The 55,785-nt window shown below is 65.5% G+C and carries 52 protein-coding genes and 1 pseudogene (1 of these 53 only partly in view); 24 read left to right on the forward strand and 29 right to left on the reverse strand.

All coding sequences use genetic code 11. The features are described 5' to 3' along the window. Positions 1-407 (forward strand): DDE-type integrase/transposase/recombinase (locus tag CFE50_RS14900; protein ID WP_286734637.1); only part of this gene is annotated, 407 nt, incomplete at its 5' end. Positions 408-541: 134 nt separating this feature from the next. Here CFE50_RS14900 and CFE50_RS14905 read toward each other — a convergent pair. Beyond that, the gene (locus tag CFE50_RS14905) at positions 542-2,935 is read right to left on the reverse strand and encodes a DEAD/DEAH box helicase (protein ID WP_286734638.1); all 2,394 of its coding nucleotides are present in this window, start codon (positions 2,933-2,935) and stop codon (positions 542-544) included. A 180-nt stretch (positions 2,936-3,115) separates the two neighbouring features. Between CFE50_RS14905 and CFE50_RS14910 the strand changes: the two genes are divergently transcribed. From CFE50_RS14910 to CFE50_RS14920, 3 genes are all read left to right on the forward strand, one after another. After that, positions 3,116-4,477, forward strand: a complete 1,362-nt coding sequence (locus CFE50_RS14910; RefSeq protein WP_286734641.1) for a cation:proton antiporter — start codon at positions 3,116-3,118, stop codon at positions 4,475-4,477. A gap of 222 nt (positions 4,478-4,699) precedes the next feature. Beyond that, positions 4,700-5,326 carry a PAQR family membrane homeostasis protein TrhA gene (gene trhA / locus CFE50_RS14915; protein WP_144959702.1) on the forward strand — a complete coding sequence of 209 codons (627 nt, stop codon included), beginning with the start codon at positions 4,700-4,702 and terminating at the stop codon, positions 5,324-5,326. Positions 5,327-5,468: 142 nt separating this feature from the next. Then, positions 5,469-5,867 carry a septal ring lytic transglycosylase RlpA family protein gene (locus tag CFE50_RS14920; protein ID WP_241808788.1) on the forward strand — a complete coding sequence of 133 codons (399 nt, stop codon included), beginning with the start codon at positions 5,469-5,471 and terminating at the stop codon, positions 5,865-5,867. A 6-nt stretch (positions 5,868-5,873) separates the two neighbouring features. On the opposite strand, the gene CFE50_RS14925 is transcribed toward CFE50_RS14920, so the two are convergent. Next, positions 5,874-6,890 carry a GGDEF domain-containing protein gene (locus CFE50_RS14925; protein ID WP_286734644.1) on the reverse strand — a complete coding sequence of 339 codons (1,017 nt, stop codon included), beginning with the start codon at positions 6,888-6,890 and terminating at the stop codon, positions 5,874-5,876. 223 nt (positions 6,891-7,113) lie between these two features. Then, on the reverse strand, positions 7,114-8,130 hold the full coding sequence (locus CFE50_RS14930; RefSeq protein ID WP_241808786.1) for a GGDEF domain-containing protein: 1,017 nt from the start codon (positions 8,128-8,130) through the stop codon (positions 7,114-7,116). 242 nt (positions 8,131-8,372) lie between these two features. Here CFE50_RS14930 and CFE50_RS14935 point away from each other — a divergent pair, with 242 nt between their 5' ends. After that, positions 8,373-9,005 carry a DJ-1/PfpI family protein gene (locus CFE50_RS14935; RefSeq protein WP_286734645.1) on the forward strand — a complete coding sequence of 211 codons (633 nt, stop codon included), beginning with the start codon at positions 8,373-8,375 and terminating at the stop codon, positions 9,003-9,005. Further along, complete coding sequence (locus CFE50_RS14940) at positions 8,999-9,622, forward strand: glutathione S-transferase family protein (protein ID WP_241808784.1); 624 nt, start codon at positions 8,999-9,001, stop codon at positions 9,620-9,622. The genes CFE50_RS14935 and CFE50_RS14940 overlap by 7 nt, the downstream gene beginning before the upstream one ends. A 39-nt stretch (positions 9,623-9,661) precedes the next feature. On the opposite strand, the gene CFE50_RS14945 is transcribed toward CFE50_RS14940, so the two are convergent. From CFE50_RS14945 to CFE50_RS14980, 8 genes are all read right to left on the reverse strand, one after another. Continuing rightward, entirely contained in the window at positions 9,662-10,009 is a 348-nt protein-coding gene (locus tag CFE50_RS14945; protein ID WP_241808783.1) for a cupin domain-containing protein, read from the reverse strand. Between the two features lie 102 nt (positions 10,010-10,111). After that, positions 10,112-11,140 carry an ABC transporter substrate-binding protein gene (locus CFE50_RS14950; protein ID WP_115946498.1) on the reverse strand — a complete coding sequence of 343 codons (1,029 nt, stop codon included), beginning with the start codon at positions 11,138-11,140 and terminating at the stop codon, positions 10,112-10,114. After that, positions 11,131-12,267: an NAD(P)/FAD-dependent oxidoreductase gene (locus CFE50_RS14955; protein ID WP_286734648.1), complete on the reverse strand. Its 1,137-nt coding sequence runs from the start codon at positions 12,265-12,267 to the stop codon at positions 11,131-11,133. Before CFE50_RS14955 ends, CFE50_RS14950 begins: the two co-directional genes overlap by 10 nt. Further along, positions 12,264-13,625 (reverse strand): FAD/NAD(P)-dependent oxidoreductase, encoded by a 1,362-nt coding sequence (locus CFE50_RS14960; protein ID WP_286734650.1) that lies wholly within the window; start codon positions 13,623-13,625, stop codon positions 12,264-12,266. The genes CFE50_RS14955 and CFE50_RS14960 overlap by 4 nt, the downstream gene beginning before the upstream one ends. Continuing rightward, positions 13,622-13,912 carry a (2Fe-2S)-binding protein gene (locus tag CFE50_RS14965; RefSeq protein ID WP_007160508.1) on the reverse strand — a complete coding sequence of 97 codons (291 nt, stop codon included), beginning with the start codon at positions 13,910-13,912 and terminating at the stop codon, positions 13,622-13,624. Before CFE50_RS14965 ends, CFE50_RS14960 begins: the two co-directional genes overlap by 4 nt. 17 nt (positions 13,913-13,929) lie before the next feature. After that, positions 13,930-14,724 (reverse strand): ABC transporter permease, encoded by a 795-nt coding sequence (locus tag CFE50_RS14970; protein ID WP_027598975.1) that lies wholly within the window; start codon positions 14,722-14,724, stop codon positions 13,930-13,932. A gap of 4 nt (positions 14,725-14,728) precedes the next feature. After that, a complete protein-coding gene (locus tag CFE50_RS14975) occupies positions 14,729-15,595 on the reverse strand; it encodes an ABC transporter permease (protein WP_027598974.1) in 867 nt (288 codons plus the stop codon). Then, the gene (locus CFE50_RS14980) at positions 15,592-16,611 is read right to left on the reverse strand and encodes an ABC transporter ATP-binding protein (protein ID WP_286734652.1); all 1,020 of its coding nucleotides are present in this window, start codon (positions 16,609-16,611) and stop codon (positions 15,592-15,594) included. The genes CFE50_RS14975 and CFE50_RS14980 overlap by 4 nt, the downstream gene beginning before the upstream one ends. Before the next feature lie 238 nt (positions 16,612-16,849). Between CFE50_RS14980 and CFE50_RS14985 the strand changes: the two genes are divergently transcribed. Beyond that, positions 16,850-17,680 (forward strand): IclR family transcriptional regulator, encoded by an 831-nt coding sequence (locus CFE50_RS14985; RefSeq protein WP_042138046.1) that lies wholly within the window; start codon positions 16,850-16,852, stop codon positions 17,678-17,680. A gap of 5 nt (positions 17,681-17,685) precedes the next feature. Here the strand turns inward: CFE50_RS14985 and CFE50_RS14990 are convergent, their stop codons facing one another. Next, a complete protein-coding gene (locus CFE50_RS14990; protein ID WP_007160503.1) occupies positions 17,686-18,153 on the reverse strand; it encodes an RNA methyltransferase in 468 nt (155 codons plus the stop codon). A gap of 97 nt (positions 18,154-18,250) precedes the next feature. On the opposite strand from CFE50_RS14990, the gene CFE50_RS14995 reads away from it, so the two are divergent. Further along, entirely contained in the window at positions 18,251-18,994 is a 744-nt protein-coding gene (locus CFE50_RS14995; RefSeq protein ID WP_286734655.1) for a class I SAM-dependent DNA methyltransferase, read from the forward strand. A 133-nt stretch (positions 18,995-19,127) separates the two neighbouring features. Here the strand turns inward: CFE50_RS14995 and CFE50_RS15000 are convergent, their stop codons facing one another. The 4 genes from CFE50_RS15000 to CFE50_RS15015 form a co-directional block, all read right to left on the reverse strand. Beyond that, a complete protein-coding gene (locus tag CFE50_RS15000) occupies positions 19,128-19,658 on the reverse strand; it encodes an REP-associated tyrosine transposase (RefSeq protein ID WP_286734657.1) in 531 nt (176 codons plus the stop codon). A gap of 412 nt (positions 19,659-20,070) precedes the next feature. Continuing rightward, a complete protein-coding gene (locus tag CFE50_RS15005) occupies positions 20,071-20,535 on the reverse strand; it encodes a GNAT family N-acetyltransferase (RefSeq protein WP_286734660.1) in 465 nt (154 codons plus the stop codon). Between the two features lie 52 nt (positions 20,536-20,587). Next, on the reverse strand, positions 20,588-21,721 hold the full coding sequence (locus CFE50_RS15010; RefSeq protein ID WP_286734662.1) for a GGDEF domain-containing protein: 1,134 nt from the start codon (positions 21,719-21,721) through the stop codon (positions 20,588-20,590). A gap of 318 nt (positions 21,722-22,039) precedes the next feature. Continuing rightward, positions 22,040-22,480: a BRO-N domain-containing protein gene (locus tag CFE50_RS15015; protein WP_241808772.1), complete on the reverse strand. Its 441-nt coding sequence runs from the start codon at positions 22,478-22,480 to the stop codon at positions 22,040-22,042. Positions 22,481-22,649: 169 nt separating this feature from the next. On the opposite strand from CFE50_RS15015, the gene CFE50_RS15020 reads away from it, so the two are divergent. Beyond that, positions 22,650-23,075 (forward strand): transcriptional regulator, encoded by a 426-nt coding sequence (locus CFE50_RS15020; protein WP_241808771.1) that lies wholly within the window; start codon positions 22,650-22,652, stop codon positions 23,073-23,075. A gap of 281 nt (positions 23,076-23,356) precedes the next feature. Here the strand turns inward: CFE50_RS15020 and CFE50_RS15025 are convergent, their stop codons facing one another. From CFE50_RS15025 to CFE50_RS15045, 5 genes are all read right to left on the reverse strand, one after another. Next, positions 23,357-24,400, reverse strand: coding sequence for a hypothetical protein (locus CFE50_RS15025; protein WP_286734665.1), 1,044 nt, complete (start codon positions 24,398-24,400; stop codon positions 23,357-23,359). A gap of 148 nt (positions 24,401-24,548) precedes the next feature. After that, positions 24,549-25,808 (reverse strand): hypothetical protein, encoded by a 1,260-nt coding sequence (locus CFE50_RS15030; RefSeq protein ID WP_286734666.1) that lies wholly within the window; start codon positions 25,806-25,808, stop codon positions 24,549-24,551. Positions 25,809-25,864: 56 nt separating this feature from the next. Continuing rightward, entirely contained in the window at positions 25,865-27,115 is a 1,251-nt protein-coding gene (locus CFE50_RS15035; RefSeq protein ID WP_286734668.1) for a ribonucleotide-diphosphate reductase subunit beta, read from the reverse strand. Between the two features lie 444 nt (positions 27,116-27,559). After that, entirely contained in the window at positions 27,560-30,475 is a 2,916-nt protein-coding gene (locus CFE50_RS15040; RefSeq protein WP_286734670.1) for a ribonucleoside-diphosphate reductase subunit alpha, read from the reverse strand. 606 nt (positions 30,476-31,081) lie between these two features. Next, complete coding sequence (locus CFE50_RS15045; RefSeq protein ID WP_286734673.1) at positions 31,082-31,822, reverse strand: 4'-phosphopantetheinyl transferase family protein; 741 nt, start codon at positions 31,820-31,822, stop codon at positions 31,082-31,084. A gap of 377 nt (positions 31,823-32,199) precedes the next feature. Between CFE50_RS15045 and CFE50_RS15050 the strand changes: the two genes are divergently transcribed. Beyond that, positions 32,200-33,549: a dicarboxylate/amino acid:cation symporter gene (locus tag CFE50_RS15050; protein ID WP_278896729.1), complete on the forward strand. Its 1,350-nt coding sequence runs from the start codon at positions 32,200-32,202 to the stop codon at positions 33,547-33,549. Between the two features lie 414 nt (positions 33,550-33,963). Here the strand turns inward: CFE50_RS15050 and CFE50_RS15055 are convergent, their stop codons facing one another. The 3 genes from CFE50_RS15055 to fabA form a co-directional block, all read right to left on the reverse strand. Next, positions 33,964-35,178 (reverse strand): sugar MFS transporter, encoded by a 1,215-nt coding sequence (locus CFE50_RS15055; protein ID WP_007160486.1) that lies wholly within the window; start codon positions 35,176-35,178, stop codon positions 33,964-33,966. Between the two features lie 253 nt (positions 35,179-35,431). Further along, positions 35,432-36,649, reverse strand: coding sequence for a beta-ketoacyl-ACP synthase I (gene fabB, locus CFE50_RS15060; protein ID WP_027598063.1), 1,218 nt, complete (start codon positions 36,647-36,649; stop codon positions 35,432-35,434). A gap of 11 nt (positions 36,650-36,660) precedes the next feature. Beyond that, positions 36,661-37,176, reverse strand: a complete 516-nt coding sequence (gene fabA, locus CFE50_RS15065; RefSeq protein WP_007160484.1) for a 3-hydroxyacyl-[acyl-carrier-protein] dehydratase FabA — start codon at positions 37,174-37,176, stop codon at positions 36,661-36,663. Between the two features lie 376 nt (positions 37,177-37,552). Between fabA and CFE50_RS15070 the strand changes: the two genes are divergently transcribed. The 6 genes from CFE50_RS15070 to CFE50_RS15095 are packed head-to-tail and all read left to right on the forward strand — an operon-like array spanning position 37,553 to position 41,551. Then, positions 37,553-38,575 (forward strand): NAD(P)H-dependent glycerol-3-phosphate dehydrogenase, encoded by a 1,023-nt coding sequence (locus tag CFE50_RS15070; RefSeq protein ID WP_042132876.1) that lies wholly within the window; start codon positions 37,553-37,555, stop codon positions 38,573-38,575. A 31-nt stretch (positions 38,576-38,606) separates the two neighbouring features. Further along, entirely contained in the window at positions 38,607-38,906 is a 300-nt protein-coding gene (locus CFE50_RS15075) for a DUF4389 domain-containing protein (RefSeq protein ID WP_044340959.1), read from the forward strand. Beyond that, positions 38,903-39,358, forward strand: coding sequence for a phosphohistidine phosphatase SixA (gene sixA / locus CFE50_RS15080; RefSeq protein WP_017641976.1), 456 nt, complete (start codon positions 38,903-38,905; stop codon positions 39,356-39,358). The genes CFE50_RS15075 and sixA overlap by 4 nt, the downstream gene beginning before the upstream one ends. Positions 39,359-39,378: 20 nt before the next feature. Then, positions 39,379-39,822: a hotdog fold thioesterase gene (locus tag CFE50_RS15085; RefSeq protein ID WP_017641977.1), complete on the forward strand. Its 444-nt coding sequence runs from the start codon at positions 39,379-39,381 to the stop codon at positions 39,820-39,822. 31 nt (positions 39,823-39,853) lie between these two features. Further along, positions 39,854-40,735, forward strand: a complete 882-nt coding sequence (locus CFE50_RS15090) for an alpha/beta fold hydrolase (protein ID WP_144957733.1) — start codon at positions 39,854-39,856, stop codon at positions 40,733-40,735. A 6-nt stretch (positions 40,736-40,741) separates the two neighbouring features. Continuing rightward, a complete protein-coding gene (locus CFE50_RS15095) occupies positions 40,742-41,551 on the forward strand; it encodes a DUF4892 domain-containing protein (RefSeq protein ID WP_077172383.1) in 810 nt (269 codons plus the stop codon). Here CFE50_RS15095 and CFE50_RS15100 read toward each other — a convergent pair. After that, complete coding sequence (locus CFE50_RS15100; protein WP_241495371.1) at positions 41,548-42,738, reverse strand: CynX/NimT family MFS transporter; 1,191 nt, start codon at positions 42,736-42,738, stop codon at positions 41,548-41,550. The genes CFE50_RS15095 and CFE50_RS15100 overlap by 4 nt on opposite strands. A gap of 343 nt (positions 42,739-43,081) precedes the next feature. On the opposite strand from CFE50_RS15100, the gene selD reads away from it, so the two are divergent. The 5 genes and pseudogenes from selD (at position 43,082) to CFE50_RS22860 (ending at position 47,684) form a co-directional block, all read left to right on the forward strand. Then, positions 43,082-44,116 carry a selenide, water dikinase SelD gene (gene selD / locus CFE50_RS15105; protein WP_286734682.1) on the forward strand — a complete coding sequence of 345 codons (1,035 nt, stop codon included), beginning with the start codon at positions 43,082-43,084 and terminating at the stop codon, positions 44,114-44,116. Continuing rightward, positions 44,116-45,216, forward strand: coding sequence for a tRNA 2-selenouridine(34) synthase MnmH (mnmH, locus tag CFE50_RS15110; RefSeq protein WP_286734685.1), 1,101 nt, complete (start codon positions 44,116-44,118; stop codon positions 45,214-45,216). The genes selD and mnmH overlap by 1 nt, the downstream gene beginning before the upstream one ends. A 77-nt stretch (positions 45,217-45,293) precedes the next feature. Further along, positions 45,294-45,584 (forward strand): hypothetical protein, encoded by a 291-nt coding sequence (locus tag CFE50_RS15115; protein WP_007160474.1) that lies wholly within the window; start codon positions 45,294-45,296, stop codon positions 45,582-45,584. 1,026 nt (positions 45,585-46,610) lie between these two features. Further along, positions 46,611-46,799 (forward strand): annotated as a pseudogene (locus CFE50_RS22855) (HAMP domain-containing protein); the annotation flags it as partial. A 42-nt stretch (positions 46,800-46,841) separates the two neighbouring features. After that, positions 46,842-47,684: a methyl-accepting chemotaxis protein gene (locus CFE50_RS22860; protein ID WP_502694706.1), complete on the forward strand. Its 843-nt coding sequence runs from the start codon at positions 46,842-46,844 to the stop codon at positions 47,682-47,684. A 9-nt stretch (positions 47,685-47,693) separates the two neighbouring features. Here the strand turns inward: CFE50_RS22860 and CFE50_RS15125 are convergent, their stop codons facing one another. Genes CFE50_RS15125 through CFE50_RS15140 form a run of 4 tightly spaced genes read right to left on the reverse strand, consistent with a single transcriptional unit; the run spans position 47,694 to position 51,169 of the window. Beyond that, positions 47,694-48,428 carry a YciK family oxidoreductase gene (locus CFE50_RS15125; protein ID WP_286734690.1) on the reverse strand — a complete coding sequence of 245 codons (735 nt, stop codon included), beginning with the start codon at positions 48,426-48,428 and terminating at the stop codon, positions 47,694-47,696. A gap of 8 nt (positions 48,429-48,436) precedes the next feature. Further along, positions 48,437-49,108 (reverse strand): N-acetylmuramic acid 6-phosphate phosphatase MupP, encoded by a 672-nt coding sequence (mupP, locus tag CFE50_RS15130; RefSeq protein ID WP_241808701.1) that lies wholly within the window; start codon positions 49,106-49,108, stop codon positions 48,437-48,439. Positions 49,109-49,112: 4 nt separating this feature from the next. Further along, positions 49,113-49,811 carry a bifunctional 2-polyprenyl-6-hydroxyphenol methylase/3-demethylubiquinol 3-O-methyltransferase UbiG gene (gene ubiG / locus CFE50_RS15135; RefSeq protein ID WP_007160470.1) on the reverse strand — a complete coding sequence of 233 codons (699 nt, stop codon included), beginning with the start codon at positions 49,809-49,811 and terminating at the stop codon, positions 49,113-49,115. 32 nt (positions 49,812-49,843) lie between these two features. After that, positions 49,844-51,169 (reverse strand): TRZ/ATZ family hydrolase, encoded by a 1,326-nt coding sequence (locus CFE50_RS15140; RefSeq protein WP_286734693.1) that lies wholly within the window; start codon positions 51,167-51,169, stop codon positions 49,844-49,846. Positions 51,170-51,287: 118 nt separating this feature from the next. Here CFE50_RS15140 and mtnA point away from each other — a divergent pair, with 118 nt between their 5' ends. The 3 genes from mtnA to serC all read left to right on the forward strand — a co-directional run. After that, positions 51,288-52,361 carry an S-methyl-5-thioribose-1-phosphate isomerase gene (gene mtnA, locus CFE50_RS15145; protein WP_007160468.1) on the forward strand — a complete coding sequence of 358 codons (1,074 nt, stop codon included), beginning with the start codon at positions 51,288-51,290 and terminating at the stop codon, positions 52,359-52,361. A 232-nt stretch (positions 52,362-52,593) separates the two neighbouring features. Then, the gene (gene gyrA, locus CFE50_RS15150) at positions 52,594-55,425 is read left to right on the forward strand and encodes a DNA gyrase subunit A (RefSeq protein WP_044340946.1); all 2,832 of its coding nucleotides are present in this window, start codon (positions 52,594-52,596) and stop codon (positions 55,423-55,425) included. After that, on the forward strand, positions 55,425-55,785 hold the start of the coding sequence (gene serC, locus CFE50_RS15155; RefSeq protein WP_007160466.1) for a 3-phosphoserine/phosphohydroxythreonine transaminase. It continues 725 nt past the right edge of the window; 361 of the gene's 1,086 nt are visible here — the first part of the coding sequence; its start codon is at positions 55,425-55,427; its stop codon lies off the right edge, out of view. Before gyrA ends, serC begins: the two co-directional genes overlap by 1 nt.

The raw sequence follows: 55,785 nt of genomic DNA on the forward strand, positions 1-55,785 counted from the left end.
TCGTGGGCTGGGCGTTTTCCGCCACGCCTGATGCTGATTTGGTCATCCAGGCCTTGGACAGGGCTTACGAGCAGCGCGGTCGGCCTCGAGAGGTGCTCGTTCACAGCGACCAGGGGAGCCAATATGGCAGTCGACGCTTTCGCCAGCGGCTTTGGCGCTACCGCTTCAACCAGAGCATGAGTAGACGAGGTAACTGCCTGGACAACTCACCCATGGAGCGGCTGTTCCGCAGCCTCAAGACGGAATGGATACCAACCCAGGGTTACCTGAGTGCTACGCAGGCACAACAGGACATCGGTCGGTTCCTGATGCAACGCTACAACTGGCAACGGCCGCATCAGTTCAATGGCGGGCTACCGCCCGCCATTGCCGAGGAACGACTTAAACCAGTGTCCGGGATTAGTTGACCACTACAAGAGGGGGCTATCCGACCAGGCGCTCATCTCCCCGGCAAGATCGGGATCATTCCGTAGGCGCGGCCACATCGGCGGACCGTCGTGGCCACAATCCGTAGCGTGACCCTTGGTGACTCCCGATCCGCCTAACGCCCGAAGCGCCCACCGCGCCGTTCGCCGCGACCCTGACGCCGGCCCCCCTTGCCCTGACCCTTTTCCTGGCCACGTGGTCGCCGCCGCCGCGACAACTCCCGGGTGATGGCGTCGTTGAGCAGGTCGCGATGGTCCTGGCCGCGTTCCAGCGCCGGAAACAGCTCGGGCAGGCTGCGCGACAGGTGCAGATAGGTCTCCACCACGTGCAGGGCGCTTTCCAGTCCGGCGAGATCGGTGCCCATGGGGATGCGCGGCAGGTCCACCGGTTCGCCGCGGGCGACGATCCGTAGCCAGCGCTGGGCCTGACCGCTGGCTGGGCCTTCCAGGCCGCCACGGATCGGCGTGCAGGCGAAGATCCAGCGCAGCTGGAAGTCGATACCGGGTAGGTCGATCAGCTTGATCCACTCCGCCAGTTCGTCGGGCAGCACCGAGACGAAGGCGTCGCCGTAGTTGATGTTGCGATTGAAGGTCAGCCAGGTCCGCAGCAGGCTGGGTTCCTCCATGAACTCGGACAGCGCGCGCAGGTGTTCCAGGCTCGGCCGCACCTGGAATTGGTGCAGGTCCACCGGGTCGTCCGGGCTATGGAACAGCCGCTTGATGTTGCGCAGCACATGGGGTTCGAGCGCGGTGATCTCGCCTTCGGCATGGTGACCGAAACGCCCGGCGCGCCCGCCGATCTGCTTGACCTCCTGCACCCGCAACGGCCGGTTCTCCACCCCGTCGAATTTCTCGTCGGTGTAGAAGCACAGGGTATGGGCCGGCAGGTTGAGGCCCATGCCCACCGCATCGGTGGCGACCATGATCTCGGTCTCGCCTTCGCGGAAGCGTCGCGCCTGTTCCCGCCGCACCTCCGGCGAGAGGGCGCCATAGACCACCGACACCCGGCGTCCGGCCATCTCCAGCAGGCCCTTGAGTTCCAGCACCACCCGGCGGCTGAAGGCCACCAGCAGCGAACCCGGTTCCAGGCGTTCCAGGGTGGTGGCGTGGCGCGCCACCGTGACCGGTGACAGGCGCTTGGTGGGCTTGACCTCCAGGCGGTCCTCGCACAACGCGCAGAGGGTGCGCAGCGAGGGTTCGATCAGCGCCGGACCGGTCATCAGCAGGCGCTTGGTGTGGGCGCTGACCAGGGCATCGACCCAGGCCCAGCCGCGCTGCGGATCGGCCAGCATCTGCACCTCGTCGACCACCACCACCTCCCACTGCTGGCGGCGGAAGCGGGCGAATTCCTCCACGGTGCAGCAGAAATGGGTGGCGCCCGGGCGGATGATCTCTTCCTCGCCGGTGACCAGCGAGCAGGGCACGCCGAGGGACTCCAGGCGCTCCTGATTTTCCAGGGCCATCAAGCGCAGCGGCGAGAGGTAGATGGCATGGGTCACCGCCGCCATGGCCTCGATGGACCTGTGGGTCTTGCCGCTGTTGGTGGGGCCGAGCAGGGCGGTCCAGGTGCGGGTCAGGCGGCGGGCTGGATAATTCTGGTGGTACTGGCCGAAGCGCGGATTGTTTTCCAGCAGAACGGCGAAGGCCATCTTCTCGCGCTGCTGGGTCACGGCGTGGCGCAGCGCGCGGCGCAGCTTGTCGGCTTCCAGGCGCATCAGCTCCTGCAGACGCGGCGTGCCCAGCTGGTGCAGATCGAAGTCCAGGGCATCGGCTTCGCCCACCAGCACGGCGAAACGTTCGCGCAGGTCCGCCTCGGCTTCGGCCCTGAGCGCGGCGACATCGGCGTCACTCAGCAGCCGGCCCTGGTTGGCCGCCAGTCGCCGGGGGATCTCCAGGCGAATGTCCTCGTGGGTCAGGACCACGTTGAATCTCAGCTCGTGGCGCGTCTCGTTGAGCACCTCCACCGCCCGCGGCAGGAAGTCGTCCAGGCGGATCAGCGCCTGGGGCACCCGCTCCAGCACCCGCTGCCGATCCTCGTCGGCCATCTCGGCGAAGGGCGCCGCCAGGAGGCCGAGGCGCTCGCGCACGGCATCGGCCAGGCGCTCGCTGACCGCGGCGGCAAAGGCCTCGGCCGATGCGCTGTCGCCCAGATTCAGCGCCCAGTGGGGTTCGAGCAATTCGCTCGCCGCGCCGCCGGTGAAGAGCTTTTCGCTGCCGAAGACGTCCACCGGATAACCAAAGGTCTTGCCGGCACCGAGCAGCGCCTGGCCCAGCAGGCTGTCGGGATCGGGCGCGCTGCCGGCGGCTACCGCGGCGGCTTCGTCGAGACCCAGCCAGAAGGCCTTGGCGATCCGCCCCAGGTGCGGCAGGGGATAGCCCGAATAGGGCTTGAACCAGAGTTCCTGGTGCTGCTGCCTGGCGACGAAGTCGGGATGGATGCGGCCGGCCCAGTCGAGGAAGCGCTGCAGGCGTTCGAGGCGGCGTTGCTTGCGGAGGCGGTGATCGCTCATGCGGATGGAGGCTTTCCTTGGGGACTATAGGGCATGGGACCCCGGCCGTGGCCACGGGGTCACCGGCAGGCGCGCCATTCGGCAGACAGGGGGCACCGCGGCAGGGTTGGCGCAGTCTCCATCAGAAGGGTGGCGCCGGCTACCCGTTCTTCCTCCGCTCTTCTGGATCACGCTACCCACATGACATTTCTCGTCTGGGTCGGGGTATTGGGTTCGCTGTTGATGATCCTTGCCCTGACCTCCGCCTATCTGCGCTGGCTGCCGGTCACCACCTCGGTGGTCTGCCTGGCCTTCGGCATGCTCATCAGCCCCATCGGCCTGGGGCTCGCCGAGGTCAATTTCCAGCAATCGGCGACCTGGATCGGCCACCTCACCGAGGTGGCGGTGCTCTTTTCGCTGTTTGTCAGCGGCCTCAAGCTGCGGCTGTCCTTTCACCGCTCTTCCTGGCACGGCGCCTACCTGCTGGCCGGACCGGTGATGATCCTCAGCATCGCCGGGGTCTGCCTGGTCGCTCACTACCTGCTCGGTCTGCCCTGGGGCGTGGCCCTGCTGATCGGCGCCATCCTCGCGCCCACCGATCCGGTGCTGGCCGGGCTGGTGCAGGTCAACCACGCCCAGGATTTCGACCGGGTGCGTTTCGGTCTCTCCGGCGAGGCGGGCCTCAACGACGGTACCGCCTTTCCCTTCGTGCTGCTCGGCCTGCTGCTCCTGCAGCACGGCGAACTCCAGTGGGGCTGGACCCTGGAGTGGTTTTTCAAGAACGTGGTCTGGGGCGTGCCGGCGGGCCTGCTGCTGGGCTATGCCATGGGCAAGGGGGTCGGGCGGCTGATGATCTTCCTGCGCACCCGGCATGGCGACAGCACCATTTCGCCCAACGATTTCCTCGCCCTGGCGCTGATCGCCCTGTCCTATGTGCTGGCCGACGAGATCGGCGCCTTCGGCTTTCTCGCGGTGTTCGCTGCCGGCCTGGGTCTGCGCCAGGCCGAGGTGCTGACCTCGGGTCATGCGGAAACGCCCTCCGAGCAACTGGCGCAGCCGGTGATCGGGCATCTCACCGGAGCCCCGGAGCGCGCCACCGTGGCCAGCGCCGAGGACATCGAGGAACCGCGCATGGCGGCCGGGGTGATGATGGGCGACATGCTCGCCTTCGGCAGTCTGGTGGAGCGCTCCTTCGAGGTGCTGCTGGTGACCCTGCTCGGCGTGGTGCTCATTACCCACTGGGATAGCCGCGCGCTGTTGCTGGGCGCCTTGCTGTTCGTGGTGATCCGCCCGCTGGGCGTGGCCAGCATGCTGCCCTTCACCCGCATCGATCGCCACCAGGGTGCGCTGATCGGCTGGTTCGGCATCCGCGGCATCGGTAGCCTGTATTATCTGTGCTACGCGCTCACGCATCACGTCACGGCCGACTGGGCCGGGACCATCGTCGACCTGACCCTGTCGGTGGTGGCCTTGAGCATCGCGGTCCACGGGATTTCCATCCAGCCGCTGCTCGACCGCTACGAGCGCCTCACTGCCCGTCGCGAGGGCTCGGCGAGACCCTGAGACCCTGTTCAAAGGCTGCTACGCGTCGGCCAAACTGCGTTGAAAATGCCCTGGAAGGCCAGCCCCGCCTGGGCGGCCCCGTCGCAATGCTCATTTACCACTCGTAAACTCGTTCGCGAGCCCGGTCCGCTTTCTCAGGCTTTTTCGCCTTGTTTGGCTCTAGCTCTCGAGCCTTTGAACAGGCTCTAAGCCTGCCCTTGCGCCTTGAATGATGGAGGACGCATGTATCACGGCGAACGTCTCAATGCCTGGACCCATCTGGTCGGTGCCCTGCTGGCCCTGGCCGGCGCCATCACCCTGGTGGTGCTGGCCAGCCTCCAGGGCGATCCCTGGCGCATCGTCAGCGTGGCCATCTACGGGGTCGCGTTGGTGATCCTCTACAGTGTCTCGACCCTCTACCACAGCGTGAAGGGGCGGGCGAAACGCCTGCTGCAAAAGCTCGATCACCTGTCGATCTACCTGCTCATCGCCGGCAGCTACACGCCGTTCTGCCTGGTGACCCTGCGCGGTCCCTGGGGCTGGACGCTGTTCGGCATCGTCTGGGGCCTGGCGCTGATCGGCATGGCGCAGGAGCTCAAACCGCGTTCGGAGGCGCGCATCCTGTCGCTGGTGATCTACGCCACCATGGGCTGGATCGTGCTGGTGGCGGTGGGGCCGCTGCTGGACCGCCTGGGCGGCGAGGGCTTTGCCTGGCTGGTGGCCGGCGGGGTGCTCTATACCGTCGGCATCCTGTTCTTCGTCTTCGACGATCGCTTTCGCCACTGGCATGGCATCTGGCACGGCTTCGTCATGGCCGGCAGCGCCCTGCATTTCGTCGCCATCCTCAGGTACGTGCTGCCGGCGTCCTAGGGCGGTCTTGAGGGGCTCGTCACAGATAGGCTGGCCGCTGGCCATCCCTGGCGAACCTCCCGGGGGCGCCCGGGTTCAGAGCTAGCTGAACCGACTCCCGAGCGTTGCTTTCCCGAAACCAAGAAAAAGAGGAAGGTGAAACGTGTTCATCCGTCCCAGATCCCTCGTGTTGCTCCTGGTACTTGCCTGCACCGCCTGCCAGGAAAAGGACGCCAAGACCGTCGCGGCACCGGTCAAGAAGGAAGCCAGCTTCGAACAGCGCGGCAAGGCCTCCTTCTACGCGCGCAAGTTCCACGGCAGGGAAACCGCCAGTGGCGAAACCTTCAACAACAACGAACTGGTCGCCGCGCACAAGACCCTGCCGCTCGGCACCCGGGTCAAGGTGACCAACCTGGAAAACGATCGCGCCGTGGTGGTGCGCATCAACGATCGCGGGCCCTATATCCGCGGCCGCATCATCGATCTCTCCCGCGCCGCTGCCCGGCGGGTGGACATGGTCGACGACGGCACCACCGCGGTAAAGGTGGAAAAGCTGGAGTAGCGGTCCTCAGCGGATCCAGACCACCTGGTCCTTGCCCTGGCGCTTGGCCTGGTAGAGGGCTTCGTCCGAGCGGCGCATCAGCTCGGCGATGGGTTCGCCTGGTCGCATCCGCGCCACTCCCGCGCTGAAGGTCACGGCCTGTTGCTGGTGGCGTGTCAGCCGGCTACGCAGCTCTTCCAGCAGCTTGACCAAGCGCTGTGGCTCCACGCCGCGGGCGAGGATGCCGAACTCTTCCCCGCCGAGGCGCCCAACACTGAGCGCCGGATCGAGGTGATCTATTTCGGTGGCCAGCATGATCAGAACGTCATCACCGACCTGGTGCCCCCAGAGGTCGTTGATCGCCTTGAAATCGTCGATGTCGAGCATCGCGAAATGACAGGGTAAGTCGCGGCTCACGTTCAGTACCTCTTCGAGCTGCGACAGGAGCTTGCGTCGGTTGGCGATTCCCGTGAGGGCGTCGGTTTCCGCCATCAGGCGGTAACGTTCCTTGAGGCTATAGGTTCTGCGCATCCAGTGGCTGTTGACGTAGTTGTAGGCGATACCTATGCCCAGCGTCGCGCCGACCAGGATGGCGACCAGCTGCCCCGGCATGGTATCCGGCGCCAGTCGGTCGAGGCCGATGAACAGGATCAGCCAGGACCCGGCCAAGGTGATGAGATAGTCGCTGATGCGATAGGTCATGCCACAGGTGCTCAGGGTGATGAGCAGGGCGACCGGCAGATTCCAGTAGTGGCCGAGCGGGCCGCAATCGTCGATCTGGACGCGAAAGGCGAAGGCGATCACCCAGATGTTGCCCGTGAAAGCCAGGCTCATCATGCGCGTCGTACGCGCCCTGATCAGCAAGGCGCTGGCGGACACCATCAGTGCGAGCACCGCGAGGTAACGCCACTGGTAGGGATCAGTGATGAAGGGATTGACCAGCAGGCTGAGCGGCCAGATTGTCAGCAATAACGGCTGGAGCACCAGCAAGGGAATTCGAAAGACCCTTTTGACGTGGAGTTCGTAGCGGATTTCGTCGTTCATGGACGTCTCTGAGCCGCCTAACGCGATTGTTTGAGGTTGTGTCAGAAAAAAGCGTTTCGGCCAGCAATCGCGATACTTTAGTGGCTATTAGCCATGGCTATCAGTCATTGCTCCTTATGGCCAAAAGGTCGTATTAGAGCCTCTTCGCGGCTAGATGACTCGGTATCTTGCTGGCAGCGCCCCTTGGCGCAACAGAGGACACCCCCGCGCTGAGGACAGGGCACTAATGACTCCAGACCACCTGATTCTTGCCCCGGCGCTTGGCCCTGTAGAGACATTCATCCGTGCGGCGCAGCACCTCGTTGAGTGACACCTCCGGGGTGAGACGTATCACGCCGGCGCTGAAGGTGATGCCCAAGGGAGCGGCGCCAGCCAGGCGCGCGCGCAAGTCAGCCAGCAAGCTGTCCACGTCGACATCGTCCAATCCTTGGATCAGCAGGCCAAATTCCTCGCCGCCCAGCCGGCCGCCTTGCAGCGCGGGGTGGAGTTGGCTGATGTCGCGGGCGGTAGCCACCAGGACTTCATCACCGATCTGATGGCCGTGGCGGTCGTTGATCCCCTTGAAGTTATCGATGTCGAGCATGACGAAATGGGTCGGTGCCCCAGGCGTGTCAGCCAGAGCCTCCTCCAGTTGCTGCAGGATCTTGCGGCGGTTGGCGATCCCGGTCAGCTCGTCGGTTTCGGCGAGGATGCGGTAGCGCTCCTTGAGCTGGAAGGTTCGCCGCATCCACTTACTGTTGACGTGGTTGTAGGCGATACCGATGGCCAGTGCCGCGCCGATCAGTAGCCAGACCAGTGCTATGGGCATGGCGGCGGGTGCCAACTGCGTCTGACCGACGAAGAGGATGAGCGCCGCGCCGGTCAGGGTGATCAGGTAATGGGACAGTCGATAGGTCATGCCGCAGGTGCCCAGAATGACGACAAGGACGATAGGCAGGTTCCAGTAATGGCCCAGAGCGCCGCCATCATGGATCTCGAGGCGAAAGGCGAGGGCGAGCGCCCAGATGTTGCCGGTAAAGGTCAGACTCATCATGCGCGAACTGCGGGCGACGCTGAGCAAGGCGCTGATCGCCAGCAACAGCAGCATCATGGCGTAGTAGCGCACTTGGTAAGGGCTGCTGAGCAGGGGATTGATCAGCAGGCTAAGGGGCCACGCCGCCAGCATCAAGGGCTGCAGCACGAGCAGGGGGGTGCGCAGGATGCGCCTGACATGCTGCTCGTAACGAATGTCGTCGTACATAACGTCTCTAGCGGGGAACGGGTCTATGAGCGGATGCTGGTTCGATGAAGGCTCGGCCGACGGCGCGTCACTTTAATGGCTAAGGGCCATCGCTCATAGCGATCAGTCGTGCTATTGCGCGTTTTAGAGCCTTTGGCGACGCCTATTCCGCTGTATGGATGGCTTCGTTGGGCACTGTATCTGTTCGGTACGCGCCAGTAGGGCGAAGAATCCCGCTTCAGCCCGCCCACTTGGTAGCCCCCATGCACCTCGCCATCCTCACCTTCGACGGCTTCAACGAACTGGATTCCCTGATCGCCCTGGGCCTGCTCAATCGCATCAGGCGACCGGACTGGCGGGTCTCGCTGATGGCGCCGACCCCCTTCGTGACGTCCATGAACGGCGTCCGCCTGGAGCGCCAGGCCGGCTTCGACGAACTGGCGGATTGCACCGCCGTGCTGGTGGGCAGTGGCAGCCGTACCCGGGAACTGGCGCGAGACGCGGCCCTGCTGGAACAGCTGACAGTGCTCGATCCCGGGCGCCAGCTGATCGGCGCCCAGTGCTCCGGCACCCTGCTGCTGGCACGTCTCGGCCTGCTCGACGGCGTACCCGGCTGCACCGATCTCACCACCAAGCCCTGGGTGCAGGAAGCCGGCATCGAGGTGCTGAATCAGCCCTTCTTCGCTCGCGGCAACCTGGCCACCGCCGGCGGCTGCCTGGCCTCCAGCTACCTGGCGGCCTGGGCCATCGCCCGGCTGCTGGGCCGCGACGCGGCGGCCGAGGTGCTGCATTACGTGGCACCGGTGGGCGAGAAGGAGGACTATGTACAGCGCGCGCTCGGCACTATCGAGCCTTATCTCAGCCATCCATCCCCGGAGGTCGCCTCGGCATGCTGAAGATTCTTGGTCGCGTCTCTTCGATCAACGTGCGCAAGGCGCTCTGGTGCCTCGACGAACTGGGCCTGGGCTACGAGCGCGAGGACTGGGGCGCCGGCTTTCGCTCGGCGCAGTCCGCCGAGTATTTGCAGTGGAATCCCAATGGCCAGATCCCGGTCCTGCTGGACGGCGACTTCGTGCTCTGGGAGTCCAACAGCATCCTGCGCTACCTGGCCAACGCCCATGGCGGCGAGGCGCTGTATCCCACCGCACCGCGCGCCCGGGCGCGGGTCGATCAGTGGCTCGACTGGCAGGCCTGCGAACTCAATCCGGCCTGGAGCTACGCCTATCTGGCGCTGGTGAAGCAGCAGCCACCGGAACCCGATCCGCAACGCCTGGCGCAAGGCATCGCCGCCTGGAACGGCCGCATCGCCATTCTGGAAGCCCACCTGGCGCAGCACGGCCCCTATGTGGCCGGCGAGTCCTTCAGCCTGGCCGACATCGCCCTGGGCCTGTCGCTGCACCGCTGGCGCAGCACCCCGATGGAGCGCATCGCCGCGCCGGCCATCGCCGCCTATCTCGACCGCCTGGCCACCCGCCCGGCCTGGGCCTGCTATGCGAGCGATGCCACGCCCTGAGCAGCCCGCCGGCAAGAGCCGGCAGGCGTTGCCTTCAGATCAGGCGAACACGAAATACTTGCGCACCGTCTCGACCACTTCCCAAGTGCCCTTCATGCCGGGTTCGACGACGAAGATGTCGCCGGCCTTCAGGTGAATGGGCGCCTGACCATCGGGGGTGATGATGCAGTAGCCCTCCTGGAAGTGGCAGTACTCCCACTTCACGTAGTCGACGCGCCACTTGCCGGGGGTGCAGATCCAGGTGCCCATGATCTTGCTGCCGTCATCGGAGGTGTAGGCATTGAGATTGACGGTATGGGGCTCGCCTTCGATGCGCTCCCATTTGCAGGCATCGACCACGGGCAGGGGTTGGGTGTCGCGCAGAACGGTGATGGGCGGGTTGGCCATGGCGGCTCTCCTGGTGATGGAAGCCGCCAAGGGTGAAGGGTCGCCCCGAAGCCGAGTTGTCCAGGGTCGACCTCTACCGGTGCGTTTGCGCTGTTCGAGCGACTAGCGCTCCACCTGCCGATTCCAGCGGGCGTTCCACTGCGGCCGCACCTTGTTCACTTCGTCCCAGTCGATGGTCACGGCGGTCTTCAGGTAGTTCTGCATGGCCTCCACCTGGCCGCGGGTCTTGTCGGTGGTGGGGGTGTTGGGGTTGGACGGGATCTGGTCGCCCAGTTCCAGCGCCGGCGCCTGGGCCTCGGGGGTCAGCAGGTATTCCGCCAGTTGCTGGGCCAGCTCGGGCTGGTCGTTGTTGGCGGTCACGCATTCGGCGACGTTGAGCACCACGGCGCCTTCCTTGGGCGGCGCGTATTCCACCGGGATGCCCTTGAGCTTGAGCGCGGTGACCTGGGTGGGCGTCAGCGGGAACAGCGCCGCCTCGTCGGTCTGCACCATCTCCGAGAGCTTGGCCGAGCTGGGGATGTACTCCAGCACATTGGGGCCGACGGTAGTGGGCCAGGCCTTGAAGCCCGGATCGACGTCCTGCTCGGTGCCGCCCTTGAGGCGGTTGAACATCAGGAAGCCGTGCAGGCCGAAGGTGGACGAGGACAGCGACTGGAACACCACCTTGCCCTTGTATTTGGGATCGGCGAGGTCCGCCCAGGAGGTTGGCGCCGCCCAGCCCTTGTCCTTGAACAACCGGCTGTTGTAGGCCAGACCCGTCACGCCCAGGCTGACGGCGGCCGCCTGGTCCTTGATCTTGGCCTTGTCGGGGATCTGCGCCAGGGCCGCGCTGGGCTTGAGCGGGCTGCACAGATTCATGCCGATGGCGCGGTACATGATGCCGTCGTCGAGAAACATCACATGGATCGGCGGCTTCTGCGGACTGGCCTGGACCTTGGCGAGAATGTCCGCCGAGGTGCCGGGCACGATCACCACCTTGACGTTGTGCGCCTTCTCGAAGGCGGGCAGCACGCTGTCGGCATAGAGGCGCTCCATGGTGCCGCCATTCATGCCGAGGTAGAGCGTCGGTTCGGCCACGGCGGCCAGGGGCAGGCCGGCGAGGGCCACGAGCAGGGCAGGGGTCAGGCGCATGATTGGGAACTCCTGGGCTGGTGAGGGAAACGGGCGATGGAAAAGGCCTGCAGGCTGTGCCGGGGGGCGCCCTGCAGGATGCACTCGGCCAGGGCTTCGCCAGCCGCCGGCCCGATCTGGAAGCCCGCGCCGGCAAAGCCGAAGCCGTGCAGCAGGCCGGGGGTGGTGAGACTGGGGCCGAGCACCGGCTGGTGATCCGGCAGATAGCCCTCGACGCCGCTCCAGGTGCGGATGGCCTGGGCGCCGCTGAGGGCCGGATAGAGTTCGGCGGCGTTTCTCAGGATGTCGAGGATGGCCAGCTGGCCGGGGCGCGCGCGATCGGCGTCGAGGGCGAAGCCGCGCCCGCCGCCCAGCACGCAATTGCCGCGCGCCACCTGGCGGGCATAGATGCCGCCGCCTTCCACGCCGGTGCTGGCGGTCATGAACAAGGGCAGCGGCTCGGTCACCAGCATGGCCGGATGGGCCGCGGTGAGGGGCACCGGCTCGCCGAAGCGGGCGGCCAGCTCCGCCGCCCAGGCACCCGCGCAATTGAGCAGCCAGGGCGCGCTCAGGATCAGGCCGCTGTCGGTGCGGAGCTGGAAGCGCTGGCCATCATGCTCGACCGCGGTCACGGCAGTCCGTTCGAGGATGCGGGCGCCGGCGCGGCCAGCCGCCTGGGCGAAGGCCGGGGAGACCAGGCGCGGATTGGCGTGGCCGTCCTCCGGGCAGAAGGAGGCGCCCACGGCGATGTCGCCGACCCAGGGAAAGCGCCGGCGCAATTCGCCCCGGTCGAGCAGTTGCAGATCGAGGTCGAAGCCCTGACTGGCCTGGGCATAGGCCTGCAGGGAGGCGAAGTCGGTGTCGCTGCGGGCCAGCTTCAAGTGGCCGGATCTGAGGTATTCGCCATCGGTACCCAGCAGGTCCCGCAGACCGCCCCAGAGCTGATGGGCGCGACTGGACAGCGGCAACTGCACCAGCGGGCGGCCCTGGCGGCGTACCCCGCCGTAGTTGACGCCACTGGCCTGGGCGCCGCAGAAGTTGCGTTCCAGCAGGGCGACACGCTGGCCGCCCTGGGCCAGGAACAGCGCCGCGCTGCTGCCGACGATGCCGCCGCCGATGATCAGGACATCCACGTCCAGCCGGTTCATGGCGCCAGCTCCACGCCAAAGGGCAACGGCTTGATCGGCGCCTGGGCGCGCAACCGGCCGATCTGGTCCAGCGGGCGGCCACTGGCGCAGGCGATCAACTCGGCCGCCGCGGCGCCGCAGATGCGCCCCTGACAGCGACCCATGCCGACCCGGCAGGTGGCCTTGACCCTGTTGATCTCCCAATGGCCCTGGGCCACGGCGGCGCGGATCTCGCCGGCGCTGACCTGTTCGCAGCGACAGACCATGAGTGCGTCCGGCGCCTTGGCCGCCCAGTCCGCGGGAAAGGGAAAGGCCTGCTCCAGGCCCTGGCGAAACACCTCGAAGCGCGCCAGGCGTGCTTGCAGGGTCTGGATGCGCGTCCCGTCCACCGCTACGCCGCGATCGTCCAGCAGACTCAGGGCCGCCAGTTCGCCCGCCAGTTCGGCGGCATCGGCGCCCTGGATACCGGCGCCGTCGCCGGCCAGGTAGACCCCGGTCTGACTGCTGCGCCCACCCGGATCCCGCACCGGCAACCAGGCACGATTGAGAGCGCTCCAGGCGAAGTCGCAGCCCAGCAAATCGGCCAGTTGGGTCTCGCTGCGCAGCGTTTGGCCGAAGCCCAGGGCGTCGCACTCCAGCCGCTGCGCCTCGCCATCGGCGGCGCGCCAGCGCACGGCAGCCACCCGGCGTTCGCCTTCGACGGCCAGGAGCTCGGCGCCCTGGTGCACGGGTACGCCGTGCAGCGCCAGCCAGCTGCGGTAATAAAGGCCCTTGGCGAAGGTGGCCGGTTGACCGAGCAGGGCCGGGCTGGCCGCGGCCTGGTCGCGGAAGGGCGCGTTGTCCAGCACCGCCAGCGGCTTGGCCCCGGCCTTGGCGTATTGATAGGCGACCAGATAGAGCAAGGGGCCGGTACCGGCCAGCACCGGGCGGCTGCCGATGGCGCAACCCTGGAACTTGAGCGCCACCTGGGCGGCGCCCAGGCTGTAGACGCCGGGCAGCGTCCAGCCCGGCACCGGCAGGATGCGGTCGGTGGCACCGGTGGCGACGATCACCTGGTCGAAGGCCAGGCGATCGACATAGCGGCCCTGGCTCAGGGTATCCAGGGCGCGCGCCTCGGCATTCCACACCAGGGTGTCGGGTCGATAGTCCAGCCTTGCCTGCACGGCTTCCAGCGCGCCGTGCAGCGCCTGGGCCTTGCCGGCTTCGAAGCCGTACAGCGCCTTGCTCGGCCGCCGGAAATTGCCCGGTTGCTGGCGATAGATCTGGCCGCCGCCGCGGGCGCTTTCGTCCAGCAGCACCGGCTCGAGGCCATGGGCGACCAGGGTCTGGGCCGCGCGAATGCCCGCCGGTCCGGCGCCCACCACCACGACGGCGCTCACAGCGGCCGCCCCGGATCGCGGCTGACCTGCTGGCCCGCTTCGAGAAAGGTGGCGCAGGCGCGCACCCGGCGGCCATCGGCCAGGCGCACCCAGCAATCCTGGCAGGCGCCCATCAGGCAGAAACCGGCGCGGGGTTCGCCGCCGAAGTCGCTGCCGCGCAGGTGATCGCTCTGGGTCAGGATGGCGGTGAGCAGGGTATCGCCCTGCAGGCCCTCGGCCGGCTGGCCGTCGAGGGTGAAGGCCAGGGTCGGACGGTCGCGTTCGGCCACCCGCTTGAGCAGTGCCATGGAGGGATCTCGGCTGTTCATTGTTTGCCCACCAGCACGCGATCCAGGCCATAGATGCGGTCGAGCAGGATCATGGTGGCCGCGGTGAGGGCGATCACCAGGGCCGACACCGCCGCCATCATCGGGTCGATGGATTCGGTGGCGTAGACGTACATCCGCACCGGCAGGGTCTGGGTCGCCGGGGAGGTGACGAAGATCGACAGGGTCACCTCGTCGAAACTGTTGATGAAGGCCAGCAGCCAGCCGCCGGCGACGCCTGGCAGGATCATCGGCAGGGTGATGCGGCAGAACAGCGTGGTGCGACTGGCGCCCAGGCTCTCGGCGGCCTGCTCGGCGCTGCGATCGATGCCGATGGCGGCGGCGATCACCAGGCGCAGCACATAGGGGGTGATCACCACCACGTGGGCCAGCACCAGCCAGCTGAAGCTGCCATTCACCCCCAACAGGGCGAACAGCCGCAGCATGGCCACGCCCAGCACCAGGTGCGGGATGATGATCGGCGAGAGGAACAGGCCGTTGAGAAAGCCCTGGCCGGGAAAGCGGTAGCGGGTGATGGCCAGCCCCGCCGGCACCGCGATCAGCGTCGCCAGGGTGGCCGACAGCGCCGCCAGCTGCAGGCTGTTGTAGAAGGCGGTGAGGAAGTCCGCCCGCTCGAACACGGCGGCGAACCAGCGCAGCGAGAAGCCGGCGGTGGGCAGGCTGAGGGTGTTCTCCGGGGTGAAGGCCACCAGGCAGACCACCACCAGCGGCGCCAGCATGAAGACCATCACCAGGGTATGGAAGGCGAGCCCGAGCGGGCCGTTGCGGGTCATGAGGTCAGACTCCCAGGGCACGTTTGTAGCGGCGTTCCACCAGGCGATTCCAGCCCAGCATCACCAGCAGGTTGAGCAGCAGCAGGGCCACCGCCAGGGTGGCGCCCATCGGCCAGTTGAGTTCGGCCAGGTACTGGTCGTAGATCAGGGTGGCGACCATCTTCAGCCGGCGTCCGCCGAGCAGGCCGGGGATGGCGAAAGAACTGGCGGCCAGGCCGAAGACGATCAGCGTTCCGGAGAGCACCCCCGGCATCACCTGGGGCAGCACGATGCGGCGCAGTACCGTCAGGTGACTGGCGCCCAGGGACAGCGCGGCCTGTTCGGCGGCGGGATCGAGTTTCTGCAGCGAGGTCCACACCGGGATGATCATGAAGGGCAGCATCACGTGGACCAGGCCGACGACTACCGCGAAGGGGGTGTAGAGCAGCTTCAGCGGGCGCCCGCCCAGGGCCACGATGGCCTGGTTGACCAGGCCATCGGCGCCCAGCAGCAGACTCCAGCCAAAGGCGCGTACCACCACCGAGATCAGCAGCGGCGTCAGCACCAGGATCAGGAAGATCGAGCGCCAGGGCGCGCCCATGCGACTGAGGACGATGGCCTCCGGTACCCCGATCAGCACGCAGAGCAGGGTGACCAGGGCGCTGATCCAGAAGGTGCGCAGGAAGATCTCGTAGAAATAGGGATCGCCCAGCAGGCTCAGGTAGTGGGCCAGGGTGTAGCTGCCTTCCTTGATCCCGGTCTCGTAGTCGAAGACGTTGAAGGACAGCGCCAGGGTCAACGCCAGGGGCGCCAGCAGCAGTCCGGCGAACAGCACCAGCGCCGGGGCGCTGAGCAGATAGGCGCGACCGGTGCCGCGCAGCAGGGTGCTCATGCGGCGGCCTCCGCGGCTTCCAGGCGGCGTAGCAGACCGTCGTCCCAGTGCAGCCCGACGCCCTGGCCCTCGTCCAGCGGCGGCAGCCCGTCGTTGCTGCGCAGCACCGACACCTCGCCCAGCGCCGTCTCCAGGCGGTACAGCCACTGGCTGCCGAGGAAGAAGCGGGTCAGCACCCGCCCTTGCAGGCGCCCCTCGCCGGCGGGGCGCAGCTCGATCTTTTCCGGCCGCAGCGAGATCGCCAGGGTGCCACCGGCGGCGATCTGCGGCCGGCCCTGGGCATCCAGGCTGCCCGGCAGCAGGTTGGCCTTGCCGACGAAATCGGAGATGAATCTGTTGCGCGGGTGCTCGTAGAGCCGATAGGGCGCGTCCACCTGGGTGATGCGCCCGGCCTCCATCACCACCACCCGGTCGCTGATGGACAGCGCCTCGGACTGGTCGTGGGTCACCATCAGGGTGGTGATGCCGACCTCGCGCTGGATGCGGCGGATCTCGAACTGCATCTCTTCGCGCAGATGGGCGTCCAGGTTGGACAGCGGCTCGTCCAGCAGCAGCACCGGCGGGGCTATCACCAGCGCCCGCGCCAGGGCCACCCGCTGGCGCTGGCCACCGGAGAGTTCACGGGGATAGCGCTCGGCGTGCTGGCCCAGGTGCACCAGGCCCAGGGCCTCCTCGACGCGGCGCGCCAGTTCGGCGCCCGCCACCTTGCGCATGCGCAGGCCGAAGGCGACGTTGTCGCGCACCGTCATGTGTGGAAACAGCGCATAGCTCTGGAAGACCACCCCAAGGCCGCGACTGGCCGGCTTGGCGTGGGTGATGTCCTGGCCATCGAGCAGGATGCGCCCGCTGCTGACGTCGACGAAGCCGGCGATCATCTGCAGGGTGGTGGTCTTGCCGCAGCCGGAGGGGCCGAGCAGGGAGACGAATTCGCCGCGCTCGATGGCCAGGGTCGAACCGGCCACCGCGTAGCTGTCGCCGTAGCGCTTGCTGAGATTGTCGAGAGTCAGGAAAGCCATGGCCGCAATGCTCCTCCGGTCGCGCCCACGGGGACGGTGGGCAAGGTTTTGGCAGGGCGAAAGACAGCCTGGATCTGGACGTTGGCGCTCGCTCGAATGGCGGCGTCCGGTGATTGTGAGTATCGCCCTATGGACCTGAAGGTAAGGGCGACCTAGGATGCAGGACAAGCGGGTTTTTCACTGAATGAACTCTTTTTTCGGATTTATTCATTCAGTGAAATATTTTGGAGTGCTGTAGATGGAAGATTCCATTGAAAGAAAGGCGGTTGGCGGTGAGGTAGGCGTCGGCGCCATCAGCCGGGTGTTCGCCGTGGTGCGCGCCCTGGGCGAGGGTGACCCCGAAGGGGAAAAGGTCACCCGCCTGGCCGAGCGCGTGGGCCTGTCGCAACCCACCACCCACCGGCTGCTGCGCGGCCTGGTGGAGGAGGGCATGGTCGAGCAGTGCGCCCGCAGCAAGAGATACCGCCTGAGCCTGGACTTCTTCGCCCTGGCGGCCCGCGCCGGCCAGGTCGGCAACCTGCGCGACCTGGCGCGGCCGAGTCTGCTGCGGCTGTCGGCGTCCCTGGGCGATTCGCTGTTCCTGCTGGCACGCAGCGGCTTCGACGCCATGTGCCTGGATCGCAGCGAAGGGCCCTATCCGATCCGCACCTTCACCGGCGACATCGGCGGTCGCGTGCCCCTGGGCGGCGGCCAGGGCGCCCTGGCGATCCTGGCCTTCCTGCCCGAGGAAGAGCGCGAAGAGGTGATCCGCTACAACCTGCCGCGGCTGCGCGACGCCCATCATTACGACGAGGTGCTGCTGCGCGCCGAGATCGACAATGTCCGCCAGCAAGGCTACGCCGCGCGCAACACCGGGGTACTGGCCGGCATGGCGGGCCTCGCCGTGCCCATCCTCGACCGCAACGGCCGGGCGGTGGCGGCCCTGAGCGTGGGTACCCTGAGCGAACGCCTCAACGCTCAGCGCCTGCCCACGGTGATCGAACTGCTCCGCCGCGAAGCCGGGGTGATCGCCGCGCGCATCAACCCCTTCGATCCGGTCTTGCGCCGGCCGACCCAGGGGTTTGGCTAAACGCGTTAGAAGAGCGGACCGGAGCGGGTGTTGTTGCCCTTCGCCAGGCGGTCATAGAGCACCACGTTGACCGTGGCCGCCAGATTCATGCAGCCCTGGGTAGGGATGTACACCACGTCTTCGCACCAGTCGCGCAGCTCCTGGCTCAGGGAGCCGTCCTCGGCGCCGAACAGGTAGAGGGCGCGATCGGGATGGGTGTACTCGGGCAGCGGCCGGGCGCCGTCCACCAGCTCCACCGCCACCGGCACGCAACCCAGCGGCAGGATGCGGCGCAGGTCGTCGATGTTGATCAGCGGGATGTCCTGATGGACCTTCTTGGTGTCGGTGACGAAGTCCTTGGCGCGGTCGTAGCGGGTGCCGGTATAGAACACCGAGGCCACCCCGTAGCAGCCCGCCGCCCTCATGATGGACCCGACGTTGGACGGCGACTTGGGGTTGCTCAGGCCGATGCAGGCGTATCTCTTGTTGCTCACGTCAGGGGACTCTCGGGAAAAGCGCCAGTATAAAGGCTCGACCAGCACGAAAACCGACTAAGATGCGCGCCCGCGTCTCCAGCCCCGAGCCCCTGCGATGTCCGTCACCGCCCTCTACACCGACCTGTCGGCCTACTACGACCTGCTTTGCGCCGACATCGACTACCAGGCCCAGAGCCAGGCGGTGCTGCGGCTGCAGCGGCTGTTCGGAAACGGCGGCAGCCGTCACCTGGACCTCGCCTGTGGCACCGGCCCCCATGTGCGGCACTTTCTCGATGCCGGCTTCCAGAGCAGCGGGCTGGACCTCAATCCGCCGATGCTGGCCCAGGCCGCGCTGCGCTGCCCCGAAGCCCAGTTCTCCTGCCAGGACATGTGCGCCTTCGAGCTGGAGCAGCCGGTCGATCTGATCACCAGCTTTCTCTACTCCCTGCATTACAGCGGCAGCCTCGCACGGCTCCAGGCGTGCCTGGCTCGGGTCCAGGCAGCCCTGACCCCGGGCGGCCTGTTCTGCTTCAATGCCGTCGACAAGCGCCGCATCGACAATGGCTCCAGCGTCGGCCACAGCGTCGTGCGGACCGACGGCCACTTCAGCTTCGCCTCCGCCTGGCACTACCCGGGCGAGGGCGAGCACCAGCAACTGCGCCTGCGCATCGAACGCCGCCACGCCGGCCAGCAGCAGACCTGGCAGGACGAACACCCCATGGTGGCGGTGGACTTCCCCGAATTGCTGGCCCTGCTGGCGCCGCACTTCGAGGTCCAGGTGCTGGAGCACGACTATCAGCGCATCGAACCCTGGGCCGGCGAGGCGGGCAATGCGCTGTTCGTCTGCGTCAGGCGCTAGGGTGCTGCCGTCGCGTGGAAAACGGCGCTAGCCTTACCTCGCTGCCTCAAGCGCTGGTCGGCTAAAGGCTACCGTAGCGTGGAAAACGGCGCAGCCTTTTCCACTGATGTCGCCAAGTCGTGACCCCGCGTGGCTATTCCCCCCAACGCCCTGTCTCCGCCATAAAGTCTCTACCCCGATCTTGCGGATAGAGCCCCATCCGCACCGCTCGATGAAAACTCGAATAAGGCCAGTCTTCTACCGCGCCAACGTGGCCATGCTTGACCGGATTGAAGTGGATGTAATCCAGATGCCGCTGGTAGTCCCGCTCGTCTCTTATCAGGTGCTCCCAATACCGCCGCTGCCATATCCCGCGTTCACCCCGGGCTCTTTGCGTCGCGGTACGCCCTTCACCTACTGGCAGGCGTTTCGAGAACCCGAACTTGATTACCTTCCAACGCAGCGCGAAATCCACGTCGCCCTCGGGCAGGGTCCAGACGCAATGCAGGTGGTCGGGTAGGGTGACCCAGGCATCGATATGGAAGGGATGGCGCCGTCGTGTCGCCCGCACCGTTTCGCGGAGCAGATCGATATGGCGCGTCAGCAGATCGCTACGCCGATCCGCCAGGACCACGGTGAAAAAATAGGAGGCCCCTGGAGCTCGGGCACGACGAAAACGAGACATGACAGCTCTTCCTTGAGCAGGGGCAGAAACGATAGCTCAACCCCGTAGCGTGGAAAACGGCGACAGCCTTTTCCACTGACCCACCCACGCCTGATCCAAGCCCCCGCGTGTACAAGCTTCGCGTTGTCCACCCTATTGCCCAGGTCCCGTAGCGTGGAAAACGGCGACAGCCTTTTCCACTGATCCACCCACGCCTGATCCAAGCCCCCGCGTGGACAAGCTTCGCGTTGTCCACCCTACCGCCCAACCCCCGTAGCGTGGAAAACGGCGACAGCCTTTTCCACTGATCCACTCACGCTTGACCCGAGCCCCCACGTGGACAAGCTTCGCGTTGTCCACCCTACCGCCCAGGCCCCGTAGCGTGGAAAACGGCGATAGCCTTTTCCACTCCCATCGATTAAATGCCCCCGCATCACGGCACCAGCGTCGCCAACCCCTTCTCCATAAACACACTCAACGGATCATCCCGGTAAGCCCCGAACGGCCCGCGCCGTTCGTAGCCCGCTGCCCCATACAAGGCCAATGCCTCGGGTTGATAAGGACCGGTCTCCAGCATCGCTCTCTTGCATCCTGTCGTGAGCGCCTCAGCCTCCAGGCGAGAAAGCAAACGCCTACCCAATCCCTGACCCCGGCCCGAGGGGCTCACGTACATCCGCTTGATCTCCCCGTAGCTCTCGTTGAGCACCATGGCGGCACAGCCGAACGCTTGGCCGCCTGCGTCACGCGCCACCAGGAACAGCACGTTCGGCTGCAGCAACGAGGCGAGATCCAAGGCATGACGACTCTCGGGCGGATAGAGCCCGTCCTGATAGGCGTCCAGTTCGGCGATCAGGGCGATCACCTCGGGTTGGTCGGGCGATTCGAGGGCGATGGGCATGGCGACTCCGCTCAGATGATGGCGCAAGCCTAAGCGATCGTCCCATCGTCCTTCACCCCTTGCTCACCCGCACCCCATCGCGTCCGCCGCGCTTGGCCTCGTACAGCGCCCGATCACCCTGGGCCAGCAGGTCCGCCAGGCTTCGCGGCGGGTGATCGAACAGCACCGCGCCGATGCTCAGGGTGACCCGCTCGGGGGTGGCGAGGCGCTGGGTCGCCAATAGGCTGAAGCGCTCGCGCAGGCCGTCCGCCAGCGCTATTACCTCTGCTTGGCTCAGGCCGCCCAGCAGCGCCACGAATTCATCGCCACCCAGCCGCGCCGCCAGCGCACGGCGGGGCAGGGTGGCGCGCAGCAACTCGCTCAGGGCGATCAGCAGGCCGTCGCCCGCCGCATGGCCGTACAGGTCGTTAGCCAGCTTGAAGTTGTCCAGATCGATCAGCAGCAGGGCGCCCGGGCGCTCGGGCGTCGTCATGCCGAACAGCCGGGGTGCCTCCGTCTCCAAGGCGCGCCGGTTGTGCAGCCCCGTCAGCGGATCGCTGCCCGCCAGGCGCTCGATACGCTGCTCGCGGCGATAGCGCACCGTGCCGGTCATCGACAGGGCGATCAGCATCACCGCCATCACCCCCTCCACCAGGGAGATCTGGATGATGGCGCCGCGATAGACCGCCAGATCGATCAGGGTGCCGGGGGTGAGCGGCGGAATCATCTTGGTCAGGTAGAAGAGGCCATGGATCAGCAGCACCGAACGCAGCTGCCGTTCTCCGGCATTGCGCCGGCGCAGCAGCAGGCCCGCCCGTATCGCCAGGATGCCGATCAGGAACGACTGCACCACCAGCATCACCTTGGACCACCAAGGCTCGTTGGGCAGCAGCAACAACCCCAGCCAGAGGGCGGCGATGGCCCACCAGCCCAGGCTCAGACGGCGCCCGGTGAAGCGCGCCACGCCGAGCAGAAAGAGGCCATGCACGAAGATCAGCAGCCCATTGGCGAACCAGATGCCCACCAGCAGCAGCCCCTGGCTGCGCAACAGCGCCAGGGTGCTACCCACGCAAATCAGGGCGAAACCCGCGCTCCAGTACAGCAGCGCCGACTCGCGCACCGAGCGCCACTCGATGGCCAGATAGCCAGCCGCTGCCGCCGCCAGGGCGATGGTGATGGTTAGGAGCGTAGGGGCATCGAGGGCCATGGGGAAGGCGGACCTTTACAGTGTGCAGCGAATACCGGAGCCTGCCCTACGTGCCGTCGAGCACGTCGCGGACAAGGAGAAACCTGGCGCAGGCCGCCAGTTTACCGCGGTTGGCCGCCCTGTCTGACGTCCGATAGGCTAAGATGCCCGCGAGCAGCCACCAGGGTTTGGCCGCGAGCGCAGCCGCTGGAACGCTATCGGCCGGACCGGTCTCGTCTTGAGGGTGGGAGCGCGCACGTGCCGTCGCGCGGCGACTCCCGCGCGCCGGGTGATCGATAGCGCCGAGCAAGGTCTCCAGCCACGAGGTGAGCACCTCGCTCAGTACCTCTGGTTGAGGCGCAAGCGAGGTCCGATCACATCCGCGACGTCGGCGAGTTTCACCCAGTACTGGTCACGCCAGCACAGCCGGCTCAGTGGCTGGCCATCGAGCAGCAGCCGGCCTTCGCCGGGCTGCAGGAGGCGACTGAAGAACAGCTTCAGGCAGTCGCGCCTGAGCCAGTCCTCGAACGGCCCGGCGCGCTCGCTGGTGCTGCCGATGAGCAGGCGCAAGGTGTTGGGGAGATCGATCAGCAGGGTGGGTCGTTCGCCAGGACCCTGGTGCACGCCGTCGCGGTTACAGTGGCTGCGCACGGCTTCCAGCGGGTCCGGGTAGTCCAGCAGCTTGGCGACCTCGCGGCAATCGAACCACAGCTGTCCATCGAAGAACTGATAGACCCGCAGGGGACGACCCGCGAAATGCAAAAGATGGGGCGTGGGCATTGCCTGACCTCCGTATCTGGGCGCAGTCGCTGGGAGCTCAGCCACCGAGCGGCCGCTGCCCACCGTAGGACCCTCATGGTCCTCCTACCGCCTGGATGAAATCATGAATTTCAATTTTTATGCAATCGAATGTTCAGTTCAGGCTGGAAGCGGACTTTAACGTCCGCCCATGAACGACAAACTCGACTTCGCCCAGCGCCTGCGCGCCGCCATGCTGGCGGCCGGCTATCCTGACCGGCCCGCGGTGTTGGAGCGCGAGTTCAATTCCCGTTACTGGGGGCGCTCCGTGACCTTCCAGGCGGTCTCCCGCTGGCTGGGTGGCAAGTCCATTCCCGCCCAGGACAAGCTCCAGGTACTCGCCCAGTGGCTGCGGATCGAGCCCCAGATCCTCCGCTATGGCGAACAAGCTCAGTCAGGGGTTCGCGAGTCCCGCGGCAACTGGGAAACCCCCGAGCACTATCCCGAGCGCGACGCCATCGAGGCCTTCCTCAGCCTGCCGGACGAACAGCGCAAGGTCGTACGCGAGGTCATCCTCGCCTTCGTCAAGGCCGGCCCCGGCCAGCCGAGCGCCAAGGGCGGCAAGCGGAAAGAGTGATCAGGCGCCACCGTGCAGCCTCGCTTTCAACGGCAGACTCCCACGACAACTTGCCCGCGCTGTAACGGCACCGGCTAGGCCTCATTAAGAGACTGACGGGAGCGCTCCTCCGTAGCGTGGAAAACGGCGCAGCCTTTTCCACTCACACCGAGTCCGCGTAGACAGGCTGCGCGTTGTCCACCCGACGCCCGCTCAAGCCACTCGCTGGACGTTCTCGCCCGCGCCTGGCCGCGGGCTGAAGCCTCACGCTCACGCCTGCGAAGGCTGGCCCCTGGATTTGTCTAGGGCTTCACCAATGCCCGAATCGCTGATGCCGGCAACCGCGCCGTGCTGCCGTCCGCCAGCCGCAGCACGAAGGCCTCGCCCAGCGACCACACCACCTGCACGTCCTCGAGCACGCACTGGTCATCGGTAGGCAGCACCCTGGCCTGCTCCTTGGCGCAATAGGAGGTATCGATCACGATGGCCCTGGCTTGGTAGTTACCCAGACCCAGCGTCCTGACCATGGTCTCGGGTAGGGTGGTGAGGACACCGCTATAGCCGGCCAGAAAGAGGGCGAAGAACAGCGAAAACATCATCGCCGCCTTCCAGCCAGCGATAAACAGCATGGAGGTCATGGTCGTGACGAAGGCAATGATGAAGGGGGCGATGGCCAGAGCGCCCCACTTGAGCAGCGGCTGCCAATCGCTCACCAGCGGATAGGCCTGGGCCAGCATCCAGACGATGAACAGACCGACGATCATCGTCGACAGGTAAGCCTCCCAGACGAACTTCAGGAAGCTGAAGCGGCGCAAGTCGAATAGCCCCTGAATGGCTATGCCCGCCAGTAGCGTGATGGGGATGGGCGCAAGAAAGGCAACGCTGAGGAACAGCTCAGGATCGACCAAGAGAATGGCCGCATCGCTGAACCCCGCCAGCAGATAGGGCACGAAGAACACCAGCGTCATCAACAGCATGATCTTGCGAAAGCGCCCCTCGCCGCGATAGGGCAAGGCGTAGGTGATGTCTTCCTTGATCGCCGCCGTATTGATGAAGCGGTAATAGACCCAGGCACCTGGCAGAAAGAGTGCGGCAACGAAGGCGCCAATGGTCAGGAAGCCCAGGCAGGCAGCGGCCAACAGCAACGACGAAAACTGGAAGAGATCGAAGCTCGGATAGAAGTGATTACGGGCGAAATAGGCCAGAAACATCCCGAAGCCCAGGGTCGGCGGCAGTACCTTGGCCAACAGCGACGCATGACGCTGCAGGAAGGTGCCGGAGAACTTAAGGATTAAATCGAAGACGGCATCCGTGTCGGTAGCCGGTTGGTCGGTCCAGCGGGGCATGGGCTCGTCCTTGAGTACATTAGCTCTCTGCCGTGTATTGGCGGAATCGGTACGTGAGAGCAGAAGTTAACGCGCAGAACGGCGGTAAGCCTGAGGTCGAAACCATATGGGGAAAAGCTTTACTTTGTCCACTTTGCGCACATCTAGGTTAATTGCTAGTTTTTATTTTTTCCAAAAGCTCTTTTGGAAGCGCCTTGACCAAGCTCTCAATTGCCTTTACCAAGTCAGTCGCCTCAGTCTTTTTTACATGGTCTCGTTCAAGGATGCTTTCGGTAAGTCCAAAAAACTTTTCTTTAAGTATTATTTTTGCAGAATCCCTTTCTGACTCGCTTTTTATGCTGGATAAGTAACCGTCAATTGTTAGCAGTTCTAGTCTGAGTTGTCGGTTAAATTTCTCAAGTTCGTGATGTCTGCGAGCGTTCTGGCTACAGAATCTGATAAAAAAGAGAGTAAAGAAAGCAGCTGACGCCTTCGCTGTCAAAGCAATAAGTGTTTGAGTGTTTAACCCGCTTTCTATAATTGATTGAATGGTTGATGTGATATAGTAGGCTGCAAAAATGAGTCCTACGAACCCAAGGGTCGCTAAGATCTGCCAGAGAACTCTTGTGTTTCTTTCGGAGATATATGCTTTTTGATAGTGGCTTTCTGTTGCTCCTTGAGATATTAAGCCAAGAATTTTTTCAGCGTTTAATTTTATAGCGCTTATTGCTTCAATTTGCTTTTCAGCGGCAGTAACTTTTGGCGATATAATATTTTTTATTTCATTTACTTGGGCGTCTGACGCCTCTGAGAGTTTTAGTTCAAAATCTTGTTTGAGTTTTTCAGAAAGTCGAAGAAAAGACTCTCTCCGATCTTTTAAGAATTCTTCAATATTTAACTGGGACTCGCGTGTTCTTAATTCGATTTGATCGTTCAAGGTCTGCAGGGTTTCTCTTTGGATAGATTCTCTATGTTCTATCTCTTTTTTAAGAGCTATGGAGTCTTCGTAGTTTGTTTTTGATAAGCTGCCTAATTTTTCTATGGTGTAAAATGTCTTTTCAGCTTGCCGAAATATAGAGTTAATTTTATCGTTTGTATTTATGTATCTTCTTTTAAAAAGCTTTTCTATAGTGTCTACAGCTTTCTTTGTAGGGTTTATATATTGAAGGTAGATGTGCTCAAGCTCAACCTTAAGCTCGTCCAGAAGATTTTGAGAGAAATGGTTTCGCCCTCTCACTGTCTCTATTCTTTCAAAAACTCTCCGATATCTTTCTAATACCTCTATTTGCTCGGCTTCATCAAGAAGGTCCAGATGATCCTGTGCTATCTTTTCAGAGGAATCTAGTCTATCTAATACCTGCTGTGGAAAAATATCTGATTTTTTTATGTTAACTATATAAAATATTAATTCTTCTTTATCTATTGCCATTTTGACTTCCCTGTTAAAAAGCCCTGTAAATACAGGGCTTTTGTGCAAAAACTAATTTAATCCCAGCTCAACGCCCCACCGGTCTGATACTCGATCACACGCGTCTCGAAGAAGTTCTTCTCCTTCTTGAGGTCCATGATCTCGCTCATCCAGGGGAAGGGGTTGGTGGCGCCCGGGTATTCTTCCTTGAGGCCGATCTGGGTCAGGCGGCGGTTGGCGATGAACTTGAGGTAGTCCTCCATCATGGCCGCGTTCATGCCCAGCACGCCGCGGGGCATGGTGTCGCGGGCGTATTCGATCTCCAGCTGGGTGCCCTGGAGGATCATCTGGGTGGCTTCGTCCTTCATCTGGGCATCCCACAGCTGCGGGTTCTCGATCTTGATCTGGTTGATCATGTCGATGCCGAAGTTCAGGTGCATGGACTCGTCACGCAGGATGTACTGGAACTGCTCGGCGGTGCCGGTCATCTTGTTGCGGCGACCCATGGACAGGATCTGGGTGAAGCCGCAATAGAAGAAGATGCCTTCCAGCACGCAGTAGTAGGCGATCAGGTTCTTGAGGAACTGGCGATCGGTCTCCGGGGTGCCGGTCTTGAACTCGGGGTCGGAGATGGAGCGGGTGTACTTCAGGCCCCAGCTCGCCTTTTTCGCGACGCTCGGAATCTCGTGGTACATGTTGAAGATCTCGCCTTCATCCATGCCCAGCGACTCGATGCAGTACTGGTAGGCGTGGGTGTGGATCGCCTCTTCGAAGGCCTGGCGCAGGATGTACTGGCGGCACTCGGGGTTGGTGATCAGGCGGTAGACGGCCAGGACCAGGTTGTTGGCGACCAGGGAGTCGGCGGTGGAGAAGAAGCCGAGGTTGCGCTTGACGATGCGGCGCTCGTCCTCGGTGAGGCCGTCCGCGCTCTTCCAGGTCGCGATGTCGGCGTTCATGTTCACTTCCTGGGGCATCCAGTGGTTGGCGCAACCATCCAGATACTTCTGCCAGGCCCAGTCGTACTTGAAGGGTACGAGCTGGTTGAGGTCGGCACGGGCGTTGATCATCTGCTTGTCGCCGACGTGTACGCGGGCGGAGGAGCCTTCCAGGTCGTCCAGGCCTTCCTGGATGTCCAGCTCGTTCAGCGCGGCCTTGGCACGGGCCACGGCGTCGGAGTCGTCGGCGGACAGGGCGCGGGCGTCATGGACCAAGGCGTCGCCCTCGGAATCCAGGCGCTCGGTCTGGGCGGGCGCCTGCTGGCCGGCGTCCTGCGCGGGCTTGGCGGTGGCGGTGTCGTCGTCTTTGTCGAATTCTTCCCAGTTCAGCATGGGGTGTCTCCTGGCGGGCCCTAGCGGGCCGATTTATTGATTCGCGCGTCGTCGCACGCAGAAAGGAATTCTTTGGGCATTGTCTGGCGAGACAGAAAGCCCAAGAGCTCGTCGCTCTTGGGCTGTTTTCTACTTCGGCTTCTTAACCGTTTCTACCGTATGAGTCTTCGGATTATTCCGAGCCTTCTCAACGGTTGTGAAACGGCCACTACCAGCATTACGGCCAATTTTTTGGCCGCCAGACTTATTAGCCATGGCGCATTCTCGCATAGCGTCCCTTGACACCGGTCCGTCCAGATGGGGATCATGCGCCCCTCCTATGGATCTGAATGGATCCAGCCTCCCGTTGAGCGACGCAAGCGCCCGGTGGGAGATCGAGCCCGGATCCAGTTGCAGCTGGATCCGGGCTTTTTTATGCCCGCCAGTTTCTGGCGGGCGCTCACCTTACTGGCAGGCTTCGCACTCGGGATCATCGAGGCTGCAGGCCTTGGGCACCGGAGCCGGTGCCGCGGCAGGCGCCTCCTCGACCTTCTGCGCCGGGGCGGGCGCGGCACTGGCCTGGACGCCGGTGATGGGATCGGCGCTCACGGCGTTCAGCTTGCCGGTGTTGATGGTCGACTTCTCGGTGCTGGTGGCGGCCAGGGCACGGAGGTAGTAGGTGGTCTTCAGACCGCGGAACCAGGCCATGCGGTAGGTCACGTCGAGCTTCTTGCCCGAGGCGCCGGCGATGTACAGGTTCAGCGACTGGGCCTGGTCGATCCACTTCTGGCGACGGCTGGCGGCCTCGACGATCCACTTGGTCTCCACTTCGAAGGCGGTGGCGTACAGGTCCTTCAGATCCTGCGGGATGCGCTCGATCTGCTGCACGGAGCCGTCGTAATACTTGAGGTCGTTGACCATCACCGAATCCCACAGGCCGCGCGCCTTGAGGTCGCGTACCAGATAGGGGTTGATGACGGTGAATTCGCCCGAGAGGTTCGACTTCACATAGAGGTTCTGGTAGGTCGGCTCGATCGACTGGGACACGCCGGTGATGTTGGCGATGGTCGCGGTCGGCGCGATGGCCATGATGTTGGAGTTGCGGATGCCCTTCTTGGCACGCTCGCGCAGCGGGGCCCAGTCCAGGGTCTCGGACAGGTCGACCTCGATGTACTTGGCGCCGCGCTCTTCGATCAGGCGCTTCTCGGAATCGATCGGCAGGATGCCCTGGGACCACAGCGAACCCTGGAAGCTGGAGTAGCTGCCACGCTCTTCGGCCAGGTCACAGGAAGCCTGGATGGCGTAGTAGCTGATCACTTCCATGGAGGTGTCGGCGAACTGCACGGCGGCATCCGAACCGTAGGCGATGTGCTGCAGGTACAGCGCATCCTGGAAGCCCATGATGCCCATGCCGACCGGACGGTGCTTGAGGTTGGAGTTCTCCGCCTGGGGCACCGAGTAGTAGTTGATGTCGATGACGTTGTCGAGCATGCGCACGGCGGTCTTGACGGTGCGGGCGACCTTGGCGGTGTCCAGCTTGCCGTCGACGATGTGGTTCACCAGGTTCACCGAACCCAGGTTGCACACGGCGATCTCGTCCTTGTTGGTGTTCAGGGTGATCTCGGTGCAGAGGTTGGAGCTGTGCACCACGCCCACGTGCTGCTGCGGGCTGCGCAGGTTGCACGGATCCTTGAAGGTCAGCCACGGATGGCCGGTCTCGAACAGCATCGACAGCATCTTGCGCCAGAGGTCCTTGGCCTTGATGGTCTTGTGCAGCTTGAGCTTGCCGTACTCGGTCAGGGCTTCGTAGTACTCGTAGCGTTCTTCGAAGGCCTTGCCGTAGAGGTCGTGCAGATCGGGCACGTCGGCGGGGGAGAACAGGGTCCAGTTGCCGTCCTCGAAGACGCGCTTCATGAACAGGTCGGGGATCCAGTTGGCGGTGTTCATGTCGTGGGTACGACGACGGTCGTCACCGGTGTTCTTGCGCAGCTCGAGGAATTCCTCGATGTCCAGGTGCCAGGTTTCCAGGTAGGCGCAGACCGCGCCCTTGCGCTTGCCGCCCTGGTTGACCGCCACGGCGGTGTCGTTGACCACCTTGAGGAAGGGCACGACGCCCTGGCTCTTGCCGTTGGTGCCCTTGATGTAGGAGCCCAGGGCACGCACCGGGGTCCAGTCGTTGCCCAGGCCGCCGGCGAACTTGGAGAGCATGGCGTTATCGTGGATGGCGCCATAGATGCCGGACAGGTCGTCGGGTACGGTGGTCAGGTAGCAGCTGGACAGCTGCGGACGCAGGGTACCGGCGTTGAACAGGGTCGGGGTGGACGCCATGTAGTCGAAGCTGGCCAGCAGGTTGTAGAACTCGATGGCGCGGGCTTCTTTATCTTTCTCCATGTGCGCCAGGCCCATGGCCACGCGCATGAAGAACAGCTGCGGCAGCTCGAAGCGGGTGCCGTGACTGTGCAGGAAGTAGCGGTCGTACAGGGTCTGCAGACCCAGGTAGGTGAATTGCTGGTCACGCTCGTGATCGATGGCGGCGCCCAGCTTGGCCAGGTCGAAGGTGGCCAGTTTCGGGTCCAGCAGCTCCAGCTCCACGCCCTTGGCGACGTAGGCGGGCAGGGCCTTGGCGTAGAGGTCGGCCATCTCGTGGTGGGTGGCGGACTCGGCGACGCCGAGGAAGCTCAGGCCTTCGGCGCGCAGGCTGTCCAGCAGCAGGCGGGCGGTGACGTAGGAGTAGTTGGGCTCGCGCTCGACCAGGGTGCGGGCGGTCATCACCAGGGCGGTGTTGACGTCCTTCTCGGCCACGCCGTCGTACAGGTTCTTCAGGGTTTCCTTCTGGATCAGCTCGCCGTTCACCTCTTCGAGGCCTTCGCAGGCTTCGCTGATGATGGTGTTCAGGCGGCCCATGTCCAGCGGCTGGGTGGTGCCGTCGGCCTTGGTCACGCGAATGCTCGGGTGCGGCTCGGCGATGTCGCTGGCGGCGCCCTGCTTGCGCTCCTGGCTGCGGGCTTCACGGTAGATCACGTAGCTGCGCGCGACCTTCTGCTCGCCGGCGCGCATCAGGGCCAGTTCGACCTGGTCCTGGATCTCTTCGATGTGGATGGTGCCACCCGAAGGCATGCGACGCTTGAAGGTGCTGCTGACCTGGTCGGTGAGCTGCTTGACGGTGGTGTGGATGCGCGAGGAGGCCGCGGCGGTACCGCCTTCCACGGCGAGGAAAGCCTTGCTGATGGCCACGGTGATCTTGTCGTCGGTGTAGGGGACGACGGTACCGTTGCGCTTGATGACGCGCAGTTGACCGGGGGCGGTGGCGCCCAGGTCCTGGCTGGCATCTTGCGCCGGGCGGCCCTGCTGGGCTTGCTCGCGGGTCAGGTCGGTGTGCATGCGGAACTCCCTTGATCGGAAAGAGGGGATCGTCGGCGCGCCGGCGATCCGGAAGAGTGTCGGCCTGGGCCTGCGCGACGACTGCCTGTCGCGCCATTACCAATGAAGATTCCAACGAAAAGCCGTACCAGCGCCGATTCCCGCAGGAGCCGGCGTTCGGGGTCAGGGACCCTGGAAATTCATAATTCGGGCGACAGGATAAGCCCTCCTCGTTAGGGAAGACAGTCTTGACAGAGGGGTGTTTCGCCGTCCCAGCCCATGCCGACGAACTGCTATATATGGTGGTGCGGGGGTGCAAGGGCCACTAGATGTCGCGTTTGTCACGTTTCCGGCTGTGGATAAGACGTGGATAAGCTGTTCGGGACTGGGGGGTATCCTGGGGGTGGTGCCCGGCCAGTGCGCGTGGAGGCTGGGCTCAGAGCGAAGTGGTCAAATAACGTACAACGCGGCAGGGTCGGCGCGACAAAAGCGTCACGGGATATACCGGTTCGCTATGAGCATTTTCTCCACCATAAGAAAACGTTCGATGGCCACTGCGACGTTCTGCCCCGGCCGGCGTCCGCGCACCGGATCGACCGCACGACTCTTCCTCTATATAGGAGCGCCTCAGTGGCGAGGCGCGATCAGCGTGAGCAACCGCCGTTCTTCGTCCAGGCGGTAGTGACCGCGCAGCGAGGTCCCGGCGGACCAGCGCGGCGATAGCTCGATCAGCAGCCGAATGTCGAAGGTCCCGCCGGGATGGCTGCCAAGGATCTCGGCATCCTGGAAGAAGAACATCTGCCCGACCTGGGGATGCAGCGCCTTGAACAGACTCTCCTTGGCGGAAAACGCCAGGGTGATGGCAAAGGCCTGCTGCGCTTCGTCCAGCGCCTGCACGCTTTCCCGTTCGGCCGGGGTGAGGATCTGGTCGGCCAGACGCAGGGCCTTGGCCGGTTCGAGCAGGGTTTCCACATCCAGGCCGAGACCCAGGTAGTCCCGGGCGCTGCCCACCGCCGCGGCTGCCCAGCCGTGACTGTGGGTGATGGCGCCGACCCAGCCGGCGGGCCAGGCGGGGCCACGGTCCTCGCTACGATGACCGGGTACCGCCGGCGCGCCACTCAGCTGGCGCAGGGCCTCGCGGGCGCAGAGACGCCCGGCCAGGTATTCGGCCTGGCGCTTGGCCACGGCGCGACGGATGTTGTCCGGCGGCAGGGCGCCCAGGCGCAGGGCGTCGCGCTCGAAGCTCACCTGGGCGGGATCGAAGCGGCAGTGCAGCAGGGCCAGGGCGTCGAATCCCTCGGCCAGCGGCGGCAGTGGCGCGGGCGCTGTGCAGCAGCTGGGCAGGTCGGTAGGGGGCAGGGCGGGCATCTCGGCCGGATACTCCTCGAAGGCGGCAACGGATCAGGGCAGGCGCCGCTGGAAAGGCGCGCAAAGGATAGCCGACTACCGACGGCGACTGGCGGAAAACCGCCTCGCACGGTGGGGGATTTCCGCCCCTTTTCGTCGGGTGGCGGGGTTCCGCCCGCCGCTGGCAACTAGACTTTCGACTGAAAGGTGCATGAAAGCTGGCCCTTTGATTGCGCACCAAAAAGTGGAACGGCGATTGCTTATATCCAGCCAGATACTGGTGTCACCGTCGCGCGGCCGCCAGGTCCACAACAAAAAGCTCTCAGGATGAGAGAGCCAACTTCAGTCAGGTGCCCACTCAGACAGGACGTCAGGTAGTGGCCACAAGGGAAAGAGCCATGACAGCAACCGTCGACACAACAACAACTACCACAGCTCCCGCGCCCAAGCGTCCCGTCAAGCAGCCGATCTACAAGAGTCTCTATTTCCAGGTGATCGTGGCGATCGTCCTGGGTGTGCTGCTCGGCCATTTCTACCCCCAGACCGGCGCTGCCATGAAGCCCCTGGGTGACGGTTTCATCAAGCTGATCAAGATGGTCATCGCGCCCATCATCTTCTGCACCGTGGTGACCGGTATCGCCGGCATGCAGAACATGAAGGCCGTGGGCAAGACCGGCGGCATGGCGCTGCTGTACTTCGAGATCTTCTCCACCATCGCGCTGCTGATCGGCCTGATCGTGGTCAACGTCGTCCAGCCGGGCGCCGGCATGAACGTCGACGTCAGCACCCTGGACACCAAGGGCATCGCTGCCTACGCCGCGGCTGGCGAGAAGCAGAGCACCATCGACTTCCTGATGAACATCATCCCGTCGACGGTCGTCAACGCCTTCGCCACCGGTGAGATCCTGCAGGTCCTGTTCTTCGCCGTGCTGTTCGGCTACGCCCTGCATCGCCTGGGCGAGACCGGTCAACTGGTGTTCAACTTCATCGACCGCATCTCCCACGTCTTCTTCAACATCATCAACGTCATCATGAAGCTCGCCCCCATCGGCGCCTTCGGTGCCATGGCGTTCACCATCGGCAAATACGGCGTCGGCACCCTGGTGCAGCTGGGCTACCTGATGGCCTGCTTCTACATCACCTGCCTGCTGTTCGTGCTGGTGGTGCTGGGTGCCGTGGCGCGCATGCACGGCTTCAGCATCCTCAAGTTCATCAAGTACATCCGTGAAGAACTGCTGATCGTGCTGGGTACCTCGTCTTCCGAGTCCGCCCTGCCGCGCATGCTGACCAAGATGCAGAAGCTGGGCGCCGAGAAGTCGGTGGTTGGTCTGGTGATCCCCACCGGCTACTCCTTCAACCTCGACGGCACCTCCATCTACCTGACCATGGCTGCGGTGTTCATCGCCCAGGCCACCAACACCCAGATGGACATCACCCACCAGATCACCCTGCTGCTGGTGCTGCTGATCTCCTCCAAGGGCGCTGCAGGCGTCACCGGTAGCGGCTTCATCGTGCTGGCCGCCACCCTGTCCGCCGTCGGTCACGTACCGGTCGCCGGCCTGGCGCTGATCCTGGGTATCGACCGCTTCATGTCCGAAGCCCGCGCCCTGACCAACCTGGTCGGCAACGGCGTGGCCTCCATCGTGGTCGCCAAGTGGTGCGGCCAGCTGGACGAGCAGACCCTGAAGACCGAACTCGCTCGCGGCCCGAACGCCGTCGAAGTCGAGGAAGCTCGCCAGCCTGCCTGAGCCTGACGCGAGGGCCGCTCCTGGAGCGATCCCTGCGGTAACGACAAGACGCCCGTATCGAAAGATACGGGCGTTTTCTTTTGCCTGGGATCTGGCCAGAGCAGGGTGGCCGCGCCGCGTCAGACCGCAAGGTCAGGCCCTTCGATTGGCAGGTATGGGAGAGCCCTCCCAGCCGTCTTGGCTACGCCGAGAGCGAAGGGCAAGGCAGGGCCCTCCAGACGGCCTCTGCCGATGCTGCATGGCGGGAGGTACGGGGATGGCGCACGGTGGGTCAGATCGCGCGTGCAGGGTCGTACAGCCCGCTATCTGGCAGGTGTGCAGGTCAGTCGATCAGGCGGGAGATAAGGAAGGAGGAGAGCGGAGGGGTAGCGGAAGGGACGAAGCGCTGGCAGGCCGCCAGCGCTTCGGGGTGGATCAGCGACGCAGGGTGGGGCGATAGCCCATTACGCCGTAGAACAGGATGTAGAGGTAGCAGACCAGCGGGATCAGGAAGGAGGGCAGCAGGCCGATGGTGTCGGCGAAGTAGCCCTGGATGGCCGGCACCAGTGCGCCACCGACGATACCCATGCACAGCAGGCCCGAACCCTTGGAGGTGAACTTGCCCAGGCCCTTGAGTGCCAGGGAGAAGATGGTCGGGAACATGATGGAGTTGAAGAAGCCGATGGCCAGCAGCGCCCACATGGCGATCTTGCCACCCTGCAGCACGGCCACGGCCAGCAGCACGCCAATGGCGATGGCGTTGAAGGTCAGCACCAGGTTCGGCCGCACCTTGGTCATGATCACGCCGCCGATGAAGCGACCGACCATGGCGCCACCCCAGTACAGGGACAGGTACTTGGCGGCGGTGGCGGCGTTCAGGCCGGCCACGTCCGGGCTTTCCATCAGGCTCACCAGGTAGCTGCCGATGGACACTTCCGCGCCCACGTACATGAAGATGCCGACCACGCCGAGCAGCAGGTGGCGATAGGCCCAGACGCTGTTGGCGGTCAGGGCGTTCTCGTCGGTGGCGTTGTCCTGTTCGGTGTCCTTGATCTGCGGCAGGCGGAAGAGGCCGATGATCACCGCCAGGGCGACCAGCATGCCGGCCAGGATCAGGTAGGGCAGCTGCACCGAGTGGGCGGCGGAGTCTTCACCGACCAGCGCCAGAATGGTCACCGCGCCCACCAGCGGGCCGACGGTGGTACCCAGGGAGTTGAAGGCCTGGGTCAGGTTGAGGCGCGAGGCCGCGGTTTCCGGCTTGCCAAGGATGGTGACGTAGGGGTTCGCCGCCACCTGCAGCACGGTGATACCGGCCGCCAGCACGAACAGGGCGGTCAGGAAGAAACCGTAGGAGTGAGCTCCGGCGGCCGGGTAGAACAGCACGCAACCGACGCCGGCGGTGAGCAGGCCGACGATGATGCCCTTCTTGTAGCCCAGGCTTTCCACCAGGCGACCGGCCGGGAAGGAAACGATGAAATAGGCGGTGAAGAAGCAGAACTGGATCAGCGAGGCCTGCAGATAGCTGAGGGTGAAGACCGCCTTGAGGTGGGGGATCAGGATGTCGTTCAGCGAGGTGATCAGACCCCACATGAAGAACAGCATGGTGAGGACGATCAAGGGTCCGCGGTAGCTCTGGTTTTGATTGTGCATTGGGGCTCCATGGGTACAACAGTTTCTTGTTTCTGCCCGCTAGTTCGGACAGCGCTGTCTATGGCGGCTGCGCAGGTACAGCGAAGCGGCGCGAGATTAAGCTATTCGTGCTGCTGAATCCATTCTTCCTGGAGGTTCGCAGGCGAAGTGCCGGCGCCTTCGACCGCGGGGCCCATGACCGGTTCAGCAGGGCAGGGAGCAGAAATGAAAAACGGCGCCAGAGGCGCCGTTTGGGTCACACAAGCGAGGGCTATCAGCCCTGCCAGCGCTTGAGTACCAGGGTGGCGTTGGTGCCGCCGAAACCGAAGCTGTTGCTCATGATGAGATCCAGCTTGGCGTTTTCCTTGGTCTCGCGCAGGATCGGCAGATCGGCGACTTCCGGATCCAGTTCGTCGATGTTGGCCGAACCGGCGATGAAGTTGCCTTCCATCATCAGCATGCAGTAGATGGCCTCGTGCACACCGGCAGCGCCCAGGGAGTGGCCCGACAGGCTCTTGGTGGAGCTGATGGCCGGAGCCTTGTCGCCGAACACGGCGCGCACGCCCTTGATCTCGGCCACGTCGCCCACCGGGGTGGAGGTGCCGTGGGTGTTCAGGTAGTCGATCTCGCCGTCGACGGTGGACAGCGCCTGCTGCATGCAGCGGATGGCGCCTTCGCCACTCGGGGCGACCATGTCGTAGCCGTCGGAGGTCGCGCCGTAGCCGACGATCTCGGCATAGATCTTGGCGCCGCGGGCCAGGGCGTGTTCGAGCTCCTCGACCACCACCATGCCGCCGCCGCCAGCGATGACGAAGCCGTCACGCTTGCTGTCGTAGGCACGGGAAGCCTTTTCCGGCGTCTCGTTGTAGTCGCTGGAGAGCGCGCCCATGGCATCGAACAGCATGCTCTGGGTCCAGTGCTCTTCCTCGCCGCCACCGGCGAAGACCACGTCCTGCTTGCCGAGCTGGATCTGCTCCATGGCCAGGCCGATGCAGTGGGCGCTGGTGGCGCAGGCCGAGGCTACGGAGTAGTTCAGGCCCTTGATCTTGAAGGGCGTGGCCAGGCAGGCGGAGACCGTGCTGCTCATGGTCCGGGTCACGCGGTAGGGACCGACGCGCTTGACGCCCTTCTCGCGCAGGATGTCCAGGGCTTCCATCTGGTTGAAGGTGGAAGCGCCACCGGAACCGGCGATCAGGCCGGTGCGGGGGTTGGAGACCTGCTCTTCGGACAGGCCGGAGTCCTTGATCGCCTGCTCCATCGCCAGGTAGGCGTAGGCGGCGGCATCGCCGACGAAGCGCTTGACCTTGCGGTCGATCAATTCTTCGAGATTCAGGTCGATGGAACCGGAAACCTGGCTGCGCAGACCCATCTCGGCATATTCCGGATTGTGACGGATGCCGGCACGACCCGCGCGCAGGTTGGCGGAAACGGTGTCTTTATCATTGCCCAGGCACGAAACGATACCCAGACCGGTAATGACGACGCGACGCATGCGAAAAGCCCTTAGAAGCTATCGGTGGAAGTGAACAGGCCGACGCGCAGACCTTCGGCGGAGTAGATCTCGCGGCCGTCCACGCTAACGGTGCCATCGGCGATGGCCAGAATCAGCGACCTGTTGATGGTGCGTTTGATATGGATATTGTAGGTGACCTTCTTGGCGGTCGGCAGTACCTGGCCGAAGAACTTCACTTCGCCAGAGCCCAGGGCGCGACCGCGACCCGGATTGCCCTGCCAGCCAAGGTAGAAACCGACCAGCTGCCACATGGCATCCAGGCCTAGGCAGCCCGGCATCACCGGGTCACCCTCGAAATGGCAACCGAAGAACCAGAGGTCGGGACGGATATCGAGTTCCGCCACCAGTTCGCCCTTGCCGTATTTCCCGCCTACCTCACTGATATGCGTGATCCGATCGATCATCAGCATGTTCGGTGCGGGCAATTGGGCATTGCCCGGACCGAAGAGCTCGCCACGGCTGCAGCGCAGCAAGTCTTCGTAGGTAAAGGCGTGTTGTTTGGTCATGCAAGCTCCTGTAGCTGGCCTAGGTCCAGGCTCTGGCGACTCCGAAGGTCGCTCTGGGTATGGCTTCGTGTAGCAGTAGACTGCCGGGGCATCGGGAAAGTCACAGGCCAGCGCCCCGCTCGTTAACGGACCATTGTGCACTTTTCGCAGTCAATTCTCCATCCTGGGCGCCCGCTCGGGGTCGCGCGCGCCCTGGGGCGACGCGGCGGGCAGTACCGGGAAAGGGGTGTTTGCCACCCTAGATAAGTATTCCTCGGGCGTTTTCAATACCGTTCGGCCGATACGCGGCAGACCGTGAACCGGCCCTGAGGCCGGCGCGCGGCTACCGTATACTGAGCGACGAGGCCGCGTGATTGCGGTGAAGCCGAGAGTTTCGATGACAGTCCAATCCCCCATCGCCGTCCTGGGCGGCGGCAGCTTCGGTACCGCCCTGGCCAATCTGGTCGCCGAGAACGGGCTGCCGGTGCGCCTGTGGATGCGCGATCCGCACCAGGCCGAGACCATCCGCCGCGAGCGCGAGAATCCGCGCTATCTGAAGGGTATCAAGGTGCACGCCGCGGTCGAGGCCACCAGTGACCTGCAGGGCGCCATCCAGGGCTGCGAGCTGATCCTGGTGGCCCTGCCGTCGAGCGCGCTGCGCCAGGCCCTGGCACCCATCGCCCAGCAGCTGGAAGGGCGTTTCCTCGTCAGCACCACCAAGGGCATCGAAGCGCATTCCTTCATGCTGATGAGCGAGATCCTCGCGGAAATCGTGCCGCGGGCGCGCATCGGCATCATCTCCGGGCCCAACCTCGCCCGCGAGATCGCCGAGCACCAACTCACCGCCACCGTGGTGGCGAGCGAGGACGAAGAGGTGTGCCGGCGGGTCCAGGCGGCGCTGCACGGCCGCACCTTCCGCGTCTATGCCAGTGCCGACCGTCTCGGCGTGGAGCTGGCCGGCGCCCTGAAGAACGTCTACGCCATCATCGCCGGCATGGCCGCGGCGCTGGCGATGGGCGAGAACACCCGCAGCATGCTGATCACCCGGGCCCTGGCCGAGATGACCCGCTTCGCCGTGCAGCGCGGCGCCAATCCCATCACCTACCTGGGCCTGGCCGGGGTAGGGGACCTGATCGTGACCTGCTCGTCGGAGAAGAGCCGCAACTACCGGGTCGGCCATGCCCTGGGGCGAGGATTGACCCTGGACGAGGCGGTGGCGCAGATCGGCGAGACCGCGGAAGGCGTCAATACCCTGCGCGTGCTCAAGGAAAAAGCGGACGAGTTGGGCGTCTACATGCCCCTGGTCAACGGCCTCTATGCGATCCTGTTCGAGGGCCGCAGCCTGGGGCAGGTGATCGAGGCCCTGATGGGCGGCGAGCCCAAGACCGATGTCGATGTGGCGGACGCCCCCTTCAATTGAGCCGCTACACTGTCTGAAAAGAGGAATTCCCATGTCCCAACCCGAACATTCCCGCGAGCTGCTAGGCCTGCGCCTGATCTGGATGCTGCTGTTCCTGTTCGTCTGGCTGGGTGCGCAGTACGTGCTGGCGGTGGTGGTGCTGGTGCAACTGGTGGTGCGCCTGATCAAGGGCGAAGCCAATCCCGGTTTGACCGCCTTTGGCGCGGCCCTGGGCAACTATCTGGCGCAGATCGTCCGCTTCGGCACCTTCGCCAGCGAAGTGAAGCCCTGGCCCTTCGCCGACTGGCCGGCCACTGAGCAACCCGACGACCGCTCCGCCACCGCGCCATGAAGCTCTGGCTGCTGCGGCATGGCGAAGCCGAGGCGCGGGCGCCCAGTGACGAGCTGCGCGAGCTGACCGCGACCGGTCGCGCCGAGGTGCTGCGCAGCGCCCTGCAGCTCAAGGGTGCCGAGTTGCAGCTCATCCTCGCCAGTCCCTATGTGCGCGCGCAGCAGACGGCGGCCCTGGTGCAACAGCAGCTGGGCTGGCCGGGCGAGTTGCGCAGCGTTTCCTGGGCCACGCCCGACGGCGAGCCGGAACGCGCCCTGGCGGAGCTGGCGCGACTGGAGGTGGAGGAGCTGCTGCTGGTGACCCACAATCCCTTCGTCGGTGAACTGGCCGGCTGGTTGCTGCACGGTCATCGGCAGGCGCCGGTGGCCATGGGCACCGCCTCCCTGCTGTGCCTGGAGGCGCCGCTGCCCCTGGCCGGCGGTTTCGATCTGGTCAGCCGCTTCCACGGCTGACGCCCTTGCAAGGAAAGTACATGAGCATCTGGCAGACCCTTCCGGATCCTGAGGACCTCGGGCGTGCGCTCGAGAACACCCTGGCCGAACACCTGGACATGCGGATCGAAGCCTGGGACGACAGCAGCCTGACCGCCAGCATGGTGGTCGACCGCCGCACCCACCAGCCCATGGGGTTGCTGCATGGCGGCGCGTCGGTGGCCCTGGCGGAAACCGTGGGCTCGATCGCCAGCATGCTCTGCGTGGATCGCTCGCGCTTCTATTGCGTGGGTCAGGAAATCAATGCCAACCACCTGCGGGGCGTGCGCTCCGGGCGGGTGACGGCGGTGGCGCGTCCCCTGCACCTGGGGCGCAGCAGCCATGTCTGGGACATCCGCCTGAGCGATGAAGAGGGGCGCCTGACCTGTGTCTCACGGCTCACGGTAGCCGTGGTGCCCTTGCAGCGGGATGCCTCCCCGGCATGAAGCGCGCACTGGCACCCGCGGAGTGGAAATCATGACCGCCCAGGTGCAAGAATTGCGGCTGGAATTGCCCCATATCGAGTTGAGCGCCCGGACCTTCGGTCCGGAAGATGGCTATCCGGTGCTGGCGCTGCATGGCTGGCTGGACAATGCCATGACCTTCGCCCAGCTCGCGCCACGGCTGCACGGCCTGCGCATCGTCGCTCTGGACCTGCCGGGTCATGGTCTGTCGGCCCATCGTCCCGCAGGCGTTGGGTATGCGATTCAGGACTATGGGCTGGATGTGCTCGCGGCTGCGCAGCAACTGGGCTGGGATCGCTTCGGTCTGCTTGGCCATTCGATGGGCGCCATCGTCGGCGTCATCGCGGCCGCGGCCCTGCCGGAGCAGATCGAGCGCCTGGCGCTGATCGATGGCCTGCTGCCCTATACAACGCCGGCAGAGGAGATCGCCGAGAAACTCGGCAAGGCGCTGCTGGCGGAGCTGGAGCTGCCCAACCGGCGCAAGCCGGTCTACGCCACGGTGGAAGACGCCGTAGCGGCGCGGCTGAAGGGGTCGCTGACGGTCAGTCGGGAAGCCGCCGAGCTACTCGCCGAGCGTGGCTTGATGGCGGTACCCGGTGGCTACACCTGGCGTTCTGATCCCCACCTGAGGCTGCCCAGTCGAATGAGGTTCACCCCGGAGCAGGCCGAAGCCTGTCTGCGCGCCGTGCGCTGCCCCACAGCCCTGGTGGTGGCCGCGGGTGGCCTGGTGGCGCCCCATGCCGAGGCCATGCGCCTGGCGCGAGAACAGCCGAACTTCAGCCTTCACGAATTGCCGGGCGGGCACCATCTGCATCTGGACGATGCAGCGGGCGCCCAGGCCGTCGCAGATTGTTTCAATGCCTTCTTTGCCGCCGGCACCGGGCACGACGAATAATACGGCATGCCTAGCCGTCTGTTCTGCCCGCGCTCCCGCTTCCTGCCACGCCTCCTGCTGATCGGCCTGCTGCTGTCCCTTGGGACGACGCAGGCGGAGGTGCTGCCGGAGATCGCACCCATGGACCATGCCCAATTGGTGCGCGAAAGCGGACCGGCAACCGCCGAACGCCTCTATCCGCTGGGGCCAGTCAGTCGCATCGGCGGTCGCCTGCGCCTGGAGGATTCGCTGCAGGTGGAGGGCCAGCTCCAGACCCAGACCTTCGAGCTGGCCAGCGGCCATCCGCCGCTGGCGCGGCTGGACAGCGAGCGGCAGCGCCTGCAGCAGCAGGGCGCGACGCTGCTCTACTGGTGCGAAGGGCGTGATTGCGGCGCCAGCAACGTCATCGCCAACAGCCTACTGGGCGAGGCCATGCTCTATGGACCGGACGATCAGCAGGGGCTGCTGGTGCTGCAACTGGCGGAGCCGCAGACGGTGCTGACGCTCTATGGCATCACCCGTGGCAATCGTCGCGGCTATCTGCATGCCGAGCGGCTGCAGGCAGGCCAGCCCCTCCCTGAACTGTTGCCGAGCGCCGCCACCCTGCTCAAGGAGTTGCAGCGCGACGGTCAGCTGCTCCTGCCCGCCCTGGAGCGGGCCCCTGAGCAACCCTGGATCGCCCGGCTGGCGGCGGCCCTGGCGCTCAATGGCGATGTGGCGGTAACGCTGGGCGGCGACCAGGCAGACGCCTGGCAGCGTGCCCTGCGCGAAGCGGGTATCCGCGCGCCGCGGCTGCAGACCGAGGCCAGTCGAGCCGCCGGACTCTATCGCCGCTAGACGTCGTTGACGTAGCGGGTCCGCCCCGCACCCAGGCCGAACAGCGTGGCCAGCACGGCGATCAGGGTGAAGAGCACGCCCATGGGGGCCCAGCCGTGGGTGGCGTCGTGGATGATGCCCACCAGCAGCGGACCGAGCGAGGCCAGGCTGTAGCCCGCGCCCTGGGCCATGCCCGATAGCCGTCCGGCGGTTTCCGCATCCCGCGAGCGCAGCACCAGCAGGGCGAGCGCCAAGCTGAAGGTCCCGCCCTGGCCCAGGCCGAGTATCACCGCCCACAGCCAAAGACTGCCGACCGGGGCGTAAAGGCAGCCCAGCAGGCCGGCGAGGGTCAGACTCATCACCACCACGATGGCCAGGCGCTGGTCCTGGCCCCGCGTCGCCAGCCAGGGGGCGGTGAGGGCGCTGACCAGCTGGGTCATCACCGAGCCCGACAGCATCAGGCCGGCCTGCACCATGCCCAGGCCGCGATCCATCAGCAGGGTCGGTAGCCAGCCGAAGACGATATAGGCCAGCGACGACTGCAGGCCCATGTACAGGGTGATCTGCCAGGCCAGCCGATTGCGCCACAGCGAACCGCCAGCCCCGCGGCGCGGTGCGATGGTGGGTGGCTGGCGCAATTGCGGCAGCCAGACCAGCAGGGCCACCACGGCGACCAGGGCCCAGGTGGCGAGGGCCGGTTGCCAGCGGCCGTCGAAGGCCTCGGCGAGCGGCGCGGTGGCCCCGGCGGCCACGGCGGCGCCTATGCACAGCATCATGGTGTAGAGCCCCATCAGCTGGCCGGCCTGGGCGGGGAAATCGCGCTTGACCAGGGCCGGCAACAGGACGCCGAGGATACCGATGCAGGCGCCGGCGATCAGGCTGCCGACAAACAGCCCAAGGGGTGGCAGCAGGCTGCGCAGGACGATGCCAGCGGCCAGCAATGCCAGGATGGCGCCGAGCGTGCGTTCGCTGCCCCAGCGGCGGGCCAGGCGCGGAGCCAGGGGCGCGAACAGCCCCAGGCAGAGCACCGGCAGGGTGGTGAGCAGACCGATGGCGCTGCTGGAAAGACCCGTGCTGGCCTCGATCTGCCGCAACAGGGGCGCCAGGCTGGAGAGCGCCGGGCGCAGGTTGAGGGCGATGAGCATGAGGCTGGCGAGCAGCAGGCCGCGTTGCCAGGGGGTAAGGGGGGAGGAGGCTGGAGAAGACATGAGTACGGCTATGACCGGGGGAACTGGCAATGCTAGCGCACCCTGGCCATAACGCACGGCGCTTCCGTTCGCTACCCTTCAACGGGAAAAAATAGTTGGCGGACCGGCTAAAAAATCGCCAGTTCGTCCATCGCCGCACCGCCGCTCGCTTGTCCGGGGTCGGTTGGAGGTTTTCCACGAGGTTATCCACAGCAACTGTGGATTACCGCCAGAAAACAGCCCTTTTGCTTTGGCTGGCGATCTGTTAGGCGCGGTCGGTGCCCGCCGGCTGACGGGCATTTGCTACTATTACGCCCCTTCGCGCTGGCTGTCGAACCAGCGCCACCGCTGAACCGGAGTAACGATGACCGATCCCATTCGCCTCACCCAATACAGCCACGGCGCCGGTTGTGGTTGCAAGATCGCCCCCAAGACCCTGGAGACCATCCTGGCCGGCAGCGGCGCTCAGCACCTGGACCCGCGACTGTGGGTGGGCAATGCCTCGCGCGACGATGCGGCGGTCTATGGCCTGGACGAAGAGCGCGGGGTGGTCTCCACCACCGATTTCTTCATGCCGATCGTCGATGACCCCTTCGATTTCGGGCGCATCGCCGCCACCAATGCCATCAGCGACATCTACGCCATGGGCGGCGACCCCCTGCTGGCCATCGCCATCCTCGGCTGGCCGGTCAACGTGCTGCCGCCGGAAGTGGCGCGCGAGGTCATCGCCGGCGGCCGCCGCGTGTGCGACGAAGCGGGCATTCCCCTGGCGGGCGGTCATTCCATCGACGCGCCCGAGCCGATCTTCGGCCTGGCCGTCACCGGGATCGTGGAAAAGCGCCATCTCAAGCGCAACGACACCGCGACCCTGGGCAGCCGCCTCTATCTGACCAAGCCGCTGGGCATCGGCATCCTCACCACCGCCGAGAAGCGGGCCTTGCTGCGCCCCGAGGATCGCCATCTGGCGCGCGACACCATGTGCCAGCTCAATCGTCCCGGTAGCCGTTTCGGCCGCCTGGCCGGCGTCACTGCGATGACCGACGTCACCGGCTTCGGGCTGCTCGGCCACCTGGTGGAGATGGCCGACGGCAGCGGCCTCACCGCCGAACTCGACTTCGCCGCCATTCCCCGCCTGGAAGGCGTGGACTTCTATCTGCAGCAGGGCTGCGTACCTGGCGGGACCGAGCGCAACTTCGACAGCTACGGCAGCCGTATCGCCCCGCTGGACGAAGGCCGCCGCCAGCTGCTGTGCGACCCCCAGACCAGTGGCGGCTTGCTGGTGGCCGTGGCACCCGCGGGCGAGGCGGAATTTCTCGCCGTGGCCGCGGAGCTGGGCCTGGCCTTGCAACCCATAGGGCAGCTGGTGGCTCGGCGCGCCCATGCGGTCGAGGTGGCTTGATGAACCAGCGTGAGGATGCCCGCGACTTGCGAGCGCTGTTCCTGAGCGATGTACCCCTGATCGATGTCCGCGCCCCGGTGGAGTTCGGCAAAGGTGCCTTTCCCCAGGCGACCAATCTGCCATTGATGAACGACCTGGAGCGCCAGCGCGTCGGCACCCGCTACAAGCAGCAGGGTCAGCAGGCGGCGCTGCAACTGGGTCACCAGCTGGTGTCCGGGGCGGTGAAGGAGGCGCGCATCCAGGCCTGGGCCGACTTCGCCCAGGCCCATCCGGAGGGCTACCTCTATTGCTTCCGCGGTGGCTTGCGCTCCCAGATCAGCCAGGAATGGCTGCGCAGCGAAGCCGGCATCGCCTATCCACGGGTGGTGGGCGGCTACAAGGCCATGCGTACCTTTCTCATCGATACGCTGCAGCAGGCCCTGGCCGAGTGCGGCTTCGTGGTGGTCGGTGGCATGACCGGCACCGGCAAGACCGAAGTGGTGGCCCAGCTCGACAACGCCGTCGACCTCGAAGGCCATGCCAATCACCGCGGCTCCAGCTTCGGCAAGCGGGCCACGCCCCAGCCGGGCCAGATCGATTTCGAGAACAGCCTGGCCATCGACCTGCTGCGCCGCCGCCATGACGGGCAGGCGCAATTCGTGCTGGAAGACGAATCGCGCCTGGTCGGTCGCTGCTCCCTGCCGCTGGAATTGCACCAGGGCATGCAGCAGTACCCGCTGGTCTGGCTGGAAGACAGCCGGGAAAACCGCATCGAGCGCATCCTGCGCGACTATGTCATCGACCTGGCGGCGGAATTCGTGGCCCTGCACGGCCCCGAACAGGGCTTCCGCCTGTTCGCCGAACAGCTGCGCAAGAGTCTCTCTGGCATCGCCAAGCGCCTGGGGGGCGAACGCTTCCAGCGCCTGTCGGCCATTCTCGAGGACGCCCTCGCCGAGCAGGAGCGCTCGGGTGACGTCGCGGCGCATCGCGGCTGGATCGAGGGCCTGCTGGCGGAATACTACGATCCCATGTACGCCTATCAGCGCGAGACCAAGGCGTCCCGGGTGATCTTCAGCGGCGACCAGGCCGCGGTGGTCGAGTTTCTGCGCAACCGGCGCTGAACAGTGCTTGGGGTTGGCGGTCTACGCTGCGGTTATCCGGCCGTTCCGGCCGGTTGCAGGTGCAAGGAGAAAGAGAGATGAAAGCGAAACTGGTTCCCGTCCTGGCCGCTACGCTGGCTGCCGTGGTGCTCGCCGGCTGTTCGGGCAAGGTGGTCAATCGCGACAGCTGCGCCGCCCAGACCCGTTCCGCCTGGCAGGAACTCGACCTGGCCAAGGCCGAAGGCTTTTCCGGCACGGTGAGCTACTCCAAGGCGCTGGCCTTGCTGTCCACCGCCAAGACGCAGCAGCAGGTCGAGGCCTACACCGGTTGCGTGAAGAACGCCGAAAAGGCGCGCTTCTACATTCGCGAGTCCCGCGCCGGCCGCTGATGGCTCGTCCCCTGGCCAACGGCCGCCGTCCAAAGCGACGCCGACATAACCGCGCGCGACGGATAGTGGCGGTTTGCTCCGCACCCTCTCAAGAATCGGCTTCTGCAGACGACAGCGTCGGTAGAACTCATTTTGTCGGGGTGCGGTATGAAAGGGATTGCGCGCTATCGCCTGGCCAATTGGCGAACCGCGACCAAGCTGGCGGTGGGCTTCGGGCTGGTGCTGCTGCTGACCCTGGTGGTGGCCCTGCAGGGCGGGCTCGCACTCAAGGACGTCGAGCATAGATTCGGCTCCCTGCGCGACATGGCGGCGGTCAACCGGCAGGTGATGCAGGTCCGCGCCCTGGAGCAGGGCTTTCGCCTGAGTGGCGAGGCCGCCCAGGCGGAGCACCTGCGCCAGGCCCTGCCGGCTGTGCTCGAGCGACTGGGGCAGCTGGAGAGTGAGGTGGGCAGTGCCAACGCCGTCGACCTCGACGCCGCCCGCGCAGCCACCCAGGCCTATGGCGCCGCCTTCGCCGATTTCGAACGGCTCAACACCTCGCGCCGCCTGGCCATGGAAGGGGCGGCCTTTCTGGTGGAGGGCGCGGCCAACAGCCTGGATATCCTCCAGTCCGGTCTGCTGGATGACGGCGCCTATGCCCTCAAGGAGTCCGGCGGCAAGCAGGGCGCCGAACTCCTGACCCTGTCGCAGCAGGTCGGCGAACTCTATCGCCTGATGCTCAAGAGCCTCGACGAAGCCCAGGCGCGGGCCGGCCAGAGCACGGTGGACGACAAGCCGCTGCCTTCGGCCAGTGCCGCCCTGGAATTGCTGGCCAAGGTCGAGCCGCAGCTGAGCGATCCGGCCTATTCCTCGGTCATCCAGGACGTCTCCACCAACATCAAGGAATTCATCCGCCGCCTCGGCGACTATGCGGCCGCCCTGGCCCGGGAGCAGGCCGCCGGTGCGCGGATGACCAGCCTGGCGGAGACCGCGGTGCAGCGGGTCGATGCCCTCTATGGGCAACAGGAAACCGAACTGCAGGCGATGATGACCAAGCGCCTGCTGACCATCGGTGGCGTGGCCCTGCTGGCGCTGATCGTTGGCGCCCTGGCCGCGCTGATCATCACCCTGGCCATCGTCCGGCCGCTGCGCAAGGTGATCGCCGCCGCCGAGCGCATCGCCCAGGGCCAGCTGGATGTCGAGTTGACGGTGGATCGGGGCGATGAGATCGGCCAGTTGCAGCGTTCCAGCGCCAGCATGGTGGCGGCGCTGCGCGGCATGGTCCTGCAGCTGCAGAGCGGTATCGGCCGGCTCGGCCAGTCCGCCGCCGCCCTGGCCGAACAGGCCCGTGAGGCGCAGTTGGGCGTGACCCGGCAGCGCGAGGAAACCGATCAGGTGGCCGCGGCCATGGCCGAACTGGCCGCCACGGCCCAGGGGGTCGCCGCGGACGCCGAAGCCGCCGCCGGTGCCGGCGATCAGGCCGAGCGCCAGGTCAGCGATGGCCAGGCGGTGATCGGCCGCAGTCTGGCCGGTATCGAGACCCTGGGGGTGGATGTCCGGTCTGCGGCCGAGCGCCTCGAAGGCGTGTCCCACGACAGCCAGGCGATCAGCAGTGTGCTGGACGTGATCAAGGCGGTGGCCGAGCAGACCAACCTGCTGGCGCTCAATGCGGCCATCGAAGCGGCCCGCGCCGGTGAGCAGGGGCGGGGGTTCGCCGTGGTCGCCGACGAGGTCCGGGCCCTAGCCCGGCGTACCCAGCAGTCGAGCGTCGAGATCGAACGGCTCATCGTGGTGCTGCAGAAGGGCAGCGGCGAGGCGGTCGCACGGATGCAGCAGAGCGAGACCCTGCTCGTCGGCACCCTGGACAGTGCCGGCGACACCCGGCGCGCCTTTGCCGGTATCGCCACGGCGGTAGCCAGCATCCAGCAGAGGAATCAGCAGATCGCCGCGGCGGCCGTGCAGCAGCGCGGGGTGGCCGAAGAAGTGGCGGTCAATGTCACCCGGATTCGCGACGGCGCCGATCAGTCCAGCCAGGCGATGGCGGCCACGGCCTCAGCCAGCCGCGAGCTGGCGTCACTGGGTGACGAGCTCGCGCGCCTGGTGCAGCGCTTCCACGTCTGATCGACTCCGCTACTGGGCGTTGAGCGCCTGGCCAGTGGTGCCCCGGCTGGCCGGACCGAGCAGATAGAGATAGACCGGCAGGATGGCCTCCGCCGCGGGCACCCGGGCCGGGTCCTCTTCGGGATAGGCCGCCGCTCGCATGGCGGTGCGGGTACCGCCCGGGTTGACGCTGTTGACCCGGATGCCGTCCTCGGCCAGCTCCTCGGCCCAGACCTGCATCAGTCCCTCGGTGGCGAACTTGGACACCGAATAGGCGCCCCAGCCGCCCCGGCCCTTGCGACCGACACTGCTGGACGTGAAGATCAGCGAGGCCTCACCGGCCGCCCTGAGCAGTGGCAGCAGGGCCTGGGTCAGGGCGAAGCCGGCCTGGACGTTGACCTGCAGCACCTGCGCCAGGGCCATGGCGGGCGTCTCTTCCAGCAGCACCCGCGGTCCCAGCAGGCCGGCGTTGTGCACCAGCCCATCCAGGCGACCATGACGTCGCTGCAGGTCTTCGGCGACGGCGGCATAGGCGGCTGAATCGGCCCGTTCGAGATCCAGCACCAGAGTCTCGGCCTGGCCACCGCTGGCCAGGATCTCCTGGCATACCTGATCCAGCGCCGCGGCATCGCGACCCTGGAGGATGACGCTGGCGCCCAGGGCGGCGCAGCCCTTGGCCAGTGCGGCGCCGATGCCGCGATTGGCACCGGTGACGAGGATGACGCGGTCCTTGAGCAGCTTGGCCGGAGCCTGGTAGTCGAACATCTGAACTCCTAGCAGCCGCACAGCGCGCGATCGAGCAGGGCGCGCAATTCCAGTGGATGGTCGATGATGGCGTCGGCGCCCCAGTGCTCGGGGCGGTCGTCCGGATGGATGTAGCCGTAGCGCGCCGCCACCGTCTTGCTGCCAGCGGCGCGACCGGATTCGATGTCGCGCAGGTCGTCACCGATGAACAGGGCGGTCTGCGGATCCACGTCCAGTTGCCGGCAGGCCAGCAGCACCATCTCCGGATCCGGCTTGCTGTGCGTGACGTGGTCCGGGCAGACCAGGCAGGCCGAGCGCTCGGCCAGGCCCAGGCGCTGCATGATCGGCTCGGCGAAGCGCACCGGCTTGTTGGTCACCACGCCCCAGCGCAACCGGGCGGCGTCGAGATCGCGCAGGATTTCGTCCATGCCGTCGAACAGCCGGGTGTGGACCGCGCAGTGGTCCTGGTAGCGCTCGAGAAACTCCAGGCGCAGGGGTTCGAGTTCGGCACCCAGGGGATCGATCTCGAAGCCGGCCAGGATCATCGCCTTGGCGCCACCGGAGATCACGCCGCGCAGGCGGGCTTCGTCGGCGGGCGCAAGGCCCCTGTCCTGACGCATGCCCTGGACGATGGCGATGAAGTCCGGCGCCGTGTCGAGCAGGGTGCCATCCATGTCGAAGAGGACCGCTTGCAGACGCATGGCCTTAGTCCTCGCGCTGGGTGCGCACCATATAGTTCACCGTCACGTCGCCTTCGAGCTTGTATCTCTTGGTCAGCGGGTTGTAGGTGAGGCCGATGACGTCGCGCAGGTTGAGGCCGGCGGCACGGGCCCAGGCACCCAGTTCCGAGGGGCGGATGAACTTGCGGAAATCGTGGGTGCCCCGCGGCAGCAGACGCAGCACGTATTCGGCCCCGACGATGGCGAACAGATAGGCCTTGGGATTGCGGTTGATGGTGGAGAAGAACACCTGGCCGCCCGGCTTGACCAGGTCGTGGCAGGCCTTGATCACCGAGGAGGGATCCGGCACGTGCTCGAGCATCTCCAGGCAGGTCACCACGTCATAGGTGCCGGCGTGCTTGCGCGCGTGGTCCTCGGTGGTCTCCTGGATGTACTCCACCGGCACGCCGGATTCCAGCTGGTGCAGGCGGGCGACGGCCAGGGGCGCCTCGGCCATGTCGATGCCGGTCACCTGGGCACCGCGCTGGGCCATGGCCTCGCTGAGGATGCCGCCACCGCAGCCGACGTCCAGCACCTTCTTGCCGGCCAGGCCCGCGTGCTGGTCGATCCAGTTGACGCGCAGCGGATTGATGTCGTGCAGCGGCTTGAATTCGCTCTCGCGGTCCCACCAGCGGTAGGCGAGGGCCTCGAACTTGGCGATCTCGGCGTTATCGACGTTGGACATGGGGTTCTCCAGAGGCAAGGGAGCGGGGCGCGTCAGGCGCCCTGCTGGATACGGGTGGCCCACTGCTGCGCATTGGCTATGAGTTCGGCCTCGTCCAGGCGCACGAGTTCGCTCTGGCGCAGCAGCGGCACGCCGCCGACCCAGACGTCGCTGACGCGTTCGCGGCCGGTGGCATAGATGAGTTGCGAAACGGGGTCGTAGAGCGGCTGCTGGGCGAGGCCGCTGAGGTCGACGGCGGTCAGGTCGGCGGCCTTGCCGACTTCCAGCGAACCCAGGCAGCGCTCCAGCCCCAGGGCGCGGGCACCGTTCAGGGTGGCCAGGCGCAGCGCACGGTGGGCATCGAGGGCGGTGGCCGAGCCGGCGACGGCCTTGGCCAGCAGGGCGGCGGTGCGGGTCTCGCCGAGCAGATCGAGGTCGTTGTTGCTGGCCGCGCCGTCGGTGCCGATGGCGACGTTCACGCCGGCCTGCCAGAGCCGCTCCACCGGGCAGAAGCCGCTGGCCAGCTTGAGATTGGATTCGGGACTGTGGATGACATGGCTGTTGGTCTCGACCAGGTTTTCCAGATCCTCGTCATCCACCTGGGTCATGTGCACCGCCTGGAAGCGCGGCCCGAGCAGACCCAGTCGCCGTAGCCGGCTGAGCGGCCGCTCACCGGTCTGCTGCAGCGCCTGCTCCACCTCGAAGGCGGTCTCGTGGACATGCATCTGGATCGGTGCCTGCAGTTGCTCGGCCAGGACCAGGATCTGTTCGAGCTTGGCGTCGGCCACGGTATAGGGCGCATGGGGGCCGAAGGCCACGCTGATGCGCTCGTGCAGCTTCATGTCGTCGAACAGTTCCAGGCCACGGCGGATCATGTCGTCCGCGGTGCGGGCGCCGGGAATGGGGAAGTCGAGGATCGGCAGGCAGACCTGGGCGCGCACCCCGGTGCGATGGATCGCCTCGCAGGCCACCTGGGGGTAGAAATACATGTCCGAGAAGCAGGTGATGCCGCCACGGATCTGCTCGGCGATGGCCAGGGTGGTGCCGTCGCGGACGAAGTCCTCGTCGACCCAGCGCCCTTCGGCGGGCCAGATGTGATCCTGCAGCCAGGTCTGCAGCGGCAGGTCGTCGGCCATGCCGCGAAACAGGGTCATGGCGGCGTGACCATGGGCGTTGATCAGCCCGGGGATCAGCACCTTGCCCGGCAGCTCCAGGGTCTCCTTGGCCGGCTGACGCAGGGCCTCGCTACGCGGCGCGAGCAGGGCGATGCAGCCGTCGCGCACGCCCAGGGCGTAATCGCGCAGGACTACTCCGGCAGGCTCCACCGGCACGATCCAGCTGGGGAGCAACAAGAGGTCCAGGGGCGCGGGGGTGGGCATCGGCGGCGGTTCCAAGAGGGGCGAGCCGGCAGTATAGCGGTCCTTGCGGCGCTACCGCTAAATCCGCACGCCGATGCCGGTATACTGGCGGGCTACAGATTCAGGTCGAGGAGAGATCATGCGAGAGCGTCTGCTGGCGGCGGAAAAGATCAAGGCGATCGAATGGCGGGACGGTGCCCTGCACCTGCTCGACCAGCGCCTGTTGCCGCTGCGCGAACACTGGGTCGCCTGTCACAGCGCCGCCGAGGTGGCCCAGGCCATCCGCGACATGCTGGTACGCGGCGCGCCGGCCATCGGCATCAGCGCCGCCTATGGCGTGGTGCTGGGTGCTCGGCAACGTGCCGCGGCGGGTGAGGACTGGCAAGCCACCGTCAGTGCCGACTTCGAACTGCTGGCCGCGTCGCGTCCCACCGCCGTCAATCTGTTCTGGGCGCTCAACCGGATGCGCGAGCGCCTGACGCGCATGGCCGGGGAGGGTGCCCTGGCGGCGCTGGAAGCCGAGGCGGTGGCCATCCACCTGAGCGATCGCGAGGCCAACCTGACCATGGCGCAGCTGGGCGTCGAGCTGATCCGCAAGCACGACGCCAGCAAGCAGACCTTCCTTACCCACTGCAACACTGGCGCCCTGGCCACCGGCGGCTTCGGCACCGCCCTGGGCGTCCTGCGCGCCGCGCACCTGGACGGCCTGGTGGAATGTGTCCATGCCGACGAGACCCGCCCCTGGCTGCAGGGCTCGCGCCTGACCGCCTGGGAGCTGGCCGGCGAGGGCATTCCGGTCAGTCTCAACGCCGATGCCGCCGCCGCTCACCTGATGAAGACGCGCAACGTCGCCTGGGTGATCGTCGGCGCCGATCGGATCACCGCCAACGGCGACGTGGCCAACAAGATCGGCACCTACAACCTGGCGGTCATCGCCATGCACCACGGCGTGCGCTTCATGGTGGTGGCGCCCAGCTCCACCATCGACATGAATCTGGCGTCCGGTGACGACATCCCCATCGAGGAGCGCGCCGGTCACGAGTTGCTGGAAGCCGGAGGCCAGCGCATCGCCGCCGAGGTCGAGGCCTTCAATCCGGTGTTCGACGTGACCCCGGCCGATCTCATCGACGCCATCGTCACCGAGCGCGGGGTGGTGGAGCGTCCGGACGCCAAGAAGATGGCCGAGCTGATGAATCGGCGCCGCCTGCATTGAGGTGATCGCCAGGGGCGGATACATCCCTGAATGTGTTAGAATTTCGCTCTTTGCACAGGCTTTGTTCGAAAGCCCTCGGCAGGCGGCGATGCAGTGCTGAAAACCGGCTGGAGCGCCTTCGCGCCGCCGGTGGCAGGCGCCGCCAGACGGGCTTTCGCCTCTCCTATATCAGGCTCGGCCGACATGCGGACGAGCCCTAGCGCTTTTCAGATCAGAAGGAACCAGGCTTCTCATGGGTGAACTGGCCAAAGAAATCCTCCCGGTCAATATCGAAGACGAATTGCGGCAGTCGTATCTCGACTACGCGATGAGCGTCATCGTCGGCCGGGCCCTGCCGGATGTGCGCGACGGCCTCAAGCCGGTGCACCGGCGCGTGCTCTACGCCATGAGCGAGCTGGGCAACGACTGGAACAAGCCGTACAAGAAATCCGCCCGTGTGGTGGGTGACGTCATCGGTAAGTACCACCCCCACGGCGACACCGCCGTCTACGACACCATCGTGCGGATGGCCCAGCCCTTCTCGCTGCGCTACATGCTGGTGGATGGTCAGGGCAACTTCGGGTCGGTCGACGGCGACAACGCCGCGGCCATGCGATACACCGAAGTGCGGATGTCCAAGCTCGCCCACGAACTGCTGGCCGACCTGGACAAGGAAACCGTCGACTGGGTGCCCAACTACGACGGCACCGAGCAGATCCCGGCGGTAATGCCCACGCGCATCCCCAACCTGCTGGTCAACGGTTCCAGCGGCATCGCGGTCGGCATGGCCACCAACATCCCGCCGCACAACCTCGGCGAGGTCATCGATGGCTGCCTGGCGCTGATCGAGAACAGCGAGCTGACCGTCGACGACCTGATGCAGTACATCCCCGGTCCGGACTTCCCGACCGCGGGCATCATCAACGGTCGCGCCGGCATCATCGAGGCCTATCGCACCGGTCGTGGCCGCATCTACGTGCGGGCCCGCGCCGAAGTCGAGGACATCGACAAGAGCGCCAATCGCCAGCAGATCGTCATCACCGAGCTGCCCTACCAGCTCAACAAGGCACGGCTGATCGAGAAGATCGCCGAGTTGGTGAAAGAGAAGAAGATCGAAGGCATCACCGAGCTGCGCGACGAGTCCGACAAGGACGGCATGCGCGTGGTCATCGAGCTGCGTCGCGGCGAGACCCCCGAGGTGGTGCTCAACAATCTCTACGCTCAGACCCAGCTGCAGACGGTGTTCGGCATCAACGTGGTGGCCCTGCTCGACGGCCAGCCGCGGACCCTGAACCTCAAGGAACTGCTGGAAGCCTTCATTCGCCACCGTCGCGAAGTGGTGACCCGGCGCACCGTCTACGAACTGCGCAAGGCGCGCGAGCGTGGCCACATCCTCGAAGGCCAGGCGGTCGCCCTGTCCAACATCGATCCGGTCATCGAGCTGATCAAGAGCTCGCCGACCCCGGCCGAAGCCAAGGAGCGCCTGATCGCCACGCCCTGGGAATCCAGCGCGGTACGCGAGATGGTCGAGCGCGCCGGCGCCGACTCCTGCCGTCCGGACGACCTGCCCGAGCAATACGGCCTGCACGAGGGCAAGTATCACCTCTCGCCCGAGCAGGCCCAGGCCATCCTGGATCTGCGTCTGCACCGCCTGACCGGCCTGGAGCACGAGAAGCTCATCGCCGAGTACCAGGAGATCCTGCAGCAGATCGGCGAGCTGATCCGCATCCTCACCAATCCCGAGCGGCTGATGGAAGTCATCCGCGAGGAGCTGGAGAAGGTCAAGGCCGAGTTCGGCGACAAGCGTCGCACCGAGATCATCGCCTCCCAGGTGGACCTGACCATCGCCGACCTCATCACCGAGGAAGACCGCGTCGTCACCATCTCCCATGGCGGCTACGCCAAGTCCCAGCCGCTGCATGCCTACCAGGCCCAGCGCCGGGGCGGTCGCGGCCGCTCGGCCTCGGCGGTCAAGGAAGAGGACTACATCGAACACCTGCTGGTCGCCAACAGCCATACCACCCTGCTGCTGTTCTCCAGCCTGGGCAAGGTCTACTGGAAGCGCACCTACGAGATCCCCGAGGCCTCCCGCGCCGCCCGTGGCCGTCCGCTGGTCAACCTGCTGCCGCTGGCCGAAGGCGAGCGCATCACCGCCATGCTGCCGGTCGATCTGGAAGCCATACGTCAGCAGGCGCCGGCCGGTGACGAGGACCTGGGCGAGCAGGACGACAACCTGGACATCGAAGACGCCGTGCTGGTGGAAGACGATGTCGAAAGCGAAGGCGAAGAGGGCGAACTCCTCGATGCCGACCAGGACGAGCCCACCGGCGCCTACATCTTCATGGCCACCCGCAACGGCACCGTGAAGAAGACCCCGCTGGTGCAGTTCAGCCGTCCGCGCAGCAACGGCCTGATCGCGCTGAAGCTGGAAGAGGGCGACAGCCTGATCGCCGCCGCCATCACCGATGGGGCCCGCGAGGTCATGCTGTTCTCCGACGGTGGCAAGGTCATCCGCTTCAAGGAACGCCATGTGCGCACCATGGGCCGTACCGCCCGCGGCGTGCGGGGCATGCGTCTGGCCGAGAACCAGCGGCTGATCTCCATGCTGATCCCCGAGCCGGGCGCCGAGATCCTCACCGCCAGCCTCAACGGCTTCGGCAAGCGCACCGCCATGGCCGAATACCCGCAGCGTGGTCGTGGCGGCCAGGGCGTGATCGCCATGGTCATCAACGAGCGCAACGGCCCCCTGATCGGCGCCATCCAGGTGCTGGACGGCGAGGAGATCATGCTGATCTCCGACCAGGGCACCCTGGTGCGGACGCCGGTCGAGGGCATCTCCCGTACCGGCCGCAACACCCAGGGCGTCACCCTCATCAAGCTCGGCAAGGGCGAGAAGCTGGTGGGCCTGGAGCGGGTGCAGGAGCCTTCGGTGGACGAAGAGCTGCTGGATCACGAAGCCGAGCTCGACGACGAGGTGCTCGACAAGGAATTGCCGGTCGACAGTCACGAACCCGACCAGGACGATGTGCTGCCCGGTGCCAGCGACGTGCCGAGCGATGATCTGCCCAACGAGGATGACGAGTGATGAGCAAGCGTGCCTACAACTTCTGCGCCGGCCCGGCGGCCCTGCCTGAAGCTGTGCTGCGCCAGGCCCAGGCCGATCTGCTGGATTGGCAGGGCCGTGGCCTGTCGGTGATGGAGATGAGCCACCGCGGTGAAGACTTCACCGCCATCTCGAACCAGGCCGAGGCCGACCTGCGCGAGTTGCTGGCCATCCCCAGCAACTACAAGGTGCTGTTCCTGCAGGGCGGCGCCAGTCTGCAATTCGCCCAGCTGGCGATGAACCTGATGCCCGAGGGCGGCAAGGCCGACTACATCGACACCGGCATCTGGTCGCGCAAGGCCATCGAGCAGGCGCGGCACTATGGCACCGTCAACGTCGCCG

The organism is Pseudomonas sp. PGPPP4 (assembly GCF_002256045.1).
Taxonomy (GTDB): domain Bacteria; phylum Pseudomonadota; class Gammaproteobacteria; order Pseudomonadales; family Pseudomonadaceae; genus Chryseomonas; species Chryseomonas oryzihabitans.

Bases quoted from the DNA above. Each gene is read 5' to 3' on its own strand.
- CFE50_RS14905 (WP_286734638.1), bottom strand. From the start codon at position 2,935: ATGAGCGATCACCGCCTCCGCAAGCAACGCCGCCTCGAACGCCTGCAG.
- CFE50_RS14910 (WP_286734641.1), top strand. From the start codon at position 3,116: ATGACATTTCTCGTCTGGGTCGGGGTATTGGGTTCGCTGTTGATGATC.
- trhA (WP_144959702.1), top strand. From the start codon at position 4,700: ATGTATCACGGCGAACGTCTCAATGCCTGGACCCATCTGGTCGGTGCC.
- CFE50_RS14925 (WP_286734644.1), bottom strand. From the start codon at position 6,890: ATGAACGACGAAATCCGCTACGAACTCCACGTCAAAAGGGTCTTTCGA.
- CFE50_RS14930 (WP_241808786.1), bottom strand. From the start codon at position 8,130: ATGTACGACGACATTCGTTACGAGCAGCATGTCAGGCGCATCCTGCGC.
- CFE50_RS14935 (WP_286734645.1), top strand. From the start codon at position 8,373: ATGCACCTCGCCATCCTCACCTTCGACGGCTTCAACGAACTGGATTCC.
- CFE50_RS14940 (WP_241808784.1), top strand. From the start codon at position 8,999: ATGCTGAAGATTCTTGGTCGCGTCTCTTCGATCAACGTGCGCAAGGCG.
- CFE50_RS14945 (WP_241808783.1), bottom strand. From the start codon at position 10,009: ATGGCCAACCCGCCCATCACCGTTCTGCGCGACACCCAACCCCTGCCC.
- CFE50_RS14950 (WP_115946498.1), bottom strand. From the start codon at position 11,140: ATGCGCCTGACCCCTGCCCTGCTCGTGGCCCTCGCCGGCCTGCCCCTG.
- CFE50_RS14955 (WP_286734648.1), bottom strand. From the start codon at position 12,267: ATGAACCGGCTGGACGTGGATGTCCTGATCATCGGCGGCGGCATCGTC.
- CFE50_RS14965 (WP_007160508.1), bottom strand. From the start codon at position 13,912: ATGGCACTGCTCAAGCGGGTGGCCGAACGCGACCGTCCGACCCTGGCC.
- CFE50_RS14970 (WP_027598975.1), bottom strand. From the start codon at position 14,724: ATGACCCGCAACGGCCCGCTCGGGCTCGCCTTCCATACCCTGGTGATG.
- CFE50_RS14975 (WP_027598974.1), bottom strand. From the start codon at position 15,595: ATGAGCACCCTGCTGCGCGGCACCGGTCGCGCCTATCTGCTCAGCGCC.
- CFE50_RS14980 (WP_286734652.1), bottom strand. From the start codon at position 16,611: ATGGCTTTCCTGACTCTCGACAATCTCAGCAAGCGCTACGGCGACAGC.
- CFE50_RS14985 (WP_042138046.1), top strand. From the start codon at position 16,850: ATGGAAGATTCCATTGAAAGAAAGGCGGTTGGCGGTGAGGTAGGCGTC.
- CFE50_RS14995 (WP_286734655.1), top strand. From the start codon at position 18,251: ATGTCCGTCACCGCCCTCTACACCGACCTGTCGGCCTACTACGACCTG.
- CFE50_RS15000 (WP_286734657.1), bottom strand. From the start codon at position 19,658: ATGTCTCGTTTTCGTCGTGCCCGAGCTCCAGGGGCCTCCTATTTTTTC.
- CFE50_RS15005 (WP_286734660.1), bottom strand. From the start codon at position 20,535: ATGCCCATCGCCCTCGAATCGCCCGACCAACCCGAGGTGATCGCCCTG.
- CFE50_RS15010 (WP_286734662.1), bottom strand. From the start codon at position 21,721: ATGGCCCTCGATGCCCCTACGCTCCTAACCATCACCATCGCCCTGGCG.
- CFE50_RS15015 (WP_241808772.1), bottom strand. From the start codon at position 22,480: ATGCCCACGCCCCATCTTTTGCATTTCGCGGGTCGTCCCCTGCGGGTC.
- CFE50_RS15020 (WP_241808771.1), top strand. From the start codon at position 22,650: ATGAACGACAAACTCGACTTCGCCCAGCGCCTGCGCGCCGCCATGCTG.
- CFE50_RS15025 (WP_286734665.1), bottom strand. From the start codon at position 24,400: ATGCCCCGCTGGACCGACCAACCGGCTACCGACACGGATGCCGTCTTC.
- CFE50_RS15030 (WP_286734666.1), bottom strand. From the start codon at position 25,808: ATGGCAATAGATAAAGAAGAATTAATATTTTATATAGTTAACATAAAA.
- CFE50_RS15035 (WP_286734668.1), bottom strand. From the start codon at position 27,115: ATGCTGAACTGGGAAGAATTCGACAAAGACGACGACACCGCCACCGCC.
- CFE50_RS15040 (WP_286734670.1), bottom strand. From the start codon at position 30,475: ATGCACACCGACCTGACCCGCGAGCAAGCCCAGCAGGGCCGCCCGGCG.
- CFE50_RS15045 (WP_286734673.1), bottom strand. From the start codon at position 31,822: ATGCCCGCCCTGCCCCCTACCGACCTGCCCAGCTGCTGCACAGCGCCC.
- CFE50_RS15050 (WP_278896729.1), top strand. From the start codon at position 32,200: ATGACAGCAACCGTCGACACAACAACAACTACCACAGCTCCCGCGCCC.
- CFE50_RS15055 (WP_007160486.1), bottom strand. From the start codon at position 35,178: ATGCACAATCAAAACCAGAGCTACCGCGGACCCTTGATCGTCCTCACC.
- fabB (WP_027598063.1), bottom strand. From the start codon at position 36,649: ATGCGTCGCGTCGTCATTACCGGTCTGGGTATCGTTTCGTGCCTGGGC.
- fabA (WP_007160484.1), bottom strand. From the start codon at position 37,176: ATGACCAAACAACACGCCTTTACCTACGAAGACTTGCTGCGCTGCAGC.
- CFE50_RS15070 (WP_042132876.1), top strand. From the start codon at position 37,553: ATGACAGTCCAATCCCCCATCGCCGTCCTGGGCGGCGGCAGCTTCGGT.
- CFE50_RS15075 (WP_044340959.1), top strand. From the start codon at position 38,607: ATGTCCCAACCCGAACATTCCCGCGAGCTGCTAGGCCTGCGCCTGATC.
- sixA (WP_017641976.1), top strand. From the start codon at position 38,903: ATGAAGCTCTGGCTGCTGCGGCATGGCGAAGCCGAGGCGCGGGCGCCC.
- CFE50_RS15085 (WP_017641977.1), top strand. From the start codon at position 39,379: ATGAGCATCTGGCAGACCCTTCCGGATCCTGAGGACCTCGGGCGTGCG.
- CFE50_RS15090 (WP_144957733.1), top strand. From the start codon at position 39,854: ATGACCGCCCAGGTGCAAGAATTGCGGCTGGAATTGCCCCATATCGAG.
- CFE50_RS15095 (WP_077172383.1), top strand. From the start codon at position 40,742: ATGCCTAGCCGTCTGTTCTGCCCGCGCTCCCGCTTCCTGCCACGCCTC.
- CFE50_RS15100 (WP_241495371.1), bottom strand. From the start codon at position 42,738: ATGTCTTCTCCAGCCTCCTCCCCCCTTACCCCCTGGCAACGCGGCCTG.
- selD (WP_286734682.1), top strand. From the start codon at position 43,082: ATGACCGATCCCATTCGCCTCACCCAATACAGCCACGGCGCCGGTTGT.
- mnmH (WP_286734685.1), top strand. From the start codon at position 44,116: ATGAACCAGCGTGAGGATGCCCGCGACTTGCGAGCGCTGTTCCTGAGC.
- CFE50_RS15115 (WP_007160474.1), top strand. From the start codon at position 45,294: ATGAAAGCGAAACTGGTTCCCGTCCTGGCCGCTACGCTGGCTGCCGTG.
- CFE50_RS22860 (WP_502694706.1), top strand. From the start codon at position 46,842: ATGGTCCTGCAGCTGCAGAGCGGTATCGGCCGGCTCGGCCAGTCCGCC.
- CFE50_RS15125 (WP_286734690.1), bottom strand. From the start codon at position 48,428: ATGTTCGACTACCAGGCTCCGGCCAAGCTGCTCAAGGACCGCGTCATC.
- mupP (WP_241808701.1), bottom strand. From the start codon at position 49,108: ATGCGTCTGCAAGCGGTCCTCTTCGACATGGATGGCACCCTGCTCGAC.
- ubiG (WP_007160470.1), bottom strand. From the start codon at position 49,811: ATGTCCAACGTCGATAACGCCGAGATCGCCAAGTTCGAGGCCCTCGCC.
- CFE50_RS15140 (WP_286734693.1), bottom strand. From the start codon at position 51,169: ATGCCCACCCCCGCGCCCCTGGACCTCTTGTTGCTCCCCAGCTGGATC.
- mtnA (WP_007160468.1), top strand. From the start codon at position 51,288: ATGCGAGAGCGTCTGCTGGCGGCGGAAAAGATCAAGGCGATCGAATGG.
- gyrA (WP_044340946.1), top strand. From the start codon at position 52,594: ATGGGTGAACTGGCCAAAGAAATCCTCCCGGTCAATATCGAAGACGAA.